Origin of the sequence: Flavobacterium sp., assembly GCF_004211145.1 — a bacterium.
Lineage (GTDB): Bacteria > Bacteroidota > Bacteroidia > Flavobacteriales > Flavobacteriaceae > Flavobacterium.
The window spans coordinates 57,672-115,342 of the sequence record NZ_SEBS01000006.1 but is presented as its reverse complement, the minus strand read 5'-3'; the positions used below and the strand labels follow the sequence as shown (position 1 = coordinate 115,342).

The following is a 57,671-nucleotide window of genomic DNA, read 5'->3' as shown; positions in this document are numbered from 1 at the left end:
ACGCGTTACCAATTCGATCTGCGGCACTTCGCCAAAAATGATCTTGTCGATTTTCGAATACAATAATTTCTTATCGATCGGTTTGGTGAGGTAATCGTCGACGCCGAGTTCGAATACGCGGTCTTTACTTTCAAGTGTAGTGTCGGCCGTGACGACGACAATCGGAATTTTTGAATTTTCAGTTCCCGTTTCTCCTGCGCGGATCGCCTCGGTCGCTTCATAACCGTCCATGACCGGCATTTGCAGATCCATGAGCACGAGGTCGAACGTTTGTTGTTTCATGAGTTCGAGACATTCGGCTCCGTCGGCGGCGACTTGAAATTGCACGCCCAGACTTTTGAGCATCATTTTGATGACCATCTGGTTCATTACGTTGTCTTCGACGATGAGAAAATTCTTTTCGGAATAATTTTTCACGACGGGTTCCAATTTTTCCTCAACGACAGGTTTCTCGCCGAAGAAAACCGCATCCATCTTGGCATACAGCGTTTTCTTGTCAATCGGTTTGGTCGTATAATCGTTTACGCCGAGTTGGAACACGCGATCTTTGCTCTCGAGCGTAGTGTCGGCTGTGATGACGATGATTGGAACGTTCGTGTTCGAATCGCCTGTTTTCCCGGCGCGAATCGCTTCAGTCGCCTCGTAACCGTCCATGACCGGCATTTGCAGGTCCATGAGCACGAGGTCGAAACGTTCCTGGCTCATTTTCTCGAGACATTCCGAACCGTCGTTCGCGACCGCGAACGTAAGTCCGGGCAAACCTTTGAGCATCATTTTGATGACCATTTGGTTCATGGCGTTGTCCTCGACGATAAGTACGTTTTTGCCTGCATAGCTTTTTTCAGCTGGTGCTACTTCAACTGGTTTTGCAGCGATCGCGGCGATTTCATATTCGAGGTTTACCGTACAGACCGTGCCTTTATCGAGTTCACTTTCCAGGGAAATCGTGCCTTGGTGTAAATCAACGAGCGATTTTACGATGCTCAACCCGATTCCGAAACCTCCGAATTTACGCTTGTTGTCCAATCGGCTTTGGGAGAAAAGGCCGAAAACCGATTCGAGTTTTTCCTTGGCGATTCCAACTCCGGTGTCTGAAATCGAGATGCGCAATCCCAATTTCTTTTCGGTGACTTTAGCGTCGATCCTGAATCCGACTTCACCTTCGGCGGTGAACTTGCACGCGTTGCCCAACAAGTTGTAAAGCATTTGTTCGAGTCGCGTCGCATCGCCAAAAACCGAAATTCCGGGATCGACATCGCTCGTGAAATTGAATGTCAGGCCTTTGTCGTCGATTTGCTTGCGAACGGTTCCGCGCAGCTTCTCGAATATTTCCTGGATCTTGAATTCGGAATGATCGAGGCGCAATTCGCCTTTTTCGATGCGAGAGAAATCCAAAATATCATTTACCGAAGAGATCAATCCGTGGGATGCGTAGCGGATCGTGTCGCAATTGGCTTTTATTTTTTCAGCGTCAGTTTCGGTTTCCATCGAACTCACAAGCCCGAGGATCGCATTCAAAGGCGTGCGCAATTCGTGGCTCATATTCGAAAGGAAATACGATTTGATGTCATTCATCTCTTCAGATTTCTGAAGCGCGACGGCTTGAAGTTCTTCTTTTTTGGTCTTCAATAATTTGATTCGGTTGGCCATCGACAGGGAAAGCGCGATAATCTCAAGTGCGATTCCGGGTTTCGTGATGTTGTCGGTAGCAAAATCGTCAGGGAAAACGCCGAAATTCATCGAAACCGCAAGCGCGATGCAAAGAAACAAAATCACGATGCCGCCCACGTAATACATGTCGATTTCCTGCTTACGGACAAACTTGGTGACGACAGTCGCGAAAATCAGCAGAATGCCGATTATCGTGAGAATGTTGATTATCGGATAAGCGTATTCCAAAAACGGCGGGATGAAAAGCACGGCCGCGAGCAACACCGTCAACGCGATGAAAAGCGCTTGGTACGATCGGTGCAGAATGTTGTTTTGGTTTTTGATGTCGAGCACCGTGACGCTGTATCGGCCGAAGAAATAACAACTCAGGATCGCCGATATGATCACGGTATGTCGCGAAATCCACGAATCGCCCGTGCCGAAATATTGATGGAAAAAACCGTCAAGCGCGAATTGGCAAAGCGCCATGAACATTACGTACAAGGAATAATGCAAAAACGAGGTTTCCTTGAGCGCGAAATAGAAAAACAGATACGTGATCGCGATGACTGCAAGAATACCGAAGAAAATCCCCATGATCAACTGGTCGTGGTACGTGCGCTCCAGCAGTTTTGACGGTTTGATCAACTTTAACGGCAGGTTGTTTTTTTCACCGTCGTTCTTGACTTCCATGAACGCCTGGACGGTTTCGCCTTTGTCGAGCGAAATGTCGAACACCGATTTGCGGTCGGCTACGGCTCGATTTGAGAATGCGAGATTGTCGCCGCTGCGTTGCAGATACGTTCGGCCTGTTGAAGAAACGAGATAAAGGTCGACATTGTCGGTAACGGGTTCAGCTGTTTCAAGATAGTATTTTACGGGTTCCGCGAGTTTGTTTTCAAGGCTGAATTTTACCCAGTAGGTATCTTTCGTGAAACCGAGGTTTCCCAATCGGCCTTTAACCGACTTGAAATCAGGTTTGACTTTGCCCGACTTTATGTCGTCGAACGAAAATTTGGCGTGGCCGACATTGGCGATGGACGACGTTTCGAGGATTGAAACTTCATCGGGTAAATTTTTGCTGGAAAACACGAATTGGGCGTTCGCGACAGAGCAGCATAAAAAAAGTACCGCCGATAGGAGTAAATTTTTCACGATAGTAGGTGTTTTTGGGTGCGGAAACTTAAAAAACTTTTGTTACACGACCTACTCTTTTGCAGGAAAAATTCTGACAAAACACACTTTTTGTGCACTTTGCGATTATTGTAATATTCAGGCATTTCAATTTGTCATTGTGGAATTGAGGCGACTTACGAAACAATCGCACTATTGGATTTCCAAAAGTTGCTTTTTTTTGAAGCAATGACCAAATTTGCGGTGAACGTTATCATTTTAGCGGTGAATCGTTGTAAGATTTTAAGAATTGTTGAACCTTCGAATTTTTTGTTATACCTTGTTTAAGCATTTTACCACAAACATGAACAACATCAAAACAGTCTTCAGCATAAAAGACCTTGAAAACCTTTCGGGAATCAAGGCGCATACGATTCGGATCTGGGAAAAACGTTACGCTATTTTGAGCCCGATGCGAACAGATACCAACATTCGTTATTACGATTCCAACAACCTGCAGAAACTTCTGAATGTCGTTCTGTTGCACAAACATGGTTACAAGATTTCCAAGATCGGTTCGATGCCTGAAGAACGCATTCCTGAGATGGTGCGCCAGATCGTATCCAAGAAAAGCGTCAAACACCATGCAATAAACGCGTTCAAGATTGCGATGATGAATTTCGACCAGGCGGCATTCGTGAATACGTACAACTCGTTGTTGGCGCAGAAGTCGTTCCGTGAGGTTTTTTATGAAGTGTTTCTGCCGCTGTTGGACGAGATTGGTATGTTGTGGCAATCGGAGACGATCACGCCGGCCCATGAACATTTTATCAGTTACCTGATCCGACAAAAAATTTATACGAATACTGAGAAAGTCCAACTTCGTCCTACCGAGAAGACCGATCGCGTGTTCGTGCTTTTCCTCCCGCTTCACGAATTGCACGAGATGGGATTGCTGTACCTGAACTACGAAATCATCGAAAACGGCTACAAAAGCGTTTATTTGGGCGAAAGCGTACCGTTGGACAGCCTGCGCGAGATAAAAAAAATATTCAACCATGTTACGTACATCACGTATTTTACCGTGGAACCGCAACCCGAAGAAGTCAGTACGTATGTCGATGAGTTCTACCGCGAAATCATGGCAAGCGACAGCGAACTGTGGCTGCTCGGTCGCCGATCGAAGATCGCCGCGGGTTCGAAGCCGCGACTCAGCGTGTTCGAATCGCTCGAAGCCGTATCTGATCGTCTCAAATGAAAAAAGCGCCCTTTTGGAGCGCTTTTTCGTTTATAACTAACCTTTTACTTTTTGTTGTTTGAAATGATTTGCTGCAACGGTTTGAGCTGGTCGAGATCCAAGTTTGAACTCTGAAGCAGCGAAACCATTTGCAGGATTCCGTCGGGCGTCATGTCGTCGCCAAGGACGCGGACGACTGCAAAACCATTTTCTTTTCGGTTGGCGAACAGCACGAATTCATCTATGTGCGATTCCGACCCGACGAAACTGATCGATCCACCGTCTTTACCCGACCCGAAATGCATGAGTTCCTGATATTTCTCGTCTTTGAGAATTTCTTTCACTTTCGCCGACTCGGCATCGTAACTCGTCGCGTTCGAATCGTTCTTTTGGAACGCGAGCACATTCATTTTCTTGAACGTCTTGAGCGCATTCTGTTGCTCTGAAGTAAGCAATTCGGGCTTTACGTTTAGGATTGATGGTGAAATGTCAGCCGAGACGAAATTTGGTTTCTCAGACTTCTCCACGAAATATTTCTGTAGCGAAGGCTCGGAACTGCAAGCTGTCAAAAACAACAGTGCGAGCGCGAAAGGAAGGAACTTTTTCATGACTGATTATTTACCGCCTTTTGGGCCTTTGCTGCCTTTTGTGGCCTTTTTTAGATCGTCGCCTCCGGGAAGGTTCATTTTATCGGTAAGCAATGAGATGTCGTTCAAATCGAAATCTCCTGTAAGTGACATCAGCACGGTTTCGTTCTTGCCGCTGCCTTCGATGAACATGAGCAACTCTTTAACCTGGGTTTCAGAAGCGCCTGATTTCACGAGGATTTTGATGTTCTGTCCTTTCTCGGTGACACGCATCAATTCTTCAAGACCGGCTGACTTGATGTATTTTTCGGCCGTAACTTTCATCTCCGAAGTAACTCTCGTACTCTGTGTCGTAAACACTTTCAAGTTGTCGAGTTTCTTGATCAGGTTCAAATATTGCTGGGATTCCTTGTTTTTGACTTCGCCCATCATCTTGAACATTTTTTTGTTGACTACTACCGCAGTCACATCGTCCTGTCCGTCGAATTTATCGAATGCGGTTTGGGCGTAAAACAGTGTCGGCATCAAAGCGACTATTGCAATAAGGATTAACTTTTTCATGGTATTAGGAAATTAATTTTTGAAAACTAAATTTTTTTGTGCTTCGTACTCGTTGATGTATTCTACGCTTTCCACTCCCGTGTTCACGTGGCCTGCAAGCAGATCAAGTGCTTTTTGGGTTTCGCGGAAGGCGATTTCAGGATCGTCGTAGGTGCCCAAATCTTCTTTTGGTGCCGTTTGCATGCTGTTGTAGGCAAACGTTCCTACGCCTAACAGGACAACAACCGATGCGGCTACCGAAAGCCATTTCACGACGTTTCGTTTTCTGGGTTGTAATGGCAAGGTCTGCTCGAATTGTTGTTCCCTGGCTTTGACGAAGTAACCGAACATCGGCCTGTACTGCTCGAGATGCTGCGCAACATCTTGGGAGGAAAAATAGTCTTTCAACTCGTTTTCCTGGGCGATGGTCGTTTCCCCTTCAAAGTATTTTTCTAGTAATGATTCTATTTTATGCAATTCCATAGCTGTGTGTTTTTGTCATAAATTCTGTGATCGTTTTCCTCGCCCTTGACAACGCAACCCGTATGGCGGTTTCGTTCATTTCGAGCATTTCGGCGATTTCTTCATACTCGTATTGTTCGACGTCCCGTAATTGGACGATCAATTTTTGCTGTTCGGGCAATGTATTCATCGCCTTCTCTACCCAACTCCAATTGTCGCGGTCTTCCACTTGCTTTTGGAGCGGCGCTTCACGATCGGTAAAATTGTTGTGTACAATTTTAAGATTCCCGGCGCGTTTGCTCTTGAGCTGGTCGAGGCAGTAATTCTTGGTCATCGTCATGGCCAACGCTTCGACGCTGTTGTATTGTTCCAGACTATCGTTCTTGTTCCAGAGTTTGACGAGGACTTCTTGTGTGGCATCTTCGGCTTCCTCCGTGCTAACGAGCAGCCTTTTGGCGACCCGGAAGACTTTGTCCTTGAACGGATTTACTAATTTCATGAACTCATGCTGGTTCATAGTGTGATTGTTTTTTGATCGATTATAAAGGCCAGACGATGCTTGTTTTTTTTTGTTACAAACCCGTTGGATTTTTTTTCGTTTGATTTAAATTTACACATTCGCATTGAAACCCGAAAGCTTTAAAATCCGTACTTTACAGAGCGATCACGCGTAAAATCTTTGCCATGAAAAAATCCTTTTCCATAATTTTGCTTTTCGTTATTTGCCTCGGCGGATTCCAAGGTTGCCAAACCGACGATTCCAATCACGTGCCCAAAAACATCCGCATCCAAGATTTCGTGTGGAAAGGCATGAACCTTTATTATTTGTGGCAGGAAGATTCGCCCGATTTGGCCGACGACCGTTTCGCCAACCAATCCGACCTCAACGATTGGCTCACAACTAAAAATGATCCGATCCAACTGTTCCAGGATTTACGTATCGACAATTCGATCGACCGATTCAGCGTCATCTATTCCGATTACCGAGTCCTCGAAGGCATTCTTTCAGGCACGACGAAAAACAACGGCGTCGATTTCGGGCTGCGCTACAAATCGGGAAGCACGACCGAGATTTTCGGTTGGGTTCGTTACATTTTACCGAATTCCGACGCTTCAGACAAGAACATTGCAAGAGGCGACATCTTCTACGCCGTAAACGGAACGCCGCTAACCGTGGACAATTACCAGGAATTGCTTGCGAACGAAACCTACACGCTTAACCTCGCCGATTACGACAACGGAAACATCACGCCGAATGGAGAATCGGTTTCGTTGACGAAGGAAGTTTTGTCGGAAAATCCTGTATATGAAAACACGGTTATCGAAGTCGGGACACACAGGATCGGCTACCTAATGTACAACGGTTTTTATCCGAATTACGATTTGGCACTTAATCACGCGTTTGGCAACTTAAAATCGCAAAACATCACCGATTTCGTATTGGACCTGCGCTACAATTCAGGCGGCTCGATCCGCACGGCAAGCTATCTCGCGAGTATGATCACGGGCCAATTCACGGGTCAGGTTTTCGCGCGCGAGCAATGGAATCCGAAACTCCAGGACTATTACAACGACCACAATCCCGAGAACCTGATCAACCGTTTCGTGAACGACATCGACGGGAATTCGATCAACAAATTAAACATGACGACCGTTTACATCCTGACTTCCAGAAGTACGGCGTCGGCGAGCGAATTGTTGATCAACGGCCTGGAACCGTACGTGAATGTCGTTGTGATCGGCGATGTGACGACGGGCAAAAACGTCGGTTCTATCACGTTATACGATTCGGCTTCGTTCGACAAGGAAGGCGCCGACAAAACGCATTTCTACGCGATGCAGCCAATCGTGCTAAAAACGGTAAACGGAGCAGGCTTCGGTGATTATTTCAATGGTTTGACGCCCGACAACGCGCTTTTGGAAAACCTTTCGAACATGGGCGAACTCGGCGATGCGAACGAACCTTTGCTTTCCACGGCTATCGGTCTGATCACGGGCGACGGACGACGCTTGCCTCAAAACCCCGAAAAAACATTCACGCATTTCAAGGACTCGAAATCGCTCGATGGTTTGCGCGACCAGATGTTTACCGACAAACGTGCGAATTTACCGGTACGATTTTAAGTTTTAAACACTTAGGATTAAGCGCCGCGTCTCGTTGCACTTTTATTTCCAACGTGATGAAAACCAATTCGGTCCAGTTCAAAAGATTGTTGAAAACTGCATTTTAACAAACTTCCAGGCCTTTCATTTTATACGGTACTTGCAATTAATGCAAGAATTGACGCGTTAACATCTAACCAAACAACCGCATCATGAAAAAGTCACTCGCCTTCATCGCCGCGGGAATCATCGCCATTAGCTTTGGCTTTGCCCGACATGAAAAGTTCGAAGACCCGAAAAAAATCCAGATCGTAATCGACGCCGGCCACGGTGGAAACGACGCCGGAGCTCAATTCGAGGGCTATTCCGAGAAGGAAATCGTAGCCCAGATCACCAAGAAAATCAAGGATATGAACCGCAGCGAAAACGTTAACATCACGCTCACGCGTCCGGCCGACATTCCGGTAACGCTGCAGCAACGCACCGACATCATCAATACGACGAAACCCGATATCGTGATTTCCTTGCATGTCGGAAGCAGTTTGAATCCTGAAAAATCGGGCGTCACGCTCTACGTCGCAAAAGAAAATACGTCGAAGGAACGCGCTTCTTTGCTCGCCAGGAAACTCGGCGACCGCATCCGAAAAAACCATGATTTCAAAGTCGATGAGATTCAGGAAGCGCCGTTTTTCGTGCTTTCAAAGTCGGAAGCGCCGGGAATCGTATTGCAGCTCGGTTACTTGTCGAACGATTTCGACCGACATTATCTGACCGACGACAAACAGCAAAGCCGCATCGCGCGCACCATTCTGGAATGTGTGAACGATCTGAAATAAGTCCAACTTAAAACCTATCTCATGAAAAACAAATTCAAAGTATTGATCGCGACTGCCGCCTTGGCATCTTTCGCGTTCGTGGTTCCCGCAAAAAACAGCGGCGATAAATTGGTGATCGTTATCGATGCAGGTCATGGCGGAAAAGATTTCGGAGCAACGCACGATGCAATTTCCGAAAAAATGATAACCGAACAAATCTCGAAGAAAATCAAAGCGCTAAACAAAAACGCGAACGTGGAAATCCATCTGACGAGAGATTCGGACACGTTCACCGAACTCAAAGACCGCACTCAAATGATCAATGCCTTGCATCCTGATGTCGTGTTGTCGTTGCACGTCGAAGCGAATCCGTCAGAATTCAAGTCGGGCGTCGGAATGTACGTCGGGAAAGACAATGTCGAAAAGCAAAAGTCATTTTCGCTGGCCGGGAAACTCGGTGAAAAATTGTCGGAGAAACACAGTTTTGAAATCGGCCGAATCCAGGAAGCGCCGTTTTACATCCTCAAAAATTCAAACGCGCCGACTGTGTTGCTCGAATTGGGTTATATCACGAATTACAACGACCGCAAGTATTTGACGTCGGATCAGGAACAACAAAAAATCGCGACGACGATCCTCGAATGGATAAATGAAGTGAAATAACGTTATTTCTCAATTGAAAAAACCCGGATCATCACTTGCGATCAGTGATAATCCGGGCTTTTTCTAAAAATTTTATTCTTAGTTGAAGTAGAAACCGTTCGGTCCCAAACCAACGGCCAGGTCAGCCAATTGGGCCGTTCCCGTCGAATACACCAAAATACGTCCGTCCGAAGAAAAATCGTCGGCCGCTTCCGAGATGTAAATTTTCCCGTCGTTCACCGCGAAACCATATCCGATATAGTTCGAAGTCGACCCGGTACTAATGAACGGCGTGTCGATCACTGACGTCGTTGTCGTGTTGAATTCGTAGATTTTCGGCCCGACCGTGAAATACAATTTTCCCGATTCGATGTCAAGATTCTGAGCATTACCCATCGAAATCGCGAACGGGACTTCACTCGTAACCGTATCGGTCGACAAACTTACCTTTACGATCTTGCTTGGACCTGTGTAACCTGAACAAAGCACATACAACACGCCGTTGTCGACCTCAAGCGAGTTTGGAGATTCGCCAACTGTAATCGTCGAAACGACCGATTTCGTGGCTGCGTCGATTACTGTCAAATCAGTTCCCGAACCGTAAAAACCTCCTGAAACGTATAATTTTCCGTTGTTGACGACAAGACGTTCCGCCTGGTTGTTCACCGCGATCGGATCTTCAAGGGCAAGACTTCCCAAATCGATCACAGCGATGAAATCATCGGTAAAACCTGTGGGATTCGTGTCGCTTCCGAATGTGTTCGAATTCGTCACGTACGCCTTTCCGTCGAACACGACTCCATAACGCGGAACGGTCAAACCTGTCGTGATCGCACCGATGTATTCGAACGTGTAACGGTTTACGACGGTGATCTTGTTCGATCCATTCGAGATGATGAACGCGCGGTCGCCGTCGAAAAACATCGATTGTGCGTACGCGCCCAAATCGTTCGCATCGCCGTTCACGACAGCAAAAATATCTTGTTGCGTCGTCGTCAAATCGTTGTTGACGTATGTGACAGTCCCGATGCCGCCTTCGTTGAGCACCAGAACGCCGTTGTCGTAATTTCCGAGTGGCAATACGACCGAATTGTCGTCGTCGCTTTTACAAGACACGAACAAAAGCGAGCCCGCGATTGCCGATAAAAATAGTTTGTTGAGTTTCATTTTATAAAATTAGGATTAGTGATAGGTTATAGTTTCTTCCCGGATACGGCCGGCGTTCCATCGTATAATATTCGGCATCGAGGAAATTGCGCACCTGGAAACCGAGCCGATAGGTATTTTTTGTTCCGAAATCGTACGCAATTCCCGCATTCGCAACCGAATACGCGTCGAGATTATATCGTTCGTTATTGTCGCTCCTCGTAAAAACTTCCCCATTGAAAAGGCTTTGTACGTTGGCTGAAAACTTTCGGTAACCGTAAGCGATCGACGCCGTGGCTTTATGGAACGGCACGTAAATCAATTGGTTTTGCGTTTTTTCGTTCTCTGAAATCGTGTACGAATATGTACCGTTGAACTTGATTTCATGCTTTCCGATACGACGTTGCGCGTCCGCCACAATTTCTGCGCCATACGCCTCGACGCGATTCACGTTCTGCGGAAACCACGAAGCCGTCGTTCCCGGAAGCCATTGGATCATATCCTTGATTTTCATGTAATAACCGTTGACCGAAATCGTGACGTTCTTGAATTTGAAATCGTTTCCGATTTCACCTTGGTACGACGATTCGGGCTTGAGATCGGGATTCCCGCCGTCGGCCCAATACAGATCGTTGAAGGTCGGGATTCGGAAATTGCGCGAGCCTGACAATCGGATGTCATAAAAATCGGCAACCTTGTAATTTGCGCCGACCGAATACAAAACCGGGCTGTCGTAATTGCCTGTAATCTCTTTTCGCACGCCGATTTCGTACGTCAATCTTTTCAAAACCTTATGCTTGAACAACAATGCGCCCGATCCGATGTCGCGCCTGTGATCGTCGACATCGCTGCCTCGTCCGCTCGTTTGGGTATAATCGGTGATCGCGTTCAGCGAAGCTTTTGCGCCAAATTCGTACGTCAAATCATAACGCGCGATAAACGTTTCCGCCGCTCCGTAACTGTGCGAATCGTTCGTGACATTTCCGAAATACGTATAATTCTCATTCAAGTAGGCCAACTTGAATTTGGACGTGAAATTCGTCTGCAGATTCACCCATTCGAGCAGATTGCGCGTGTTGAAGTCGCGATATTTCGTCTTGGTATCGGTGGGCGTCAACAACGGGAAATGTCGCTCGCCGTCGAAAACCTGACTGTAGAAGCGCACGTAATTCTTTGCGTTGAGTTTATAACCCGAAGCCAAATTCAAGCCTGTATTCTCAAATTGGCCGTTTATGTTGTCGCGCGTTGCGTTGGGGAATTCGTAATCGTTATCCGATGCATTTCGCGAAACCGTCGCCTGAAGCGCGAATTTTTCAGTCCCGATGTCGGCGCGATAAAAAACATTCCTCGTGTCGAAACTTCCGTATGACGCGACCACCGTATTCTCGAAATGATTTCCGAAACGTATATCGTTGTTCAAGTGAATGCTTCCGCCGATCGCGCTGCTGCCGTAAATCACGCTGCCGCCGCCTGATCGCACGTCGACCGAATTGAAGCCCGAAGTTGCAATCGTATTAAAATCCGTCTGACCGTTAAATTGCGAATTGATGTTGATGCCGTTCCAAACGACAGCGGTCTGCTGGGCCGTCGTACCGCGAAAAGACGGAGACGCGACGCCGCTGCCCAAGCCGTTTTCCTTGATATACAAACCCGAATTGAACTGGAGTAAAGTCGCCAGGGAAACGCTGTTGCCGCGCAAAGTCGAATCATTGAGCGAAATGACATGCTGTGCCGTGGAAAAACGCTTCAACTGCGCATCTGAAACCGTCACGTCGTGCAACGCAATGGTGTCGGTCTGCGCCAAAATCGTCTGGCACATTAAAAGTCCGATAAAGAAAAACAGCTTTTTCGCAGTCATAATCTCTGAATCCTTGTTCCCGAAGATTCGATATTCGTTATAACTAAGGCAGGTCTCCTGGCTTGCGTCCTGGTCGTCGGCCTTCCCGTAAATACAGTGGCAGCGGGTAACGACAGGCTTTTTAGCTTACAGTTGCGGGTACAGCCCGGGATTTAAACCCGGTTCCCTTTTAATGCTTCCCAGATGATTCGGAAAGGCAACCTCAATTCGCGGCAAAGATAACGCGATTCCTTTCGATTTTGCAAAATAATCGCACGCAAACCCAAAAAACGAAACGAACTTCTACCTTTGCAACCAAGAAAAACTTTACATGAAAAACCAATTCCTGAACGTTGTCGCGATTATTTCTGCCGTCTTACTCGTTGGATGCAAGCAATCGGAAACCGATAGAAAAAGCGCTGAGAAAATCGAAAATTCGGTCAAATACGCCGCAGGTCTCGCGATTTACGATTATGGGGATTATTCGGTCGTAAAGGTGAACAACCCGTGGCCGAACGCGTCCATGAACTACAACTACGTGCTTGTCGAAAAAGGCGCGAAAATTCCGGACAGCCTTTCCGGTTATGAACACGTGAACGTTCCCGTGAAGACGATTATCGCGACATCGACGACGCATGTTCCGTCATTGGAAATGCTCGGCGTCGAGAATTCTTTGGTCGGATTTCCGAATCTCGATTACATTTCGTCCGAGAAAATCCGGGCGCGAATAGACGCCAAAAAAATCAAGGAACTCGGAAACAACCAAAGCCTGAATACTGAAGTCATCATCGATTTGAATCCTGGCGTAATCATCGGCTATGGCATCGACAACAACAACCAAACGCTTGAAAACCTAAAGAAAAGCGGTTTGAAAATCGTGCTCAACGGCGACTGGAACGAACAAACATCGCTCGGAAAAGCCGAATGGATCAAACTTTTCGGCGCGCTTTACGGTCTCGAAGACGAGGCCAACAAGATTTTTACCGACATAGAAACCGAATACAACGCCACGCTCGCACTCGTAAAAGACGCAAAATCAAAACCGACCGTGATGGCGGGCGCGATGTACGAAAACAAATGGTATTTGCCCGACGGGAAAAGTTGGGGCGCCGACCTCATCGCGCAAGGCGGAGGCGATTATTTATGGAGCGAAAGCAAAGGAACGGGAAGTTTATCACTGCCGTTTGAAGCCGTGCTCAACGAAGCATCGAACGCCGAATTCTGGATCGGGCCCGGACAATTCACAAGCTTGAAAGAAATGACCGCGGCCAACAGCCATTACGCCCAATTCAAGGCCTACAAAGACAAAAAAGTCTATTCGTTTTCGTCGAAAAAAGGAAAAACGGGCGGCGTGATCTATTACGAGCTCGCCCCTAACCGACCTGATCTCGTAATCAAGGACATCGTAAAAATACTGCATCCCGAATTGTTGCCCGACTACGAACTCTACTTCTTCGAAAAACTCGACTGATGCCGAACGCCCCGCAATATTGGCGCCTGTTTTTACTGCTGTTTGCCGCGGCGGCGACGTTGTTCTTTTTGGACATTTCGCTCGGTCCCGTACACATTCCGGCTCGCGACGTTTTCGAACGGTTGACGGGCGGAAGCGCATCGAAGGCAACTTGGGATTACATCATTTTAAATTACCGGTTACCAAAAGCCATTACTGCGATTTTGGCTGGAATGGGATTGTCGATCAGCGGGTTGCTCATGCAGACGTTGTTCCGGAATCCGCTCGCTGGCCCGTATGTTTTGGGTTTGAGTTCCGGTTCGAGTTTAGGCGTGGCGTTCATCGTTCTCGGCGCCGGATTCCTGCCCTCTTTTTTGGGCGGATTGGCGCTTTCGTCTTACGGAATCATTTTCGCTTCTTGCATCGGGAGTTTCGTGGTTTTGCTGGCGGTTTTAGCCGTTTCCCAACGATTGCGCGATACGATGGCGATTCTGATCGTCGGATTGATGTTCGGGAGCTTCGCAAGCGCGATCGTGGGCGTTCTGACCTATTTTTCAACGGCCGAACAATTGCAGAAATTCACGTTCTGGGCGATGGGAAATCTCGGGAACCTGTCGTGGCTTTCGATCCTGATCCTAGGCAGCGCGGTTTTTGTCGGATTGCTGCTTTCGATTCTGTGCATCAAACCTTTGGACGCATTGTTGCTCGGTGAAAATTACGCGAAAAGCCTCGGATTGAATTACCGACGCACACAATTCCTGATCATCATCGCCACGAGTTTGCTCGCGGGAAGCATCACGGCTTTTGCGGGTCCGATCGCATTCGTCGGGCTTTCCGTTCCGCACATGGCGAAGTTGCTTTTCAGGACGAGCAACCACAGGATCTTGTTCTTGGCGACCTTGCTTTTCGGGGCGATCATCATGTTGCTTTGCGATATTTTGTGCCAATTCCCGGGAACCGAAATCATATTGCCTATCAACGCCATAACATCGATAATCGGCGCGCCCGTCGTGATTTGGCTGCTCATGCGAAAACGAAATTTCTCGTGATGGAAAAACGCATCTTACATACAAACAACTTAAGTATCGGTTATCGTTCGAAGAAAAGCGAAACGGTCATCGCGAATGAAATTTCGATTTCGCTTGAAGCCGGAAAACTAATTTCATTGATCGGGGCGAACGGCATCGGGAAATCGACGCTGTTGCGGACTTTGACGGGCATCCAGCGACCGCTTCAAGGCGAAGTGTTGCTCGATGGACAATCTGTCGGAAATTATTCGTCGGCCGAACTTTCGCAAAAACTGAGTCTTGTCCTGACCGAAAAACTACCGCCGAGCAACCTGACCGTTTTCGAACTCATCGCACTCGGACGCCAACCGTATACGAATTGGATCGGTAAATTGTCGCCTGAAGATATTACGCAAGTCAACGAAGCGATGCGACTCACGGGAACTTCCCATCTCGCCTCAAGCAAACATTTCCAGATCAGCGACGGACAACTTCAAAACGTACTCGTGGCGCGCGCCTTGGCTCAAAACACGCCATTGATCGTACTCGATGAGCCCACGACGCATTTGGATTTGCAGCACAAGGCCGCCATGTTCAAACTGCTCAAAAAGTTGAGTTCCGAAACCGGAAAATGCGTTTTGTTTTCGACGCACGACATCGATATGGCGATCCAGCTCAGCGACGAAATCATCGTAATGACGCCCAACAAGATCACGCAGGCAAATCCGCAACGATTGACATCGGACGGAATTTTCGACACGCTTTTCGCCGACGACGGCATCGTTTTCGACCGTGAAAAACAACGTTTCGTTTTCAGCGGAATTTGAGTTATATTTGAGTAAACACAACTTCCCGATGAAAAAATTGCTGCTATTATTCTTGTTTACGTCTGCACCTCTACTCGCCCAAGTCACTATGGAATTCACGCCTGACGGTTTCCAGTCGTTTGAAATCCCAAAACCAAACGTTCCCGTCGACAAGCTCGAAAGTCGCATCCGTGGCTGGGTCATGGCGTACAACGAAAGGAACGAGTTCGGCTACGATGTCTATGATGTGAGCGAAAACGGCTTGAAGATCGACGCCTACAAAATGAATGCGTTTTACTATAGAAATCGTGGCGAAACGTTCCAGCATCGTATAAAATACACGCTCAAGATCGATTATCTCGAACGCACGTTGCGTGTGAAATTCTCGGTGGCCGAGGTTTATATGGGGAAAAACCGCGTCGATCTGGATCCGCTCAAGTTCTTCAATTCTGAAGGAAAACTCAAAGCCGATTACCTCGACGCGAAACCGTCTCTAGAAAAAACGGCCCAGAAAATCGTCGATTCTTTCGTCGCGTTCATGTCGCAAACCACTTTGGATTAAGGCACGAGATTTTCGACTTCGCGCACGTCGCCGGGTTGTAGATCGCCGAGCCAAACGTTTCCTATTCGGACGCGAACCAATCGCAACGTGGGAAAACCAACGGCAGCGGTCATTTTGCGCACCTGTCGAAATTTCCCTTCCGATACCGTGATCGAAACCCAACTCGTCGGGCCGTGGCGATCATCGCGGATTTTATAAGATCTCATTGGTAAATCAGGAACGTCGATCAATTTCGCGTCGCACTTTCGCGTGATGTATTTCTTGCCATCGAATCCGATTTCGACACCGGCCTTGATCAAATCGACGGCTTCGGTCGTCATGACGCCATCGACCTGTACGTAATATTCCTTTTGAAGATGTTTACCGCGCACGATTTCGCTCATCATTCCGTCGGTCGTCAAGAATAGCAAACCCTCGGAATCTTCGTCGAGGCGGCCGATTGCCATGGTTCCATCGGGGAAATCGTGCAATTCCCCCAGCAGTTTCTTGTTGCGCTTTAGGTTGTAGACGAACTGGCTCAGATAGCCGTATGGTTTGAAAATTAAAAAATGCCTGTGTTGCATCGCTGCGGATTTATTGCTTTTGGAAAATTGCTCGTTTGAAATCAGATTAAATTACTGTTTACCAACGATTTAAAAAACACCCTGTCAGGGTCATTTTAGCTAACTCCGTCGATTTCATACGATTTCAACGATATTCCCCCGCAAAGATAAAGCAATGTTAAACCATTGGCAATCGCGAGCGGAAATCCGTACTATTATACTACAAAAAAACTACACCATGGATACTACACACAACAAGGATCTGGGTTCGAAAACCTGGAACAACGACCAACAGAAAGGCGACTTGAACGAAGGTTTCAGCGGAGAAAATATTCCCGACGACTACAATCCCGCGAAACACGTGAAAGAACGCGAAACCGACGCCCAAGGAAATTCAAGATTTGTGGACCGAGCGCGTGATGCGCACATGACAAGCGACGGCGAGCGCGGTTGGAGTGAAAGCGAAAGTTTGTCTCGTGCGAATGAAATCTACGACGAGAAAGCCGACGGCAAAGAAGATCATAACTATGACGACGCGCAACGATACAGTTCGCCATCGCACCGGGATAATCACGAGAACCGCGGAAACATGGAACTTGATGAATAATCAAACATGTTTAAAAAATTGCCGCGAATTCGCGAATTCATTTCTCAAAACTTGAATTCTTGAATCCGCGGCAACTTTTTTATAGGCGGTAAAAATAAAAAATTTACTATTCTTTCCGAACAAACTGCACGTTCGCAGCCAACTTCACCTCTTCACCCAAAACCAATCCGCCGCCTTCAGTGATTCCGTCATAAACCAACCCGAAGTCCTTGCGTTTGAACGTGCCGTTTATTTCAAAACCCGCGCGGAAAATTCCGAAACCGTCTTTAGCTTCCCCTCCGAACAAAACCTCTAGCTTTACTTCTTTCGTGATTCCCTTGAGTGTCAAATTCCCGATGAGATCGTAGTGATCGCCCGTCCTGTGCTTGAACGACGTCGATTTGAAATTGATTTCAGGGAATTTGTCGGCGTCGAAGAATTCGGGAGATTTTAGATGTTCGTCCCTATCGGTTTCATTCGTATCGATTCCGTAAACATCTATGGTAGCTTCGATACGCGCGTCCTCGAAATTCTCGGGATCGTCGTTTTCGAGCGTGCCTTTAAAAATCCGGAAAGCACCGGTTACGGTCGAGATGACCAAATGTCGGATCTTGAAATGTATTTCAGAGTGAGCGGGATCGATTTCCCAAAAAGTGGTTTTCATGGTGTTTTATTTTGCTTAAAGTTACGGGCAATCCCGCGGTTTTTCAAAATACAATCGGGTGAAATTTACGTTAAAGTACGATCGCAGGAATCGTTTCGGCACATCGGTTAAAAAAAATAACCCTATTTTTGTTTCTCTAGAATTCCCGACTATGATTGTTTCAGCCGTGCTCACTTTTTAATCGAGGACACTTCCACCAGGCTTTTAAAAGGCAGCGCACGTCGCGATTCGCCTCATTCGAATTATAACAATCACAACATGTCACAAACTTTCACAGGCAGAATATCGGCCCTATTCTCAATTATAAAACGTTCCATCAAAGGCGAGGAAGCCGACTTCACGACGGTAAGCATAAGGCTTTCGGTCATTTTGTTGGCAATTCCGATGATGCTCGAAATGATGATGGAATCGGTATTCGCGCTCGTCGACTTGTATTTCGTCGGGCATTTGGAACACAGCAGTTTCGCGATCCAGGCCGTCGGGTTGACCGAATCGGTGCTCACGATCATCTATTCGTTGGCTATCGGAATCAGCATGGCGGCAACGGCCGTAGTCGCGAGACGCGTCGGAGAGAAAAATCCTGAAGCCGCGGCCAAAGCGGGCATGCAGGCCATTTTGATCGCGTTCGGAATCAACGTCGTGATCAGCATCACGGGCGTCATTTTCGCTACCGACATCCTAATGCTCATGGGCGCTTCAAAAGCTGCGGCACTTTACGGTACGCCGTTCATCAGGATCATGATGGGCGGAAGCATCGTCATCATGTTGCTGTTCCTGATCAACGGCGTATTTCGCGGCGCGGGAAATGCAGCGATCGCGATGAAAAGTTTGTGGATCGCGAACATCTGCAACATTATTTTGTGTCCGATTTTCATAAACGGGTTCGGACCGATTCCCGCGTTCGGATTGACGGGAGCCGCGATCGCGACGACTCTGGGCCGAAGCATCGGTGTGATCTATCAAGTCTGGCATTTGTTCAACGGCAAAGGCCTGCTCAAGATCACGATTTCACATTTCATTCCCGATTGGGAACAGATAAAGGCGCTCGTAAAGATCGCGACGCCCGCCGTCGGACAGTTCGTAATCGCGTCGTGCAGCTGGATTTTCCTAGCGCAATTGGTCGCCACGACCGGTGGAGACGTCGGATCGGCGGGATACCAAACGTCGTTGCGCCTCATGATGTTTTTTATGTTGCCCGCTTGGGGATTGAGTAATGCGGCGGCGACGCTCGTAGGGCAAAATCTTGGGGCGAACCAGGTGGAACGAGCCGAAAAATCGGTTTTGGTGACCGCGAGGTTCAACGCCATCTACATGGGAATCGTGATGTGCATTTCACTTTTGTGCGCCGAATGGCTCGCTGGAATCTTCAGTAATGACCCGGCCGTACGCGAAATCGGCGTAAAAGCCGTTAGGATTATGGCATGCGGTTATATTTTCTACGGCATCGGGATGGTGATGATCAACGCGTTCAACGGAGCCGGCGACACGAAAACACCGACGTGGGTAAATTTGTTCGGATTTTGGTTTTTTCAGATTCCTTTGGGATATGTTCTCGCAAAATATTTTGACCTTGGACCTGTAGGCGTTTTCGTCGCGATCCCGGTGTCAGAAACCGCGATTGCGATTGCTGGCCTGATATTATTTAAGCGCGGCCGATGGAAGACCGTGAAAGTATAATAAATACCACAAATCCCCAAATGAATGAGTTTATCTGAACGACAAATAATGACGATTTTCCGGTTCGGGCTCGGGAAAGCTATAATAGGACCCGATACCATCGAAACCTGGGCGCGCAAAATCATCGATACCGACGCGACGCGCACGGATTACGTCTTGGGTTTGACCGACGCCGGCACTTTGGGAAACAACGAGACGCTTTCGATCCTTTTTAAAAACTCGGATAAGATAGATTCGGAACTCTGGCCAATTGTCTTCGGGCTGACTTCAATCCGATTGAAATCAGACCAGATAAATTTGAAACAGGCCTGCTACACCGTCGAGCAAGCCAGCATCGAAGTGTTCCGCGAAACCGGGGAATTCATCGGCGGAATGGGCTTGGACGATTCGTATTATCTCGCCGATTCCAAAATTTACGGCACGTTGAAACTCGTGCGCGAGGAGTTTGATTATTTGACGGGCGAATATGAGGACTTAGGTCGTGACTTTTTATCGGCTATCAAATAAATTCGATGGTATTGAAAAATCTGATCGTACTGCTTTTTGTTTTTGTGAATGCGGTAATTGCCCGCGGCCAGGACGTGCGCTTGACGTCGATAGAAACCAGATATGACACCTTACCTCCTGGGAAAATCATCCGAAGTTTAGCCGTGAATTTGAAGAACTCCGAGCCAAACATCAAAATTGTGATGACGCGAATCCTTGAAACAGAAATTTTCTACAAAGACAGCTCGATCTCCAAGCGCGACACAACCGAACGCCGCTGGTTTGACCTGAGCGTTTATATTACAGCAACTGAAAATATCGCGAACATTTCGTCGATCAAAGGAAAAGTCGAGGTCTTATATTCAAGAACAATTCCTCCCGAAAAGAAAAAACCTCGCGAAAAACAAAATGACAAAGCCACAAAAATCATCTACTTCGATCTTCCGATTTCGAACTGATCAACTCAACAAATAACGTCACGCACAAATCTTCCCAACAAAGGCATTCCCAAATCCCGACCTTCGACTTTCGACTTTCGACCATTACAGTATCCGCCAAAGGCATTCCCCAAACCAGTCCTTCATCATTCGTCATTCGTCATTCGTCATCCTCACTCCCCGCCAACGGCATTCCCCAAACCAGTCCTTCATCATTCGTCTTTCGTCATTCGTCATCCTCACTCCCCGCCAACGGCATTCCCCAAACCAGTCCTTCGTCTTTCGTCTTTCGTCATTCGTCATCCTCATTCCCCGCCAAAGGCATTCCCCAAACCAGTCCTTCATCACTCGTCTTTCGTCATTCGTCACTCTCACGCCCCGCCAAAGGCATTCCCAAATCCCGACCTTCGACTTTCGACTTTCGACCATTACAGTGTCCGCCAAAGGCATTCCCCAAACCAGTCCTTCATCATTCGTCTTTCGTCATTCGTCATTCTCTCTCCCCGCCAAAGGCATTCCCCAAACAAGTCCTTAATCATTCGTCATTCGTCATTCGTCTTTCTCTCTTCCCGCCAAAGGCTGTCCCAAAATCCCCAGCCCCGCCGGAAGCGGCAGCCTTTCACCACAAAAAAACATGTTTTGCCGACGCGCGACAGCGACCAACGGAAGCTCGACGCGCAAGTGCAAAACACTTTTTTTGGGTGAAAGCTATAGCGGACAGCGGGAAAAAGCTGCCAAATCAACTGAAAAACAAGCAATTGGAAATGTTAAAGCCAATCATATAATAATATCTTAAAATTATGTAAAAGCCCGAGGCGGTCCGGAAACTAATTTAGCAAAACAGAAAGGGACAAAACTTTTCAACTAAACTAAGTCGAAACCTAAAAATAAATAATCATGAAATCACTATCTCTCTTTATCTCGGTCGTTGCGCTTATCGTGTCAGGATACTTTTTTGTCGTCGATTTCAGGATTTCGTTTGAGGCGAATTACCTCATCTACATGGGCATGTTGCTAACGCTGATTTTCATTTGCATCTTGGGAATCTTGCTGAGCTCGCCACTTGTAAACCGCAGCAAAAAAAGAGCAAGAACGCTTATCTACAACAGTTATATGCGTGAACGCACCAGAAATAAGAGCTTCGACTCTCAGTTGGGGATGCTTTAAGATTTGAAATCTACTATAGATTTTAACCTCGGAATGGTTCGCTTTGGCGGGCCATTCTTTTTTTTGCTGAGTACAGAGTGCAAGGTGCAAAGTACAGCGTTGCTTACTAAACTTTGCACCTTGCGCTTTGCACTTTGCACTTTACACTTGCACTTTGCACCTTGCACCCTTTTCCATAACTTTACACTTTAAGCCAATCCAAACACATGAATCTGATCATAATCATCGTCGCGTTCTGCGTGGCGCTCGTCGTTGGTATCATAATAGGGAAAATGCTCGGAAGCGCTGCGGCGAAGACCGAGAGTTCGGCGTTGCAGGAGAAATTGCTTGGGGCGAATTCGCAGTCGGAGTTGATACGCGCGCAACAGGCTTCGGACAAATTGAACTACGAAAAACAACTCGAACGACAACACGCCGATATCGAAATTTTACGCAACGAAAGGAACGTCTTTGAAGTCCAGCTCGTGAAAAAAGAAGCCGATTTCGACAACTTGCTGCAACGTCATTCCGAACAAAAGGCCGAAATCGAAAAATTACAGGAAAAGTTCACGAAGGAATTCGAAAACCTCGCAAATAAAATCCTCGACGAGAAATCATTGAAATTCACCGAACAGAACAAAGTCAATATTTCATCTCTACTTTCACCTTTACAGGAAAAAATCCAATTGTTCGAGAAAAAGGTCGAGGACACGCACAAGGAATCGATCGATTACCATGCGGCGTTGCGTCAGCAGATCTTGGGTTTGCGAGAAATGAACGAGCAGATGAGCCGCGAAACGATCAACTTGACCAAGGCGCTGAAAGGCGATTCGAAGATGCAAGGCAACTGGGGCGAATTGGTCCTGGAGCGCGTGCTTGAAAAATCGGGTCTTGAGAAAGGACGCGAATACGAAGTGCAGCAAAGTTTCACGAACGAATTCGGGCAACGTGTGTTCCCCGATGTTGTCGTGAACCTGCCCGACGGAAAGAAAATGGTCATCGACTCGAAAGTTTCCCTCGTCGCTTATGAGAAATATTGCAACGAGGAAGACGATTTGTTGCGTGCGGTGCAATTGAAGGAACACGTTTCGTCGATCAGGCGTCATGTGGAACAGCTCGGCGACAAGAATTATCACGATCTCTACCAAATAGAGAGTCCGGATTTCGTGTTGCTTTTCATTCCGATCGAACCCGCGTTCGCAACCGCTTTGAACGAAGATTCCACGTTGTACAACCGCGCCTTCGAGAAAAACATCGTGATCGTGACACCCGCGACGCTGCTTGCGACATTGCGTACGATCGATTCGATGTGGCAAAACCAGAAACAACAGGAAAACGCGTACGAGATTGCAAGACAAGCGGGCGCGTTATACGATAAATTCCACGGTTTTATGGATGACTTAGTCAAAATTGGAAATAAGATAAAGGATTCAAAAAGTGAATACGATAACGCGATGAACAAATTATTTGATGGCAAAGGAAACCTGATCACGAGTGTCGAACGCCTCAAGAAAATGGGCGCGAAAGCCAAAAAAGCCTTACCTGAAAACATCCTGAGACGAGCCGATGCCGAGATGGACCAACTACTGGAAGAATAATGGAATACAAAACTATAAAATCGTCAAAGGTCACGATATCCGAACTCATGTTGCCGTCGCACTCGAACTTTTCAGGCAAAATCCACGGTGGTTACATTCTGATGCTTATGGACCAGATCGCCTTCGCATGCGCGAGCAAATTCTCGGGACATTATTGCGTGACGGCTTCGGTTGATACGGTCGATTTCCTGAACCCGATAGAAATCGGCGAATTGGTCACGATGAAGGCGTCAGTGAATTACGTCGGGAAAAGTTCGATGGTCGTGGGAATCCGCGTCGATTCGGAAAACATCCAAACCGGGAAAGTCAAGCATTGCAATTCGTCCTATTTCACGATGGTCGCCAAAGATGAAACAGGCGGAAACGTCGTTGTTCCGGGCTTGCAACTCACTGATTACAATGAAGTACGCCGTTTTTTCAAGGCGGTGAAAAGAATCGCCACGAAAAAAGAACGATTGGCGCACGAGGAGACTTTTGATCACAAATCGCCTGAAGCCCTGTCAATGCTCAAGAATTATAACGTCCGAGTTGAAATTTATTAAGAGGTTTCCTGACAATTCAAAAACGATTTCGATTATTTATTAGGGTATTTCAAAGGAATGCTGTTAGATGTAAAATATTTGCTATTTTTGATGCTTTCACAAAATTTCCATGAACAAAAATTACCTACTGCCTTCTTTACTGCTGCTATTACTTGCGACGTTCGCATTCTACTCGTGTAATCGCGATGAGGACGAAGACGAATATCTACCCGTATCGCCCGTCGTACTCGATGTGACGCAGGTTCCTTACCCGAAATTGTCCGACTACAGATTTTTCACGGGCGACATCAAAAACCTCGAACCCGCCTATAAAGTCTTGCCTTACAAACCCGCGAGCGAACTTTTCACCGACTACGCGCACAAGAAACGCTTCGTGTGGATGCCGCCCGGAACGAAAGCGACATTCAACGGAAACGACAACGCTCTCGAATTTCCCGTGGGCGCCGTGCTTATAAAAAACTTCTATTATGACGAGTTGTTGCCGAGCCACGAGAAGCGCATCATCGAAACGCGACTGTTGATCAAGACGTCCGAGGAGACGTTCGACGCCGAAGGAAATCCTACAAGTTCGGGTTGGCACGCCTACGATTATATCTGGAACGACGAACAGACCGATGCATTTCTGGATGCCGAAGGAAACGGTGTTTTCCTGCCTTTGAGTTTCGTCGAGAACGGACAGACGAAGGAAGCGTACTATAAAATACCGTCGGCGAGCGAATGTCGTACCTGCCATAAGATCAACGTGAACCAGACGTTGAACGGTGAAATCATGATTCCGATCGGCGTGAAACCGCAAAACCTCAACAATGTTTTCGATTACGGAACGTCCCAGCGCAACCAATTGCAAAAATGGGTCGCCGAAGGTTATCTCGACAGCAATATTCCGTCAGAAATCCTATCGACCGTCAATTATAACGACGCCAGCCAACCGCTTGAACTGCGCGTGCGTTCTTACCTCGACGTCAATTGTGCGCATTGCCACCGCGTCGGAGGACATTGCGATTATACGGACATGCGTTTCAATTTCAGCAACACCGACATCAACCAACTCGGGGTTTGCATGACGCCTCAATTCAATGTGGAAGGTTTGCCGTTCGTCCTGAATGCGGGCGACGCCGACAATTCGGAACTTATCTATCGTATCAATTCGACCGACGGATCGGTAATGATGCCGTTCATCGGGCGATCGACGGTCCACGAGGAAGGCGTCGCGCTGATTTCAGAATGGGTGAATTCGCTTGAACAAAATTGTGATTAAAACATAACAACTAAACTACTATATCAATGAAAAAATTCTACTTAATCGCACTGTTTTCGCTTCCGGTCCTGGCCGTGGCGCAAGCGGTGAGCTTTACCGCTACTCCACTGGGCGGTACGACATCCTACAATCCTTGTACGGTCGACATGAACGGCGACTATCTCGACGACATCGTTTCGGTCGCTACCAATCAATTGAAGGTGTTCAAGCAACAACCGGGCGGCGGTTTCGTGTTGAGCACGTACGCCGTTTCAGGACTCGGAGTCAATTCGGGAACACCTGATTGGAGCATCGCGGCCGGTGACTTCGACGCCAACGGATTTTGTGATCTGGGCATCGGGAACGGAAGCCGCGTATCGTTCGTGAAAGCGAATGCGACGGGAACGGGATATACGTTCACGGTCGATCCAGAAAATATCTTTTCACAACGCACGAACTTCATCGACATCGACAACGACGGAAATCTCGATTTCTTCGCGTGCGACGACGTCGACTTGAGCCACAGCTACCGCAACGACGGAAACGGAAATCTCCTCCTCGACTGGACACTTATGCCGTCATTCCCATTGGCAGGAAACTATGCGACGGTTTGGATCGACTACGACAACGACGGTGACCAAGACATGTTCATGGCGAAATGCAGAGGCGGAGCCCCGATCACCGATCCGCAACGCATAAACGTGTTGTACCGCAACAACGGCAACGGAACATTTACTGAGGTCGGAGCCGCGGCAGGCGTCAACGATGCAAAACAATCATGGTCATCGGCTTGGGCTGATTTCGATAACGACGGAGATTTCGATTTCGTACTTTCAAACGTTTCTTCGCCCGAAGGAAATGACCACAGCCGTTTTTACAAAAACAATGGAAACGGCACGTTCACTGACATTTTCGCCTCGACGGGAATCGCCGATGAAGTTGGTTCATGGGAAATCATGCACGGGGATTTCAACAACGACGGATGGGAAGATTTCATCTGGCAGAACGAAACCCCGACCGGAAAAATGTACATCAACAATGGAAACATGACGTTCACGGGCCAAGCGACTCCGGCGTCTGACGTAGCCGTAGCCGATCTGAACAACGACGGTTTCCTTGATATGTTCCGCAGCAGCACGATCTGGTACAACAACGCAAACGCAAACAAATGGATAAAACTTCACCTTCAAGGTGTCGAAAGCAATCGTCAGGGAATCGGCGCACGCGTTGAAATCTATGGCGCTTGGGGCAAACAGATCCGCGAAGTCCGAAGCGGAGAAGGTTTCAGCAACATGAGCTCGTTGAACGTGCATTTCGGAATCGGAAGCGCGACATCGATCACGAAAGTAATCATAAGATGGCCATCGGGAATCGTCGATGAAATCCTCGATCCGTCAACGAACGCGGCATTGTTCGTATTGGAAGGTTCGAGCCCGCTTGCCGTTGTGAACCCATCGGTAAAAGCGTTCAGCGTTTCTCCGAATCCGGTCAAGGATGTGATGAACTTCACGTTCACGAACCAAACCGATATCACTTCGGCCAACGTGTTCGACCTAAGCGGCCGAATCGTGTTGTCGTCAACCGCGCAAAACCAACAGATCGATATGCAAAAATTGACAACCGGAACATATATTCTTCAGTTGATGGACGCCCAGGGTAAATTCTACTCGCAAAAATTCATCAAGGAATAATTCCTGAAAACAACAATATAAAAAGCCCTGTTTCACGACAGGGCTTTTTTTATGAACACATTTGACTAAAAGTCAACAACATAGCTTTATAAATAGTATATTTATTTACTAGGATAAACAACTACAAAAAGACTTTTATGAAGAAAATTTTACTCATTGCTTTGTTTTTAGTGTGCTTGCATTCTCAGGCCCAGGATAATTGCGCATCGGCTTTGTCGATAACTGCAGGATCGCATGTGGTGGCGAGCGTGAACGGACCTCAGATACCGTCGCCGCTTTGTTCGGGAAACGCTACCAATGTGACGTCCAGCGAATGGTATTCGTACACGCCTTCGCAAAATTACAACGTGACCATCACCACTGATTTGGCCATAAATGGTTCGGTCGATACCCGATTCCATATTTACACAGGTACATGCGGCAATCTAACTTGCGCGGGCGGCGACGATGACAGTGGCACGTTATACACGCTCGCGTCGATCGACACTTTTTACGCACAATCCGGTATCACGTATCTCATCGCATTCGACAACCGATGGACGTCCGCGGGATTCACGTTCCAACTCTCGGAAACGCCTTATGTAGCGCCAGCGTTCGCGTTTTCACCTCAGGCTATCAGCCCGGCGGGCACGACGAAATCTTGCGTGGTTGATATGGACGGCGACCATTTGGACGACATCGTTTCGGTGAGCCCGACATCGCTGAACATCCTATACCAGCAAACGGGCGGATTCTTATCCTCGACATTGACGACTCCGACTGCCGATTTCCCTCCATCATGGAGCATTGCCGCGGGCGATCTCGACAATAACGGGAAAACTGACCTCGTCTACGGCGGAAGCAGTGGCGTAACATTCATGAAGCAAAACGCGACCGGCACCGCATTTACCGAATGGTCGCCACCAAATTACGTCTTCTCACAGCGCTCGAACATGGTCGACATGAACAACGACGGTCATCTCGACGCTTTCGTCTGTCATGATACTGATCCGAATGTTTATTTCCTGAACGACGGCAACGGTAACCTGACTTTCAATCAAGGCGGACTCGGCGATTGGGCCCAAGGCGGAAATTACGGCTCGATTTGGGTAGATTACGACAACGACGGCGACAGTGACCTTTTCATTGCCAAATGCGGAGGCGGCGGAGGCGGCGGCCAGATCGACGAATTGCACCGCAACAACGGCAATGGCACATTTACGAACATAAGCATTGCGGCCAACCTCGCCGAACCTTCGCAATCCTGGTCATCGGCCTGGGGAGATTTCGACAACGATGGCGACATGGATGCGTTTATCGGCGCGAGTTCGATGGGAAGTGGCGGCCATAAATTAAGGCGCAACAACAACGACGGGACGTTTACCGAGGTTTCGGCGGGTTCGGGTTGGGATACGTTCACGACAACGAATATCGAACATGTCGCGCATGATTTCGATAACGATGGCTGGATTGACATTTTCACGGGAGGAAATACGATCATGAAGAACAATGGAAACATGACGTTTACACCCGTATCGGTTGGCCCGGTAAGCAACGGTCCTATCGGCGATCTGAATAATGACGGCTTCCTCGACATACAGAACACATCCATGCTTTACCTCAACAACGGCAACGCGAACCATTGGATAAAAATCCTGCTGCAAGGTGTCGAAAGCAACCGCAACGGCATCGGGGCACGCGTCGAAATTTATGGCGCCTGGGGAAAACAGATCCGAGATGTGCGCAGCGGGGACGGATTTCGTTACATGAGTTCGCTCAACACGCATTTTGGCATCGGATCGGCAACGGAAATCGAACAAGTCATCATCCGATGGCCGTCAGGAATCGTCGACATAATTGAAAACCCGGCTACCGACGAATCGCTGTTCGTGCTCGAAGGCTCAAGTCTCGCCGTTTCCGGGAACGAAAAACATCCATTTGTAATTTATCCGAATCCGGCGAGCGATTACCTGAATATTTCACACGATACTGACATTGCCTTGAAATCGGCCGAGATATTTGACATCCACGGAAGAAAGGTATTTTCAGGCAGCGTCCAAAAACAAATCGCCGTTGGAAATCTGTCTGGCGGAATATATACGGTTTTGATTACCGACGAACAGAACCGATCCTATGTGCAAAAATTCATAAAACGATAAAACGCAAAAAAAAGCCGCTTCGATTTAGCGGCTTTTTAATTTTATGGCATCGGAACTTCCCGAAGTGAATCGAGCTTATCCAAATGTAAAATCGTGGTCGTGTTGGTTTCATTTTCCGAATACATCAACTCGAACTTCGAGCCGTACACGATTTCCCCGAACGTATATGAAGTCCGCGCCGAAACCGTCGTGCTGAACATGTCGTCGAACGCCTTCACGTAAACGATGACTTCGCCTTCGAGTTTTTCGAAATCATCTTTCGAGAACCCGAAGAACGGGCTTTCCTCGGTGATCGGATGCACCAACGTCCAACTCAAGGTAAGCGCATTGATGCGTTGCATCTCGAGATCGAGCACATAGAATTTATTCGTGACCGAACCGTTTTCCTCGACGCTCATTCCCAAGGTCATCTTGGCTTCGGCGTCAAGCAGATTGGTATTTTTGAAAGGCGCGAGACGAACCATAAAACCCGTTTTGTCACGATAAGGCGCGACGACCGCTTTATCCGAAAATTTCAGGAAAGCGCGCGGCTTGCTGAATCGGCCGTAGAACAAACCCGTCGCGATCGCGAAACTCAACAAACCCGTGAGCGCTTCGGTGGCCGCGAGTGCGCTCGTGAAAAATCCGTTCGGGCTGATGTGGCCGTATCCGACTGTCGTAAACGTCTGGGCACTGAAAAAATACGCCTTCCCGAATTTTACCCATTCCGCTCCGCCTTTCTCGATGCCGTCGAGAGATTCCACGCCGATTCCGTAGTAAAGGCAGGCGAAAAAGAAATTGATTCCCGTGTAAAACAAGAAAAGCACGCATAGGAATTTCCACGTCGGCATGTCGATAAGCGTGTGATACCAACTGATCCGGTTCAAGAAAGGCATGCCGCGCTTGACGACGTTTGACGAACCGTCCTTGTTTATGAAGCGTCCGCCGTAGTTCGACGGATTCGTTCCGTAACCGGAATTCTCGGTCGCTTTCGCGTTTTCGTTCACCTTTTTGAATATCGCCATTACTGTTTCACGACCTTTTGTATGCTTGAACCATTTATTGATTTGATGTCGAGCAGGTAAATTCCGCTTGTGAAACCGTTAAGGTCGATTTGAATTTCCGACGAATTCGCAGCCAGCGTTTTCACGAGTCGGCCACTGATGTCGAAAATATTGATCGCCGAAATTTCAGACGAGGCCGAGACGTTCACAAACCCGTTAGTCGGATTCGGAAACAACTGGACTGTCGAAACCGAAAACTGCGGCGCTTCCAAACTCGACGATGTCGCGATCCAACTCGAAGCCAAAGCGTTGTCGAGGCTTGTACTCGTCAATTGCAGGTACGAACCGTTTCCGTCAGCGTTCGGCCAAGGCGCGTCGTCGTCGTATTCCACAATATCAATCACATTTCCCCAAGCGTCGGCAAGCACGAGTTTTTGGGTGTTGTTCGACAAATTGCGCGTGAATTGCCCGAATGCGGCAAAACCGTAACGGCTCTGAAACGTCGCGGTGTTGCTCGCTATGAACGCGCTTTGCCCCGCGCCCAGTGTTGAATTGTTCGGGAAATTGTATGAAATCCCAAGGTAACTGAAGTAAATTCCCGTCAACGTAACCGTGGTCGAACCGGCATTCTTGATCTCGATGAATTCCTGATCGTTGCTCACGGGAAACGAACCAAAAGTTCCCGGATTGTAATTGATGCGATTGATCACGAGCTGCGGAACCGTCGGGCTGCAATTCGTGTACGGGCCGATGTTGTTGGTCATCCACGTGATGCGGTTGAGCAACCACGTTTTTACATAATTGATCTGGTTGGGCCAGTTCGTGACGGAATTCCAACGTTGGTCGTCGCGTGCCTCGGCCTCTGAAATCAATACGACAGTTTGGTCGATGAACGTCACGATGTTGTTGTGTCGCAACGGCTGTCCGGGCTGCGTCAGGTCGTGGAAGCGCTTGGACAGGTAACATTTGAACGTCGGGTTGTCAAAAAGGTCTTTCCAGAATTTGGCGCCCGTGTTATCGCCGTTGTCGAACTGCCATACGTCGAATTCGCTGCGACCCGGCATTCCGCCAAGATCATTGCCGTAAGTCAGGTTGTAATCCCAGATAGGCCCGGCACGTAATTTCCCCGCGCGATCCTTGTGAAAATACGTACTGAATTGGTACGAATCCACGTTCGACGCATATTCGCTGCTGATCATGAAATCCACGAACGACGGAATGTCGATCAGCGACGGAAATCCTGAACTGATGCTGATATTGTCCAGCCCGGCCGCGGTTTGCAACGAATTGAATTGACCGTGGATGTACGTATTTTGCAAAGGCGTCACATCTTCAGGTTTGGGTAGTTCGTGTATGAAAGCCGTATCGCCATCGTAGGAATCCATATACCAGGCAACCGGATCGCCTCCCGTGGTTTTGTCGGCTTTCGTGATGTAGCCGCCGGTGACGTTCGGAACAGCCGTGTCGGCCGTTGTAATTTTGACCACGTTCACGCGATTCGTGTCGGCCTTTATCTTTTCCTGCAACATGTACAAACCTTTGTAATCGCCGTTTATGACGACCTCGCAATATTGGGTGCGAGGCGCATAATTGCCCATGAGTCGCGCCAAATTGTACGACAGATAATCGCGAAGCATCGATTGGTCGAACGCCAAACTGTTCAAGACCCAATCGTTCTCACTCGGCATTCCGAGCAGGCTCACGTTGTTGTTCGACACATTGTCGGCCAGACGCGTCGTGAGACCGTATGGCTTTTTGTCGAGACTTTGGGAGGTCGAACCGCGGATCTCGATGTCTATGCGACCGTCGTAATTCAAGAACGCCGAATTGCTTTGGTCGGTCATGTAATTGCGCGTTCCGTCAGGACGTTTGATGATTTTCATGTTTGCGAGCACGCGCGGATCGTCGACGATCTCAGACGGTTGATTCGTGTCGGGATCGATGTCGGTGTTTATGATTACGATCGGTAAATTACTGTCGGTAAACGTTTGGGCCGAAACTTTATGCGACGCCAGCATCAGCAAAAAAAGGACGAATATCGACCATTTCAATTTTGGGAAAAGTTGGCTCATTTTGAGATTTTTAGGTGAACAAATGTAACTAATATTACTAAATTGTTAACTGCTATTTTTAACGACAGCCGCACATTAAAAGATGACCGACAACGATACGAAAAGAGTTTCAAGACTTACCGCGATTTTGATTCAGTTGCAATCCAAAAGCCTGTTGACCGCGCAATTTCTCGCCGATGAATTCAACGTTTCCACGAGGACGATCTATCGCGACATCAGGGCGCTTGAAAAAGCGGGCGTTCCGATTGTGACCGAAGAAGGACGCGGTTACACGTTAATGGACGGTTATCGGATTCCGCCTATCATGTTCTCTGAAAACGAAGCGAACGCGATAATGACCGCGCAATTGTTGGTGATGGCGAGCAAGGATCAGTCGCTGATCGACGGGTTTAGGTCGGCGACACAAAAAATTAAGGCCGTGCTTCCGAATCGGCTCAAGAAGCGAATCGAAAACCTCGAACACAAAGTCGCGATCACGAAATTCTACACCGAGAACGGCGCCAAGAGTCAAAATTTACTGCACATCCAAAAAGCGCTTATCGAACATATCGTAATCAAAATTCAATACACAAACGCCGCGAACGAATCGTCCACGCGAGAACTCGAACCGTTTGCGTTGTACAGCAATTCGAACGACGAATGGGTATTGATCGCCTTCTGCAGGTCACGAGACGATTTTCGGTCGTTCTCCCTCAAGAGAATCGAGTCACTTTCGTACACCGACCAAAATTTCGTTCCACAGAACGTGACGTTTGAACACTACCTGAAAAAAATATACGGCAATGAATGACCCTTGCCACACTGTTGTCACATCGGCCGTTTAACTTTGCCGTATCAACGATAAAAAAAGAAATCATGACAACACAACAAGTCGCCGACCGTTATTACGAACTGGCACAAACCGGCCAAAATGAGCAAATCATCAACGAACTGTATTCACCCGACATCGTAAGCATAGAGCCCGAGAACGATTCGAACGTCCCCTTGCGCGTCGAAGGCACGAAAGCCTACAAGGAAAAAGAAAAAATTTTCTTCGAACTCGTCGATGAATTCCACTCGGGATTTTGCAAAGCCCCGATCGTTTCGACATTCCATTTCGCGTGCGCGATGGGAATGGACGTTACCATAAAAGGGTCGCGGAAATTGAAAGAGGAAATTGGTGTTTTTGAAGTTCGCGATGGCAAGATCGTAGCCGAGCAATTCTTCTACGACGACTTCCATTGATTAGAAATTCTTTGACACGGACGAACAGAAATGGCCGGGTCAAAGAGTTATTTTTGGTTTTTGGCTGATTCGTGAACGGATTTTTCGAATGACATTGAAAGTGATGTAGTCGACGGTTTCTTATTTTTGCATCCAAACGGTCATCGGACAAAAAGATACAACCATGGAAAAATCACAGCAAGCAATCGTTTTAACGCGCACCTATGACGCGCCGATTTCAAAAGTCTGGAAAGCACTCACCGAAATCGAACAAATGCGCCAATGGTATTTCCCGATGCTCGCGGATTTCAAGCCCGAAATCGGATTCACGACCGAATTCGAAGCCGGTCCCGAAGGCAAACCCTATCTACATCGCTGGATCGTGACCGAAGTCATCGAAAACAAAAAAATCGCCTACAAATGGCTGTATCCCGCAATTGAAGGCGATTCGACATTAAGCTTCGAAATCGAAAGCGTCGAGCGAGGCACGAAACTCACGCTCACACATTCCGGACTCGAAAGTTTCCAAGCCAACGGTGACCCGAATTTCGAACCGGGCAGCTTCAACGGCGGTTGGACGCATTTCATCCAGGCGTTCGCCGACTACATCGAATAAATAATAAAATACCAATAGACAATAATAATGTCGTTCGTATAAAAATTCCGTCTTTCGTATATTTTTTTATCTCTAATAATTGTAAAGCACTATCTTTAAACTGCTTAACAAACACAATCATGAAAAAATTTACGTTTTTACGGCTGGCCGTCGTGGCTTTGCTGGTTGCTTCCGTGGCTTCGGCCCAAACCGACGTCGATAAGAAACTCAAGGGTTTCGACGCGTACATGGACAAAATCCTGAAAGATTGGAACACGCCGGGCGTCGGTGTCGGCATCGTGGTCGACGGGAAACTCGTCTTCGCGAAAGGCTACGGCTACCGCGATTACGCGAAAAAACTTCCCGTGACTTCAAAAACTTTGTTTCCGATCGCGTCAAACACCAAATTGTTTACGACGGTCGCCGCGGGAATGTTGGTCGATCAGGGAAAACTCGAGTGGGACAAACCGATCCGCGAATCGGTCCCGACGATAAAATTCTACAATTCCGAACTCGACAATTCCGTGACCTTGCGCGACATGCTCGCCCACAGAACCGGAATCTCACGTCACGATTTGCTTTGGTTCAAATCGAAGTTCAATCGGCAGGAACTTTTCGATCGTTTGAAATTCCTCGAACCGAGCCAACCGCTTCGCCAAGGATTCCTGTACAACAATTTGATGTACGCGGCCGTCGGGCAAATCATCGAGATGAAATCGGGCCTGACTTGGGAAGACTTCACGCGCAAGAACATTTTCGCGCCTCTTGACATGAACAGCACGGTCTTTTCAGCGTCCGACATGATGAAGCAGTCCGATTATGGCGTGCCTTTCAATGAAAACCGCGATTCGAATGCGCTCGAGCAAATTCCGTTTTACTCGGACACCGATGGCGTCGGGCCTTGCGGAAGCATCATTTCGAACATCGACGATCTGTCGCATTGGCTCGCGGCGCTCATGAACGAAGGAAAATACAACGGAAACCAGGTTTTGCCCGCGAAAGTGCTCGCACAAACCTTGCAGCCCTCAATCCCCGAATCGAATGCGTCGAATCTCGCCAAAGGTTATACCGAAATCCAGAATCCGATGTACGGAATGGGTCGCGACATTTTGGTATACCGCGGCCAGCAAGTCACTTGGCATGGAGGCGCGCTCCCGGGATTTTATTCGCAAATCGCCTATTTGCCCGAGAAGAAAATCGGCGTGATCATGTTTGCGATCGGTTCGCAAAGTGTTCCGTTGACGCGCGTGATTCCGTTCAATGTGCTCGAACGCATGCTTGGAATGACGCAAACCGACTGGAGCGGACGTTATTTGAAGGACAGACTCGCGGGCAAAAAAGCCGGGACCGAAGGCCGTTCCAAAGCGGGACAAGCTAAAATCCCGGATACGAAGCCGTCCCACAAATTCGAGGATTACCTCGGAAATTACGAAAACGAAGCCTACGGGACGATTTCGATTACCCAAGTCGGAACGGGTTATCAATTGACGCGCGACAACATTTCGCTTCCTTTGAACCATTATCATTACGACCGTTTCGATTCGACCGACGATCCTGAAGACGGGCTTTGGTCGTGTAATTTCCGAACCGATCCGCAGGGCGAGATTTCAGGTTTTGACATGGTGATCGACGAAAACACCCAAACGTTCACCAAAAAAGCCGACGCTTCGTTGAAAGACCCGAAAATCCTCGCGCTCTACACGGGAAAATACACGTTGCCGAACGGAGTAATTCTAGAAGTCGCGACAAAGGGCGATGGACTCTCGGTTTTGTTCCCGGGCGCGCCCGCCATGCAACTCATCCCAAAAAAGGAACGCGTGTTTTCGCTAAAGGAATATCCGGATACGACGGTCGAATTCAACGTGGAAAACAATGTGGTCACGGGAATGACGCAGAAAGATCCGTCGGGCGAATACAAAGTCAAAAAGGTTTTGTGACTTTGCGCAATCGCACCATGAAATTGTCACTTTCACACAGCCGCGATCGCGAACCACAGCCGTATCTTTGTACTGCAATCAATTACTTTAATCATGGAAACCAAATTTGAAAAAATTACAGTCAAAGCGACGGTAAATGCGCCGATCGAAAAAGTTTGGAGCTATTGGAACGATGCGAATCACGTGATGAATTGGAACAGCCCGTCCGATGATTGGCACGCGCCCAAAGCCAGCAATGATGTTCGCGAAGGCGGAAGTTTCTCCTATACGATGGCGGCAAAAGACGGCAGCATGAGTTTCGATTTTGCGGGCGATTACACCGAAGTCGAAGAAAATCATTTGATTTCGTACGCGATGGCCGACGGTCGTAAAGTCAAAAACGTATTCGATGCGAAAGGCGATTCGGTCGACGTTACGGTAACTTTCGACGCCGAAAACCAGAACCCGATCGAGATGCAGCGCGGCGGTTGGCAGGCGATCCTGGACAATTTTAAGAAATACGTGGAGAAAGGTTGAAAGTTTAAGGGTTTAGAGTTTACGCTACCGATTCCAACCCGAAACTCTAAACCCGAAACGAAAAAAACAAAAAAACGTCTTGCAAACCGCAGGACGTTTTCGTTTCCGATACATCGAAAAAATCCACACCACCGGAATAATAACCCAAATCTCCCAAATAATAATCGCACCCGTGTAAACCCAAAGCTTCGTTTATCTTTGTTTCTAGATAACCTAACGAACGCGCTTTGAGAACAAACTTCAAACACCTGACACTTTCGCTGGCCATTGCCCTACCCGTTTTTTGCGGCGCCCAGCAAGTCCAGGCCGACAGCTTGAAACGCGTGATTCGTGCCGCGAAAACCGATACGGTCAAGGTGAACGCGTTCAACAAATTGTCGTTATTGTATCGCGACAGCCAATTGGATTCGTCGGTTTATTATGCGAAACAGGCCGAAACGTTGGCGGCAAAAAACCAATACGGTTTCGGACAGGCTTCGGCTTGGATCAACCAGGGAAACGCGAAACTCCTCACGGGCCGATATCCTGAAGCGTTGCAATTGTTCCAACAAGCACAGAATCGATTCTCAGGATTACTTCAGGACGACGAGGAAAATTCATATTTGAAGAACAACCTGGCAAGGGCTCACGCAAGCATCGCCGTCGTGTATTCGGAGCAAAGCAATTATTCAAGAGCGCTTTCGAACTATCAGGAAGCGTTGCGATTGTTCACCGAGACTGGCAACAAAGCCATGCAATCGAAGGCGTACAACAACATCGCGATCGTCTACAAATCACAAACGAATCTCGACAAGGCGCTTGAATACCTGAACAAGGCGTTCGCGCTTCAGCAGGAAACGGGCGAACAGGCAGCGGCGACTACGTTGATGAACATCGGCGTGATCCATTACGAGAAAGGAAATATCGCCGAAGCCAAAAAATACTACGACAGATCGAAAATTTTGTTCGACGAGACCGACAACAAACGCGGCTCGGGATTGCTGTACAATTATTACGGCGATTATTACAGCAAGACCGGCAATAACGTCGCGGCGCTTGAAAACTATAACAAGTCGGTTGGGATTTACGAGGAATTGTCGAACAAATTCGGCGCGTCGCTGGCTTTGTACAATATCGGGAAACTGCACGCCGACGGGAAATTGTTTGCCATTGCGCTTCCATTCGCCCAAAAATCGCTCGATTACGCTAAAGAGATCGCCAATCTCGACCAGCAATATCATTCGGAAAAATTGCTCAGTGAAATTTATGACGGACTCGACCAACCTGACAAAGCGCTCACGCATTACAAACATTACATTTCGGCGCGAGACAGCATCGTAAACGCTGAAAACACCAAGAAATTCGCGCTCGCCGAGATGGATTTCGAGTACCAGAAAAAGGAAGCGTTGCTGCACGAGAAGAACAAACGGCAGACACAGTTCATGATCCTGTCAGGTTTGGCGGCTTTGCTGCTCATCGGATTGATCATAGCCATTTATAACCGACGCCAGGTAAAACGCCGATTGACGCTACAAAAAGAAGTCGCCGAATACGAGCAAAAAGCGCTTCACCTGCAAATGAACCCGCATTTCGTATTCAACTGCCTGGGTTCGATCTCGAGTTTCATCGTGCAGAACGGCACCGATTCGGCGTTGAAATACTTGTCGAAATTCTCGAAACTCATGCGATTGACGCTCGAATATTCAAAGGGTTCGCTGATTCCGATCGACAAGGAAATCGAAAGTCTCCAAAATTACCTCGAGCTCGAGCAATTGCGGTTCCACAACAAGTTCACGTTTGAGATCAGGTCGAGCGAAAAAGTGGAATTCAACATGGGATTGCCGCCGTTGTTGGTCCAACCTTTTGTCGAGAATGCGATTTTGCACGGCATGGTCCCGAAAGAAGGAAACGGGAATATCTCGGTCGATTTCGATGTCGAGAACGGCCAGTTGGTTTGCACGATACAGGACGACGGTATCGGGTTGTCGCAATCTATAAAACTGAAGGAAAACTCGGTTACGGCCCATAAATCGATGGCGCTTGAAATCACTAGAAAGCGTTTGGAAATCATGGAATCGACGACGGCGAAGAGCGCGCAGATCGATATTTCGGAGACGAGTGAGAATGGGGAAACGGGTACGAGGGTTCGGTTGAGATTGCCGATTCAGTATATGCCGTGAGTTGGTTGGGGTTTAGGATTAGGGTTTAGGGTTTAGGGTTTAGGGTTTAAAACTCGCGAATTGACAATGCAGGGATCAATATTTTGATACAACGCAAGAAAATTTTTTTTTACAATTAAGATAGTTAAGAGAATTAAGGGTTTTGGGTTGGGATGACGATTGAGTTCAGGATGACAACTGATGAAAACGGGTTAGAGATTTTAACCATTAAGAACATTAAGAACATTAAGGCTACGTGCTGCAACGACGTTTCAAGTTCGCGATTTCCGACAAGTTCAGGATGACAAGCAACCAACGGAAGACAACAATTCAAATCAACAAATCAACAAATCAACAATTTACCAATTCAACAAAGAACCAAATCATCCCCGGCAGACAACAATTCAAATCAACAAATCAACAAATCAACAAATCAACAGATCAACAAAAATGATAAAAGCCCTCCTAATCGACGACGACAAACACCTTCGCGAAGGCCTGAAAGCCTTACTCGAGCGCTACACCGATGACATCGCGATAATCGGTGAAGCTGAAAGCGTGAAGACAGGAATCGACGCCATCCAAAAACTCCAACCGCAGGTGATTTTTCTCGACATCCATTTGAGCGACGGGACGGGCTTCGATATTTTGGAACGATTGGCCGAAACGTCGGGGAAGATAAAAGCGCACATCGTTTTCATCACGGCCCACGAGCAATACGCGCTCAAGGCGTTCAAGTTTTCGGCCCTTGATTTTATCCTGAAGCCAGTCGATTTCGAGGAATTGCAGGTTACGATCGCGAAGATCAAGGACGCCGTCGGAAAGACGAATTCGTTCGAACACATCGATTTGTTGCTCGAGAATATCCGAAAGAAAGTCGACAATTTCAAACGCATCGCACTTTCCACAAGCGACGGCATTCATTTGTTCGAGGTCGCCGACATCATCCGCTGCGAGGCGAAAGTGAATTACACGATGTTCTATATCAAGAACCACAAGCCCGTGTTGATTTCACGCACGCTCAAGGAATACGAGGAATTGCTTACCGAACACGGTTTCGAACGCATCCATCAGTCGCACCTGATCAATTTGTCGTATCTCAAATCGTACATAAAAACCGACGGCGGTTACGTGATAATGGCCGACAACACGAACATCCCGATCGCACAAAGCAAAAAAGAAAAGTTACAGGAACTCATCAAAGCACTCTAATCCGACTGAAACCAAGCGACATGAAAAGAATTTTACTTGCACTATTGATTTTGCCCGCTTTGGCGAGTGCCCAGAATTTGAACTTCGATTACGATCCCGAACTCAAAGCCTGGCTCCTAAGCGCGTCCGCGTCGAACAACATCGCTTTGAACGCGTCGGACGTTTCCGTGGCGATCGACACGGATCTCGACGGCGAAATCTCGGTTGTCGAAGCCGCTTTGATCCACAGCCTCGACATTCAGGCCGGAAGTTCAACCGACATCGGCGTTCCGACCGGTTTCGTGAATCTCGTTTCACTGAGCATCTCGAACTTCGCGGATCTGTACGGCGTCAACATTACGAACACCGCCGCCGGTTTGCAGTCGCTTCATCTCTCAGGTTTGCCGTCGCTTTCGTCGTTTTCGTGCGTGAATACTTCGTTGGCTAGCGTTACGATCGAAAATTGCAACAACTTGAACTTTATCAACATAAACGATTCGCAAATCACCGACGCGAATTTCCCCGACTTGCCGATGCTGGCCAGTTTTTCAGCGAAAGGAACGCCGCTCACGGATTTCGATTTTTCAGGTTGCGACCAGCTTTCGTTCGTCGATCTAAGGGAAACGCCGTTGACGTCGATCGATTTGAGTGGTTTCCAGTCGCTCACGTCGCTTGAACTCACGCTCGAAAGCCCACTTTTGTCGTTGGATGTTTCAGATTGCCCGCTGCTCGACAACCTGATGATCCCGTACAACGTCGCTTTTGCCGATGTATCCGATTGTACTTCGATGACGAGCCTGAACGTGGCGAGCGTCGCGATCACGACACTGAACCTTCAGGGATGTAACAGTTTGCCGTCGATTTACATTGGGAATTCGGGCGCACCGCTTGCAACTTGTCCGATCACGTCGATCGATTTCTCGAACCTGCCGTCGTTGAACAACGTCATTATCGGAAACACGAACATTTCTTCGATGAATTTGGCGAATTGCCCGAACCTGACAAGCCTCAACGTATACGATTCGCCTATAAACAACATCGATTTCAGCCAGGTTCCGAACTTGACGTATCTCACGATCACGGGCTGTCCGTATGAAACGCTCGACATCTCGGGCCTCGAAAACCTGACGACGCTCGAGGCGAATTACACGCCGACGCTAAAGTACATTCTCGCCAAAAACGGCAGTTCCGAAACCTTTTACCTCATGGGAAGCGACAACCTTGAATTCATCTGTCAGGACCAGGAAAGCATCGCCTCGACACTCGCCGATATTACGACCTCAGGATTGACGGCCGTCGAAGTGAACGATTACTGTTCGACGGTTCCGGGCGGCGATTTCAACACGATCACGGGAACAGTTCGATTTGACGACAACGACAACGGTTGCGATGCGTCGGACCTTGTGAAATCGAATGTGAGGATCGATCTGATGACGAACGACGAAGCATCGTTTACCGGAAATCTCGGACACTATTTCCATTACGTCGGAGCGGGAACGTTCAATTTCGCACCGAACCTTGAGAATCCTGCGCTTTACACGATTACTCCGGCATCGGCATCGGCAAGTTTCGCCACGGTCGACAACAGCGTGATCACCCAGGATTTTTGCATCGCCCGAAACGGCAACCAAGCAGACGTTGAAATCGTCCTTACGCCTTTGAGCGGCGCGCGCCCAGGATTCACTTGTCGTTACGCGGTCGTGATCCGAAACAAAGGAAATATCACGGTATCGGGCAATTTCAACTTTTCGTTTCCCGAAGCGACCATGGATTTCATTTCCTCGAATCCCGTGACCTCGAGCCAAAGTACAGGCAACCTGCAATGGACGTTCAGCGATCTTTTGCCGTTCGAGAGCCGAAGCGCGGTCGTGAATCTCTATCTGAACAGCCCGACGCAGACGCCAGCGGTGAACATAGGCGACCTGCTTCAATTTTTGGCCACGATAACACCTGTAGCGGGCGATATTCTGCCGCTTGACAACGAGTTCGGCCTCAAACAGACCACAGTTGGTTCTTATGATCCGAACGATATTGTTTGTCTGGAAGGTGCGACGGTTTCTCCGTCCGAAATCGGTAATTACCTGCATTACAATGTGAATTTCGAAAACACGGGAACGGCGGCCGCCCAGAATGTCGTGGTGAAAGTTGAAGTCGATACCGACAAATTCGACATGCATTCGCTCCAACTGATGAATTCATCTCATGCGAGTTTCTCGAGGATTCGCGGAAACATCGTGGAGTTTATCTTCGAGGATATCGAACTCGAAAGCCCTCAAGGCGATCCACCGACAGGCGGACACGGGAACGTGCTGTTCAAGATCAAATCGAAAGCGTCGCTGGTTGAAGGTGACGAAGTGGCGCAAAAAGCGGATATCTTCTTCGATTACAACTTCCCTATCGAAACCAACGAGGCCGAAACGGTGTATCAGGCGCTCAAAGTTCCGGGATTCGAGCAGGACGACAGCGTGTCGATTTACCCGAATCCTTCGGCTGGAAAAGTGACGGTGAAATCAGATTCGGAAGTGCGGTCGATCGAGGTGTTTGACGTGCAAGGACGCTTGCTTCAGGTACGAACCGACGCATCGGAAATCGACGTTTCGATTCACCTGACAGGGCTTTACTTTATCAGGATCAAAACCGACAATGGATCCAAAGTGGAACGATTGATCAAGAAATAATGCAGCGATTCGTCCTGATTTGCATGGAATTGTCGCAAATAAAATCAATCAAAAAACGAATACTTAACAAAAAGAAATCATGAAAAAATTTTTACTAATGGCATTTTTGACGCTGGCCGCCACAATGAGCGCTCAGGTCGTCACGGTCCCGAATTCCGTTTTCAGGACGATGTTACTGCTTGCCGATGTCGACAATACGATTGCAAAAGACGCATCGTCGAACCCTATAAAAATAGACATCAATGATGACGGACAAATCCAGGTGAGCGAGGCATTGCTGGTTCACCACCTTGATATCAATGGTTTTTTGATCACCGACATTACCGGAATTGCAGCCTTTACGAATCTTCGCGTCTTGGACTGCCAAAACAACCAACTCACCAATTTGGACGTGAATACCCTGACGAATCTCACGCGCCTCATGTGCAGCGGCAACAATCTAACCAGCCTCGACGTGAGTGCGTTAGTGGAACTCGATTTCCTTTTTTGCGATTTTAATGAAATTTCGAACCTGAACGTCGGGTCTATTCCGGAACTGAAATTCTTAAGCGCCGACGGAAACAATCTCATCAGCCTCACGCTAAGCGGATTGCCCCAGCTGGCGGCCGTAATTCTGAGCAACAACCAATTGACCAATTTGTCTCTTTCAAATTTGCCTTTACTTCAAACGCTTGAAGTTAGCCACAATCAACTCACTTCGCTAAACGTAAACCAGATTCCGAGCCTGACGCAAGTACTTTGTTTTTACAACCAACTTACTTCGCTCGACGTTTCGGCTTTGACCGGACTGACGAACCTGAACTGCGGTGAAAACAACATCCCGACTCTCAACCTCAACGGATTGACGAATTTGACGAATTTACAATGCTCCTACTTACCCAACAACGCGGTGATCAACGGAAATAATTTGAATGCCCTGACCAATTTTCAATACGTGGGGCAAAATTCGGACATCACTTTAAACGGATTCCCGAACGTACAGAACATGACCATGAATTTGGCACAACCCACGGTTACGATCAATCTGTCGGGCTTCAACGCCAACACTAACTTTTATATGTTTGGCAGCCAAGTCGCGAATTTTACCGTGAACGGAGTCGGAGCTTTGCAACTCAGGGCGATAAACTGTTCCAACAACCAACTTACTTCACTGACGCTGAACTCGATAAGCGCCCTTAAATCTTTGGATTGCAACAACAACAAACTAACGTCGGTTAATTTGAGCAACTTGCCAAATCTGGATTATCTTGACGTCAGCCGCAACCGAATCACGAGCCTGAACCTGAGTAATCTTCCCAACCTAAAACATTTGGATTGCAATAACAACAAGCTTTCAAGCCTTGATTTGACAGGATTGCCCGCGCTCGAATACTTGAATTGTTCGAATTATTCTGATCATGATATCGTCGGGAATCAAATCACTTCGCTGGCGGTCTCGGGCCTGACGAACCTCAAATATCTTGACTGTTCGAATTATGGGTTCAACGGCATTTTGGGCGCGCTCGGCAACCAAATCACTTCTTTGGACGTTAACGGATTGACGAATCTCGAAGAACTCCGATGCAACAAGAACAACATTCCTACTTTGACCATAAACAACTTGACGAACCTCACGCACCTTGACGTTTCTTACAATTTGTTGACAAGTCTCGATCTGGTCGGACTAACGAATTTGGTTTACCTAAACTTCAACAACAACGAGCTTTCCAATGTGAATATGACAGGTTTGGTAAACATCACGGAGCTCCAATGCGGATTCAACCAGATCGAGACGCTTAACCTGGTGAACATGCCAAACCTCACGAAACTTTATGTGAGCAGCAATCTGCTTACGACATTAGACCTTACCGGATTAACCCACATTACGAACCTCAATTGTGAAGTAAACCAACTCACGACACTCAATTTGTCCACGATGCCAAATCTTGTTTATCTGAACTGCAATTCCAATCAATTGGCCTCCATTGATTTGAGCAACGTTGGAAATCTTACTGAATTGCAATGTAACAGTAATGGCATGACGAACCTTAACCTGAATGCACAGACGCAACTTCTATATCTTAGTTGTGGCGGAAACCAGCTGACCAACCTCGACTTGCAGGCCACGAGCAACCTGTTGCATGTATATTGTGGAATGAACCAGCTCACGAGTTTGGACATCAGCAATCTTACGCAACTCCTTTCGCTTGATTTTTCGTGGAATCAAATCACGAGCATCGATGTGAGTCCCTCGCCTGCATTCTACGGTTTGATTTGCGACCACAACCAACTCACGAGTCTCGATTTGAGCAACTCGCCAATGCTTTACAGTTTGGTGTGCCACGACAACCAGATTACTTCCATCGATGTCAGCAACGCCAGTACTTTGAATTATTTGAGAGTACAAAATAACGCACTTACCGAATTATTCATGAAAAACGGAAGCTTCGAAAACGAATTCGACGTGTCCAACAATCCAAACCTCGCTTACATTTGCGCCGACGATTCAGAGCTCGCAAGCGTTCAAACCCAATTGAATACATTAGGCATGACGACGACAGTTTCCAACTCCTATTGTACGTTTTCACCCGGCGGGCCACACAACACGGTTATTGGAACCACGATTTTCGACGGCAACAACAACGGCTGTAACGTAAACGATCCGCTGCATCCCAATATCCGCGTGGATTTTACCGATGACTTCTCAACCGGATCGGCATTTACCAACACCGATGGAATCTGTACATTCTACTCAGGTGCCGGAAATTATACCCTATTCCCGAACATCGAAAATGCAAGCGCGTTCAACATTTCTCCTGCAAGCGCCACGATCAATTTCCCGAACGCCAATTACAATGTCAGCAATCAAAGTTTCTGTTTGTCGGCCAACGGCGTACATCCTGACGTTGAAGTCGTAATCAGTCCTATAAGCCCTGCGCGACCGGGTTTCGATGCCACTTACCAAATCGTATACAAAAACAAGGGCAATCAGATTTTAGCAGGAAATATAACGCTTGCGTTCGACGATTCAAAAATGGATCTGCTCACGTCGATTCCGGCAACCGATGCCCAAACTACCAATACGCTCGAGTGGTCATACGGCGCGTTACTTCCGTTTGAAAGCCGAGCCATCAATCTTGAATTCAACATAAATTCCCCGACCGAAACGCCTGCGGTGAACAACGGCGACATCCTGGCCTTCACAACATCGGTAACGCCGGTAACGGGCGACGAAACACCATCGGACAACACATTCATTTTCAATCAGGTCGTGGTGAATTCTTTCGACCCGAACGACATTACGTGTTTGGAAGGCGCAAGTGTCTCACCAACGGAAATCGGCGATTACCTGCATTATATCGTGAATTTCGAAAACACGGGATCGGCGAACGCGGTCAACGTCGTCGTAAGAATGGAAGTTCACGAAAACGAGTACGACATTCCGTCGCTTCAGGTCATGAACACCTCGCACTCGGCTCGCACGACGATCACGGGCAACATCGTGGAATTTGTGTTCGAGAACATACAATTGGAGGCTACATCGGGCGATCCTGCTGTTGGCGGACACGGTAACGTACTGTTCAAGATCAGGTCAAACACGGGATTGGAAAATGGCGACATGGTGTCGAAACGCGCCAATATTTTCTTTGATTACAATTTCCCGATTGAAACCAACGATGCCGAAACGACATTTTCAACATTGCAGGTTCCGGGCGTAAACGTCGACGACAACATTGCAATCTATCCGAATCCGGCACAGCACGAAGTCAACGTGACAAGCAAACACGAGATCAAATCGCTTCACCTTTACGACATTCAGGGCCGATTGCTGCAGATCGTGAACGTGAACGAAACGCAGGCAAAAATCGACATCGCCTCGCGCACAAACGGCATTTACTTCCTAAAAGTCACGACATCGGAAGGCATCAAAGTCGAAAAGATCATCAAGCAATAAGTCATTTACGTTAATGCAAACAGAAAGCCCCGGAACAACCGGGGTTTATTTTTTTAAATGTATTATTTTTGGGAAAAGCATCCAAAATGGCAAGATTCTCATTCCTACTTGTTTTGTTCGTGGGTTTCGCGGCTTCGGCCCAGGAATTCGAGGTTCCGACCAACTTCAACCATAAAATCGATTCCGATTATGCCAAGCACGAAAACGACTTGATCGCGGCCGTAAACTGGTTGCAGAACACGCCCTACTCCGATCAAAAAGAAAAACGCAGTCGAGTAAACGCATTCGTCACGAAATGGGTCGAAGGCAGCCCCGACGTCAAGATCACGTTATACGAAGACATCGTCACATTCATGGATTGCCGCGACTGCCTCACACTCTACATGGGCGGCTGGGCGAAATACCAACTCGAAACAAACGACAAATCGCAAATTAAGGGCAATGTCGCCGGACTCGAGACCGCGATCGTGTTCTACGAGAAAAACAAAACCGGATTGGGTCGGATCCGAGGCCTCGAAAAATATGCGAAGCTCAAGGAAAAAGGGAAATTGGAATCTGAATTGGAGTGGATTTTGAGGTGATAGAATGAGGTAGAAAGTTGAAAGTCGAAAGATCTTAAAAGGGACGATTCGGCAACAAAAAAGCCCCGAAATATTTTCAGGGCTTTTTTTTAATAATCGGATCGCAGTCCTTCGTCTTTCGTCATTTGTCATTTGTCATTCGTCTTTCAACTTTCCACTTTCCACTTTCCACTTTCGCCTATTTCGAAAGATACATCTTCCTTCTCGAATACAACTCGTAAAACTGGTCGTCCTTCAAATCGTCGATGAATAAAATGCTTTCTCCGGTCGATTTCATTTCAGGTCCGAGTGCTTTATTTACATTATGGAATTTGCTGAACGAGAACACCGGTTGCTTGATCGCATAACCTTTTAGCTGAGGATTGAACTTGAAGTCGGTTACTTTGTTCACACCGAGCATCACTTTCGTCGCATAGTTCACATACGGCTCGCCATAGGCTTTCGCGATAAAAGGAACCGTTCGCGATGCGCGTGGATTCGCCTCGATGATATAAACCGTGTCGTCCTTGATCGCGAATTGGATGTTGATGAGTCCGACGGTTTTCAACGCAAGCGCGATCTTGTGCGTGTGATCTTTTATTTGTTGCATCACGAATTCGCCAAGGTTGAACGGCGGCAATGTCGCATTCGAATCGCCCGAGTGGATGCCGCAAGGTTCGATGTGTTCCATGATTCCGATGATATAGACGTTTTCTCCGTCGCAGATCGCATCGGCTTCGGCTTCGATCGCACCGTCGAGGTAATTATCGAGTAACAATTTATTTCCGGGAATGCTTTTCAAAAGGTCGATTACGTGTTCTTCAAGTTCCTGTTTGTTGATCACGATCTTCATGCCTTGTCCGCCCAAAACGTACGATGGACGCACCAAAAGCGGGAAGTCGAGCACGTCGGCCAACTTGCTTGCTTCTTCAGCCGATTCGGCAACTCCGAATTTCGGGAACGGAATGTGAAGCGATTCCAAAAGTTCCGAGAAACGTCCGCGATCTTCGGCCAAATCCAAGGCGTCGAAACTTGTTCCGAGGATTTTGATGCCGTAGCGGTCGAGCTTTTCCGCCAGTTTCAAAGCGGTTTGTCCGCCCAATTGCACGATAACGCCCTCGGGTTTTTCATGTCGGATAATATCGTAGATATGTTCCCAGAAAACCGGTTCGAAATACAACTTGTCGGCCGTATCGAAGTCGGTCGAAACCGTTTCGGGATTACAGTTGATCATAATCGTTTCGTAACCGCATTCCTTGGCTGCGAGAACGCCGTGGACGCACGAATAATCGAATTCGATACCTTGTCCGATGCGGTTCGGGCCCGAGCCTAAAACGACGACTTTTTTCTTGTCGGACACGATCGATTCGTTGTGTACGTACGTCGTTCCGTCGGCCAATTGGATTTCGGCTTCGAACGTCGAATAATAGTAAGGCGTTTTCGCGGTAAACTCGGCCGCACACGTGTCGACGAGTTTGTACACGCGCTTGATGTTCATTTCCTCGCGAAGCTTGTAAATCTGCGATTCCAGACATCCGACCATGTGCGCGACTTGTCTATCGGCGAAACCTTTTTGTTTGGCTTCCAAAAGCAATTCTTTCGGGAGATTGTCGACTTTGTAATTTGATATCTCGCGTTCCAAAGCGTACAATTCCTCGTATTGTTTCAAGAACCACATGTCGATCTTCGTTATCTCGTGGATTCTCGACAACGGGATTCCCATCGCGATCGCGTCGTAGATCACGAACACGCGATCCCAACTTGCGAACGTTAGTTTTTCAATGATCTGGTCGTAATTCTTGTAGCCTTTTCCGTCGGCGCCAAGACCGTTTCTCTTGATTTCTAGCGATTGCGTGGCTTTGTGGAGCGCTTCCTGGAACGAGCGTCCGATGCCCATCACCTCGCCTACCGACTTCATCTGCAATCCCAAAGTCCTGTCGGCGCCTTCGAATTTGTCGAAGTTCCAACGCGGGATTTTTACGATGACGTAATCGAGCGTCGGTTCAAAAAGTGCCGATGTCGATTTGGTGATCTGGTTTTGGAGTTCGTCCAAGTTATAGCCAAGAGCAAGTTTCGAAGCGATTTTCGCGATCGGATAGCCTGTCGCTTTCGATGCCAAAGCCGATGAACGCGATACGCGCGGATTGATCTCAATGGCGACGATGTCTTCTTTTTCATCGGGCGAAACGGCGAACTGAACGTTACAACCGCCCGCGAAATTCCCGATCGAGCGCATCATCTTGATCGCCATGTCGCGCATTTTCTGAAACGTGTGATCCGATAAAGTCATCGCCGGGGCGACCGTGATCGAATCTCCGGTGTGGATGCCCATCGGATCCATATTTTCGATCGAACAGATGATCACGACGTTATCGTTCTTGTCGCGCAACAATTCCAATTCGTATTCTTTCCATCCAAGCAATGCCTTGTCGATCAGGACTTCATGAATCGGTGACGCTTCAAGACCGCGTGTAAGCAAGTCGTCGAAATCTTCTTTTTTGTGGACGAAAGCCGCGCCCGTTCCGCCAAGCGTGAACGACGGACGAATTACCAAAGGAAACCCGAATTCCTGTGCGATTTCCTTTCCTTTCAAGAACGATGTCGCCGTTTTTGCGGGAGCCGCGGGAATTCCGATTCTTTCAAGCAGCTGTTTGAACTGCTCGCGGTCTTCAGTGATGTTGATCGCATTCACGTCGACACCTATGAGTTTCACGTTGAAATCTTGCCAGATTCCTTTTTCCTCGGCTTCGAGACAAAGGTTAAGCGCCGTTTGTCCGCCCATTGTGGGCAGCACGGCGTCGATTTGCGGATGCTCCTTGAGAATCTGCACGATCGATTTGGTCGTAAGCGGTAAAAGGTAAACGTGGTCGGCCATACTCGGATCGGTCATGATCGTCGCCGGATTGGAATTGATCAGGATGACTTCGATGCCTTCTTCACGAATGGAACGCGCCGATTGCGAGCCCGCATAATCGAATTCACAAGCCTGCCCGATTACGATTGGGCCTGAACCGATGATGAGGACGGATTTGATTGAGGGATCTTTTGGCATGTAGTTGCTTTCTGTAGTTAGTTGTTTTTTTGACGAATGATGAATGACGAAAGACGAAGGACTAATCGCGAGGTAAAACCCGGACGTATTAGCCCGGATGCAAGCGGAAAGCCTTTTGCAGAAAACTGCATTATTTTTCGCTTTTGCGGAAGCGACCAACGGAAGCTCTTCGCAAATGCAGAAAATTTGCAGGTTTCAAGAAAGCTCGCAGCGGCAGCCGGAATAAGCTCCTGAAATCGTCACTAAATAATTTGAACGTATTTCCTGTCCTTCGTCTTTAGTCTTTTGTCATTAGTCTAAGCCTCGCGACAAGGTATAAAAAAAGGCGATACCGATAAAAGTAACGCCTTCATATATGCTGTTTCCAACATTATTTTTTGTGTCTTGGCTCAGAAGAAACCGTCAACTTGTGACGTCCTTTTGCACGACGACGCGCAAGGACTTTTCTACCATTGGCAGATGCCATTCTGTCCATGAAACCGTGCTTGTTTCTTCTCTTTCTCTTTGATGGTTGAAATGTTCTTTTGCTCATCGCTACTATATTTTATTGGATAACTGTCGTTTTAAAGGTTCGAAACCGTTGTTTCAAAACCGAGTGCAAATATACGAAGTGTTTCTTTTTTCACAAGTGGTTTTGAAAAAAATATTTGAGATTTTTTCTATTTGCTTTTTGACTGCTGCCACATCGGTTTTCTAGATGCGATTTTATCGTTGATTTTACAGTTGGAATCGTGCGCTCCGGGCAGGAATCCGATGCTCATGAGGAATTCGCCCACGATCTCTCCGCCCGTGAAGCGAAACGTCTTTTTGAATAGTTTTACCCATTCTTCTTTCGACTTGGGATGATTCGCTTCGAGCCATTTCTCGAACGACCCGAATTCTTTTTGAAGTTCGAGAATCGTCTTAGCGTTTTCGATCGCCGCGTTCACTTTCAATTTGTTGCGGATTATGCCTGCGTCCTGAAGCAGACGTTCGCGGTCAGATTCCGAATATTTCGCGACTTTCTCGATATTGAAATTGTCGTAGGCGGCTCGGAAGCTTTCCTCCTTTTTCAAGATCGTTTCCCAACTCAATCCGGCTTGATTGATTTCCATGATCAATCGCCCGAAAAGCTCGTCGTCGTCGTGGATCGGAAAACCGTAATGGTTGTCGTGGTAATTGGCGTGTAGCGAGCGGCGTGGCTCGGGCATGTTTTGGATGGCGGTACAGTAGGACATTTTTGTTTATTCGTTGAATTGTTTATTTGTTTATTTGGATGCTTGTCTGCCGATAAGCAGTGGTTTCAAATTTACAACTTTACCAACGGTTTCCACAATCGGTTCACATACTTCCATTCGTCCATTTATAATCAAATATTCCGGCTACCGATACGAATTGTCAATTGTCAATTGTCAATTGTCAATTAACGCTCAACATAATTAAGATCTTTCCCAAAACTCTCCTTAAGTCGCCACACTGAAAATATCGCGATCACGGTCAATACGACCATGACGATATGAGCGGCCGTTATTATGTTGTATCTGCCAACGAAAAATTCGAACAACAAGGTCGTCGGGATCAATGCGCCTCTGACGAAATTCGGCGCCGTTGTCGTAACCGTCGCGCGCAGGTTGGTCCCGAATTGTTCCGACGCCATCGTAACGAAAGACGCCCAATATCCTACCGAAAGCCCCATGAAGAACGCGAGATACGAGAAACGGACCGGCGTAATCCCGTCGCTGCTCAAGTAGACGAACACGACGACTATGGAAATTGCATGGAACACGAATATCGATAATCGGCGGGATTTGGTAAGCTGTGCGATGAAACCTGCGATCACCTCGCCGACCGACAATCCGATGTAGGCTAGCATGATTCCCTTTCCGGCGCTCAACGGCTCGGTTGCGCCCAACGCGACACCGAATTCAGGCGCCTGAGTGATCAAAATCCCCATGACGAACCACAATGGCAAGCCGATGCAAAGGCAGTAAATATACCGCAGCAGACGTTCTTTGGTCTGAAAAATCATCGTGAATCTTCCTTTGACGACTTCTTTTCCCGACGCTTCCTGGAACATACCCGATTCAAATATTCCGACGCGCATCAGCAACAGCAGCAATCCCATTCCACCACCTACGAAATAAGCGTTGCGCCAATCGAAATGTTCGGCCACATAAAAGGCGGCTGCGGCTCCCAAGACTCCGACGCCGGCCACGATCATGGTTCCGTATCCGCGTTTGTCTTTGTGCATGGTTTCGCTGACCAATGTGATTCCGGCACCGAGTTCACCAGCAAGACCGATTCCGGCGATGAACCTGATTATGGCATACGCGTTAATGTCGGTCACGAAGCCATTGGCGATGTTACCCAACGAATACAGCAAGATCGACCCGAAAAGCACTTTTAGCCTGCCATATTTATCGCCGATTATGCCCCAAATGAAACCGCCGATAAGCAGTCCCGCCATCTGCATATTGATGACGTATTCGCCGTTGAGACGCATGGTTTCCTCGGCCACGCCGATGTCCTGAAAACTTTTGATACGCACGATCGAGAAAATCACGAGGTCATATATATCTACGAAATAGCCTAACGAGGCGACCAAGACAATGAGCACGACGTTCTTTTTCGAATTTTGGGTTGCTTGCATAAAAGGTATTTTATATTGGAGAAATTTGAGGTTATTGCGAATATCCGCAATCGAAGTTTCCAAATTTAATAATTAGCACTTTGTACGAGCCCAAAAAATGCGCTAAAATGATATACATGGATTTGAAACGAATTTGCCATCGGATTGAAGAATACCGAGAAATTTAATCGACCAATCCCGATTTAAATATTGCCAAATATAGATTGACGCTTATCTTTGCATCGCTAAAAAATATAACATGTTCAATAAAAATATCAAAATCGCCCTCGCAGCATTGATTTTCATTACGGCGATATGGCAATTTGTCGAAGGTGAAACCGGTACCGGAATTTTCCTTATCCTGCTTACTCTAATCCCGATTTTCCTTTATTTCAGGAACGAATTCATTTTATTGGCGTTCCTTAGATTGCGCAAACAGGATTTTCCGGGCGCACAAAAATGGCTGTCGCACATCAAGAATCCTGAGACGGCCCTGATCCAAAAACAAAAAGGTTACTTCAATTATCTCAATGGGATCATGCTTGCTCAAACCAACATGAACCAGGCCGAGAAATATTTCCGCAAAGCTGTCGAGTATGGATTGACGATGGATATGGACATGGCGGTCGTAAAACTCCAACTCGCGGGAATCGCAGCGAGCCGACGCCGCAAGGTCGAAGCCACGAACCTGCTCAACGAAGCGAAAAAACTCGACAAGCAAAACATGCTAAAAGACCAGATCACGATGCTGAAAGACCAATTGAAACGCATCTAAAAAAAATCGATTATTTCAAAAACCCGTTTCATTGAAACGGGTTTTTTATTTCGCTCAATTTCAAATCATTACGTCAGATTACAATCATAACGTTTCTTTATATAAAATTTAATCGCATTTCCAATTTTTGTTGATAACTTTATATACATTTGTTAGAGTATTAATCTGTAATGTTGGGCAATATGAGATTAATTTTACCTTTTCTTTCCGTCTTATTGATGTCGCAATTGGCTATTAGCCAAGACAAAACCGTCATGTTCTCAGACGCGGTGAAGTCGAACATCAAGAAATACAACAAGCAATCCGATAAGGTGTACGAAAACGGCGACATCGCCAAAGGCCAGCAACTTTTCGATTCATTGGTCAAGAACCATCTTGTCGGTTCAAAATTCGATGATTATTCGTTCAAGTGCGTGAACAGCAAGAAAGTCAAGCTCAGCAAGATCAAGAAACCCGTTTTCATCATCACGTATTCGTCCTGGTGTTTGATCAACAAGGGCGAGATTTCGGCGCTGAACAAGCTTTCGCGCAACTATAAGGATCAGGTCCAGATGATCGTCGTGTTTTGGGACGTGAAGTCGGATATGAAAAAAATCGCACGCCAGTTCAGCTCGAAGATAAAAGTATGTTATGCGAACGAATCGTACCGGAATGACGCGTCGGTGGTCGCGAACTTGAAGCATACGTTAGGTTTCCCGACGTCGTACTTTTTGAATTCCGATTTGGAAGTCGTCGACATCAAACGCGGAGGCATCGCGATTCCGCCTCGGACGCCATCAAAAACCGCAATGGAAATGAATTATACGGTCTTCAACGAAAGGCTCTCGAGTTTCTTCGAGAAAAACCAACAAGCCACGCAACTTGCCGCCACGACCGATTAATGAAAAGCGCTCGAAAGGCGCTTATTTTTTTAAACGAACTTTCCAAACAGGATGCGCACCGCGACCAAAGCAAGACAGACGGCCAATGACCGTATGATCGCTTTTCCCTTTATTTTATGCGACAATTTCGCGCCCAGTTGCGCACCGGGAATAACGCCGATGATCAACCAAAGCACCAAATGCTGCACTTGGGGCGACGCGTAACTTCCGTCGAGGAAATGCGTGAAAACCGTAACCGAAGCCATGATCGCCAAAATGAAATGAGAAGTCGCCGTCGCGATATGGACCGGAAATCGCAGCCATTCGACCATCGCGGGCACGTGGATGATGCCGCCGCCTATTCCCAGGATCGGGGAAAGATAACCTACAATTACGCTCAGGAAAGTTCCTTTGCGCCAATCGTAACTGTATTCGTGGGTTTCGCCCGAGCGGTCGGTTATTTTACTGTGCGTCCAGCCTTTGTGATTGAGAATTGTCTTGTCTTGCGGCTTTGCCTTTCCGCCTTTGATAAATAAAAATGTGGCAAGTCCGATCAAGATTACACCGAACGCGATGTCGAACGTGCCCTTTTCCATATTCTTCGATGTCAACACGCCCAAGATCGAACCCGGAATCGTGCAGACCGCGAAAATAAGTCCCGCCTTATAATCGACGCGTTTGTTGTACATGTATGCCGATGTTCCCGATATGGAATTCGCCGCCACGATCGCCATCGAGATCGCCGTGACCGTTCCCGGATCGAATTCGGGATGAAACATCAGCAACAACGGCACGAGCAAGAAACCGCCGCCTGCGCCGATCAGCGTGCCGATGGTTCCGATCAGGAAACCGATCAATATGAGAACCCAAAAATTTTCCATGTAATCAATAACCGCTAGTCGGGATTTCCAGGGTGTATTTTTTTCGTGCGGCGTTCGGCAATTTTCGGTCGCGCAACCACGGATTGTGGATTTTTAAAATCTTGTAGTTTATGCCTTGGCTTTGTGCGAATGTCGCCAAATCAACGATGCTTGAATCAACGTCGATCTTGCGAGTCGGGAGCAATGGATACATTTCCTCGGGCGCGATCGTAAATCCGTACAACGCTGGATTTTTCATGATTTCTTTGAGCGCAAGGATTCGGAACACGTAACGCGCCGTTTCGTCGGTTAACAGCAAATCGTAGTAATTCGAAACTTTTTGGAACGTGATCTGTTTGTTCACGCCGCCCATTCCGCCGTTGTACGAGGCCGCGGCCAATGTCCAGTTCCCGAATTTGGCCTTCGCGTCGAGTAAATACCTGCAGGCCGCTTCGGTCGATTTTTCGAGGTGATAACGTTCGTCGACGGTTTCATTGACTTCCATTCCCTTTTCCTTCGCCGTTTCAGGCATGAATTGCCAAACGCCTCTCGCGCCGGCTGGAGAAACCGCATTTACGAGACCGCTTTCGATTACGGCCAAATATTTAAAATCGTCGGGAACGCCGTTTTTGGCAAGGATCGGTTCGATTATGGGAAACGCTCGGTTCGCTCTTTTCAAGATGAGTAATGTCGTCGCATCGAGATTCGCGTTGACGAGCAATTCGCGATCGAATCGTTCGCGCACGTCGGATATGTTCAAAGGAGTCGGTTCGCCAGCAAAATCGACCTGGGTCGGGAAATACATGGCCGTTCCTTCTTTTAGGATTTCTTTTTTGGTGTCGGTGGAAACGCCGTAAATTAGGAAACTGCTCGCTAATGCGATGACGGCGATCAGGCTGATTTTTTGGAAAGTTTTCATGGCAGGGAATTTTCGTTTGTGGTAAAGCTACAAAAAACGGGTTTAAAGTTTTCCGTCGCGGATTATTTTGGGAAGGTTTTCGTTGATCCATTTGAATTTGTTGAGGATCATTATGTGCGTGCCGCCTTTGACGGGAATGAAGCCGCTCAGGATGTGCTTTGGCGGGAAAACGTCGTCGATCTCGCCGTGTATGTGTATGACATTCGGATCGGGGGTTTTCCTATCCCAGATTATGATCTGCTCAAGCGCCCAATCGAGGTAAATCTTGTCGCGCATCGCGAGGAACTTCTCGTATAATTTGAAGCGTTGTCGCAGTTTTCCACCGAATGGCAGCTTTTGGAAACGCTCCAAATCCTGCACCATTCCGGTCGGGAAAATCTTGTAGAGTTTGGTGTATTTGGCCATTTTCATCCGAAGTGGAAATTCGGAATTGCACTTTACGCTTGATATGATGATGGTTCGGAAAGGCTTCACGAACTGCGCCATTTCCTGCACGAGCACGCCTCCGAACGAAACGCCGATGATCACGGGATTTTCCTCGGTTATCATTTTCGACATGCGTTCGGCGTAATCGGTGAGCTTTTCTCCGGGCAATGGCAACGTCCATTCGAGCAAATGGATTTCGAACTCGTCCTCGGGCAGTTCGATATTTTCAAAAATCTCAGGACTGGCGGCGAGTCCGGGCATAAAATAAACGGGAATTTTCCTCATAATTGTTTTAACGAATTCCTAACAGCTGAACGGAATTAAATGTCGAAATTTGTATAAAAGTACTTTTTTTGGCGCATTGCCCTAAAGCGCCCGATTATTTTATCACTAAATTATGATTACAGAATTATTTCCGGCCGACAAACGCGGTAAAGCCGATCATGGCTGGCTACAAGCCAACTTTTCGTTTTCGTTCGCAAATTACTTCAACCCGAAGAATATACAGTTCGGGATGTTGCGCGTGTTGAACGACGATACGATCGCTGCCGGAGCTGGTTTCGGGACGCATCCGCACGACAATATGGAAATCATCACGATTCCGCTCGAAGGTGGTTTGAAGCACCGCGACAGCATGGGCAACGAGGGCGTGATCGGGTTCGGGGAAGTCCAGGTGATGAGCGCGGGCACGGGGATTCTACATTCCGAGATGAACGCGAGCGCAACCCAGCGTGCCAAGACGCTACAACTTTGGGTATTCCCGGAAAAGCAAAATGTGGAACCGCGTTACGATCAAAAGTCATTCGATTTGGAGAACAGCCGAAATTCGTTTGTGAACGTAGTTTCTCCGTCGGACAAAAACGACGGGAATGCGCTTTGGGTCTATCAACAGACGTGGTTCAATCTGGGGATTTTCGATTCGGGCAAAACAATTTCGTATGAAAGCCACGCGAAAAACCAAGGCGCGTACGTTTTCGTACTTGAAGGCAGCATCGAGATCGCCGACGAATCGCTCGGAATGCGCGATGCGATCGGGATAACCGCATTCGGCGAATTCAATATTAAGGTGAAAGACGCCGCAAAATTACTCATCGTAGAAGTGCCAATGACAAATTGACGATTATGGAGATCAAGGACAATACTTTTCAAAGACAATTCGAAGCGACTGCCGACGGCAAGCTCATCACCGTGGAATATTCGTATCAGGAACGCAAGATTTTCCTCACGCGTATCGTGACGCCCGAAGGTTTCGCCAACGAGGATTTCATCAACGAACTGCTCGACGAGATTCTCGCGACGGCGTATGAGAAGAAATTCAAGGTCGTACCGACGTTTCCCAAAATTGCGGCTTTCTTTAGGAAGAATCCGAAGTACAAGGATTTGTTGCCGCCGGGGATAAAAATTTAAGGCTACACCTGGTGACATGCCACGTAATAAAATCAATGAATTGACCGTTTTCAACTGAAAGCGGTTTTTTATTTATGGAAAAAAATCTTACGTTTAGAAAATGATATCAAACGAACTCCGTGAAAAGGTTGTCGAATTTTTCGAAGGCATTCAAAAATACTACGGCGATCTGACTGAAATCACTGAAGGGCTTTATTCGCACGGCGATACATTCGACGCGAACCTCACGACCTGGAACTTATCTGAATTTACGTTG

At 47.6% G+C, this 57,671-nt stretch carries 51 protein-coding genes and 1 riboswitch (2 of these 52 cut by a window edge); of the genes, 33 read left to right on the top strand and 18 right to left on the bottom strand.

The features are described 5' to 3' along the window. Positions 1-2,805: the 5' portion of a hybrid sensor histidine kinase/response regulator gene (locus EOO50_RS04450; protein ID WP_290838256.1), read on the bottom strand. It extends 18 nt beyond the left edge of the window; the window shows 2,805 of its 2,823 coding nt (coding positions 1-2,805); it begins with the start codon at positions 2,803-2,805; the stop codon falls past the left edge of the window. A 322-nt stretch (positions 2,806-3,127) separates the two neighbouring features. Between EOO50_RS04450 and EOO50_RS04445 the strand changes: the two genes are divergently transcribed. Continuing rightward, the gene (locus EOO50_RS04445) at positions 3,128-4,021 is read left to right on the top strand and encodes a MerR family transcriptional regulator (RefSeq protein WP_290838255.1); all 894 of its coding nucleotides are present in this window, start codon (positions 3,128-3,130) and stop codon (positions 4,019-4,021) included. A gap of 44 nt (positions 4,022-4,065) precedes the next feature. On the opposite strand, the gene EOO50_RS04440 is transcribed toward EOO50_RS04445, so the two are convergent. Genes EOO50_RS04440 through EOO50_RS04425 form a run of 4 tightly spaced genes read right to left on the bottom strand, consistent with a single transcriptional unit; the run spans position 4,066 to position 6,106 of the window. Next, complete coding sequence (locus EOO50_RS04440) at positions 4,066-4,608, bottom strand: DUF4252 domain-containing protein (protein ID WP_290838254.1); 543 nt, start codon at positions 4,606-4,608, stop codon at positions 4,066-4,068. 6 nt (positions 4,609-4,614) lie between these two features. Then, the gene (locus tag EOO50_RS04435) at positions 4,615-5,148 is read right to left on the bottom strand and encodes a DUF4252 domain-containing protein (protein ID WP_290838252.1); all 534 of its coding nucleotides are present in this window, start codon (positions 5,146-5,148) and stop codon (positions 4,615-4,617) included. Between the two features lie 12 nt (positions 5,149-5,160). Further along, entirely contained in the window at positions 5,161-5,610 is a 450-nt protein-coding gene (locus EOO50_RS04430) for a hypothetical protein (RefSeq protein WP_290838251.1), read from the bottom strand. Continuing rightward, a complete protein-coding gene (locus EOO50_RS04425) occupies positions 5,597-6,106 on the bottom strand; it encodes an RNA polymerase sigma factor (RefSeq protein ID WP_290838250.1) in 510 nt (169 codons plus the stop codon). The genes EOO50_RS04430 and EOO50_RS04425 overlap by 14 nt, the downstream gene beginning before the upstream one ends. A gap of 167 nt (positions 6,107-6,273) precedes the next feature. On the opposite strand from EOO50_RS04425, the gene EOO50_RS04420 reads away from it, so the two are divergent. From EOO50_RS04420 to EOO50_RS04410, 3 genes are all read left to right on the top strand, one after another. Further along, positions 6,274-7,713, top strand: coding sequence for a S41 family peptidase (locus EOO50_RS04420; RefSeq protein WP_290838249.1), 1,440 nt, complete (start codon positions 6,274-6,276; stop codon positions 7,711-7,713). Positions 7,714-7,904: 191 nt separating this feature from the next. Beyond that, positions 7,905-8,528, top strand: a complete 624-nt coding sequence (locus tag EOO50_RS04415; RefSeq protein WP_290838247.1) for an N-acetylmuramoyl-L-alanine amidase — start codon at positions 7,905-7,907, stop codon at positions 8,526-8,528. A gap of 21 nt (positions 8,529-8,549) precedes the next feature. Further along, on the top strand, positions 8,550-9,170 hold the full coding sequence (locus tag EOO50_RS04410) for an N-acetylmuramoyl-L-alanine amidase (protein ID WP_290838246.1): 621 nt from the start codon (positions 8,550-8,552) through the stop codon (positions 9,168-9,170). Positions 9,171-9,248: 78 nt separating this feature from the next. Here the strand turns inward: EOO50_RS04410 and EOO50_RS04405 are convergent, their stop codons facing one another. Both EOO50_RS04405 and EOO50_RS04400 read right to left on the bottom strand, forming a co-directional pair. Next, positions 9,249-10,316 carry a DUF5074 domain-containing protein gene (locus EOO50_RS04405; protein ID WP_290838245.1) on the bottom strand — a complete coding sequence of 356 codons (1,068 nt, stop codon included), beginning with the start codon at positions 10,314-10,316 and terminating at the stop codon, positions 9,249-9,251. 1 nt (position 10,317) lies between these two features. Continuing rightward, complete coding sequence (locus EOO50_RS04400; RefSeq protein WP_290838243.1) at positions 10,318-12,153, bottom strand: TonB-dependent receptor; 1,836 nt, start codon at positions 12,151-12,153, stop codon at positions 10,318-10,320. 29 nt (positions 12,154-12,182) lie between these two features. Next, positions 12,183-12,373, bottom strand: a riboswitch (cobalamin riboswitch). Positions 12,374-12,463: 90 nt separating this feature from the next. Here EOO50_RS04400 and EOO50_RS04395 point away from each other — a divergent pair. From EOO50_RS04395 to EOO50_RS04380, 4 genes are read left to right on the top strand one after another with little or no spacing between them, the layout of a single operon-like run. Continuing rightward, on the top strand, positions 12,464-13,603 hold the full coding sequence (locus EOO50_RS04395; protein WP_290838242.1) for an ABC transporter substrate-binding protein: 1,140 nt from the start codon (positions 12,464-12,466) through the stop codon (positions 13,601-13,603). Next, on the top strand, positions 13,603-14,631 hold the full coding sequence (locus EOO50_RS04390) for an iron ABC transporter permease (protein ID WP_290838240.1): 1,029 nt from the start codon (positions 13,603-13,605) through the stop codon (positions 14,629-14,631). Before EOO50_RS04395 ends, EOO50_RS04390 begins: the two co-directional genes overlap by 1 nt. Beyond that, positions 14,631-15,416: an ABC transporter ATP-binding protein gene (locus EOO50_RS04385; RefSeq protein WP_290838239.1), complete on the top strand. Its 786-nt coding sequence runs from the start codon at positions 14,631-14,633 to the stop codon at positions 15,414-15,416. Before EOO50_RS04390 ends, EOO50_RS04385 begins: the two co-directional genes overlap by 1 nt. Positions 15,417-15,444: 28 nt before the next feature. Next, on the top strand, positions 15,445-15,957 hold the full coding sequence (locus EOO50_RS04380) for a hypothetical protein (protein WP_290838238.1): 513 nt from the start codon (positions 15,445-15,447) through the stop codon (positions 15,955-15,957). On the opposite strand, the gene EOO50_RS04375 is transcribed toward EOO50_RS04380, so the two are convergent. Beyond that, positions 15,954-16,520 (bottom strand): pseudouridine synthase, encoded by a 567-nt coding sequence (locus tag EOO50_RS04375; RefSeq protein WP_290838237.1) that lies wholly within the window; start codon positions 16,518-16,520, stop codon positions 15,954-15,956. The genes EOO50_RS04380 and EOO50_RS04375 overlap by 4 nt on opposite strands. Before the next feature lie 217 nt (positions 16,521-16,737). Here EOO50_RS04375 and EOO50_RS04370 point away from each other — a divergent pair, with 217 nt between their 5' ends. Further along, complete coding sequence (locus EOO50_RS04370) at positions 16,738-17,106, top strand: hypothetical protein (RefSeq protein ID WP_290838235.1); 369 nt, start codon at positions 16,738-16,740, stop codon at positions 17,104-17,106. A gap of 106 nt (positions 17,107-17,212) precedes the next feature. Here the strand turns inward: EOO50_RS04370 and EOO50_RS04365 are convergent, their stop codons facing one another. Next, positions 17,213-17,749, bottom strand: a complete 537-nt coding sequence (locus EOO50_RS04365) for a YceI family protein (RefSeq protein ID WP_290838234.1) — start codon at positions 17,747-17,749, stop codon at positions 17,213-17,215. A gap of 258 nt (positions 17,750-18,007) precedes the next feature. Between EOO50_RS04365 and EOO50_RS04360 the strand changes: the two genes are divergently transcribed. The 9 genes from EOO50_RS04360 (at position 18,008) to EOO50_RS04320 (ending at position 28,701) form a co-directional block, all read left to right on the top strand. Beyond that, the gene (locus EOO50_RS04360; protein WP_290838233.1) at positions 18,008-19,426 is read left to right on the top strand and encodes an MATE family efflux transporter; all 1,419 of its coding nucleotides are present in this window, start codon (positions 18,008-18,010) and stop codon (positions 19,424-19,426) included. A gap of 48 nt (positions 19,427-19,474) precedes the next feature. Continuing rightward, entirely contained in the window at positions 19,475-19,933 is a 459-nt protein-coding gene (locus EOO50_RS04355; RefSeq protein ID WP_290838232.1) for a hypothetical protein, read from the top strand. A gap of 11 nt (positions 19,934-19,944) precedes the next feature. Beyond that, a complete protein-coding gene (locus tag EOO50_RS04350) occupies positions 19,945-20,370 on the top strand; it encodes a hypothetical protein (protein ID WP_290838230.1) in 426 nt (141 codons plus the stop codon). Positions 20,371-21,246: 876 nt separating this feature from the next. Then, positions 21,247-21,516 (top strand): hypothetical protein, encoded by a 270-nt coding sequence (locus EOO50_RS04345; RefSeq protein ID WP_290838229.1) that lies wholly within the window; start codon positions 21,247-21,249, stop codon positions 21,514-21,516. Between the two features lie 206 nt (positions 21,517-21,722). Continuing rightward, the gene (gene rmuC / locus EOO50_RS04340) at positions 21,723-23,093 is read left to right on the top strand and encodes a DNA recombination protein RmuC (RefSeq protein WP_290838228.1); all 1,371 of its coding nucleotides are present in this window, start codon (positions 21,723-21,725) and stop codon (positions 23,091-23,093) included. Further along, positions 23,093-23,635, top strand: coding sequence for an acyl-CoA thioesterase (locus tag EOO50_RS04335; RefSeq protein ID WP_290838227.1), 543 nt, complete (start codon positions 23,093-23,095; stop codon positions 23,633-23,635). Before rmuC ends, EOO50_RS04335 begins: the two co-directional genes overlap by 1 nt. 109 nt (positions 23,636-23,744) lie before the next feature. After that, positions 23,745-24,893, top strand: coding sequence for a hypothetical protein (locus tag EOO50_RS04330; protein ID WP_290838225.1), 1,149 nt, complete (start codon positions 23,745-23,747; stop codon positions 24,891-24,893). A 26-nt stretch (positions 24,894-24,919) separates the two neighbouring features. Next, the gene (locus tag EOO50_RS04325) at positions 24,920-26,563 is read left to right on the top strand and encodes an FG-GAP-like repeat-containing protein (protein ID WP_290838224.1); all 1,644 of its coding nucleotides are present in this window, start codon (positions 24,920-24,922) and stop codon (positions 26,561-26,563) included. 137 nt (positions 26,564-26,700) lie between these two features. Continuing rightward, complete coding sequence (locus tag EOO50_RS04320) at positions 26,701-28,701, top strand: FG-GAP-like repeat-containing protein (protein ID WP_290838222.1); 2,001 nt, start codon at positions 26,701-26,703, stop codon at positions 28,699-28,701. 41 nt (positions 28,702-28,742) lie between these two features. Here EOO50_RS04320 and EOO50_RS04315 read toward each other — a convergent pair whose 3' ends face one another. After that, positions 28,743-29,705 carry an ion channel gene (locus EOO50_RS04315; RefSeq protein WP_290838221.1) on the bottom strand — a complete coding sequence of 321 codons (963 nt, stop codon included), beginning with the start codon at positions 29,703-29,705 and terminating at the stop codon, positions 28,743-28,745. Further along, positions 29,705-31,756 (bottom strand): CotH kinase family protein, encoded by a 2,052-nt coding sequence (locus tag EOO50_RS04310; RefSeq protein WP_290838220.1) that lies wholly within the window; start codon positions 31,754-31,756, stop codon positions 29,705-29,707. The genes EOO50_RS04315 and EOO50_RS04310 overlap by 1 nt, the downstream gene beginning before the upstream one ends. Positions 31,757-31,838: 82 nt before the next feature. On the opposite strand from EOO50_RS04310, the gene EOO50_RS04305 reads away from it, so the two are divergent. The 10 genes from EOO50_RS04305 (at position 31,839) to EOO50_RS04260 (ending at position 46,529) form a co-directional block, all read left to right on the top strand. Further along, positions 31,839-32,546: a YafY family protein gene (locus EOO50_RS04305; protein ID WP_290838219.1), complete on the top strand. Its 708-nt coding sequence runs from the start codon at positions 31,839-31,841 to the stop codon at positions 32,544-32,546. A gap of 65 nt (positions 32,547-32,611) precedes the next feature. After that, positions 32,612-32,980: a SnoaL-like domain-containing protein gene (locus EOO50_RS04300; RefSeq protein ID WP_290838217.1), complete on the top strand. Its 369-nt coding sequence runs from the start codon at positions 32,612-32,614 to the stop codon at positions 32,978-32,980. 163 nt (positions 32,981-33,143) lie between these two features. Beyond that, positions 33,144-33,575, top strand: a complete 432-nt coding sequence (locus tag EOO50_RS04295; RefSeq protein WP_290838216.1) for an SRPBCC domain-containing protein — start codon at positions 33,144-33,146, stop codon at positions 33,573-33,575. A gap of 119 nt (positions 33,576-33,694) precedes the next feature. Then, positions 33,695-35,491 (top strand): serine hydrolase, encoded by a 1,797-nt coding sequence (locus tag EOO50_RS04290; protein WP_290838215.1) that lies wholly within the window; start codon positions 33,695-33,697, stop codon positions 35,489-35,491. 93 nt (positions 35,492-35,584) lie between these two features. Beyond that, positions 35,585-36,007, top strand: a complete 423-nt coding sequence (locus tag EOO50_RS04285; protein WP_290838214.1) for an SRPBCC family protein — start codon at positions 35,585-35,587, stop codon at positions 36,005-36,007. A 227-nt stretch (positions 36,008-36,234) separates the two neighbouring features. Further along, on the top strand, positions 36,235-38,166 hold the full coding sequence (locus EOO50_RS04280) for a tetratricopeptide repeat protein (protein ID WP_290838212.1): 1,932 nt from the start codon (positions 36,235-36,237) through the stop codon (positions 38,164-38,166). A gap of 429 nt (positions 38,167-38,595) precedes the next feature. Then, complete coding sequence (locus tag EOO50_RS04275) at positions 38,596-39,357, top strand: LytTR family DNA-binding domain-containing protein (RefSeq protein ID WP_290838211.1); 762 nt, start codon at positions 38,596-38,598, stop codon at positions 39,355-39,357. 20 nt (positions 39,358-39,377) lie between these two features. After that, positions 39,378-42,014 carry a T9SS type A sorting domain-containing protein gene (locus EOO50_RS04270; RefSeq protein ID WP_290838210.1) on the top strand — a complete coding sequence of 879 codons (2,637 nt, stop codon included), beginning with the start codon at positions 39,378-39,380 and terminating at the stop codon, positions 42,012-42,014. A 79-nt stretch (positions 42,015-42,093) separates the two neighbouring features. Next, positions 42,094-45,948, top strand: a complete 3,855-nt coding sequence (locus EOO50_RS04265; protein WP_290838208.1) for a leucine-rich repeat domain-containing protein — start codon at positions 42,094-42,096, stop codon at positions 45,946-45,948. Positions 45,949-46,034: 86 nt separating this feature from the next. Beyond that, positions 46,035-46,529, top strand: coding sequence for a hypothetical protein (locus tag EOO50_RS04260; RefSeq protein ID WP_290838207.1), 495 nt, complete (start codon positions 46,035-46,037; stop codon positions 46,527-46,529). Between the two features lie 178 nt (positions 46,530-46,707). Here the strand turns inward: EOO50_RS04260 and carB are convergent, their stop codons facing one another. The 4 genes from carB to EOO50_RS04240 form a co-directional block, all read right to left on the bottom strand. Next, complete coding sequence (gene carB / locus EOO50_RS04255) at positions 46,708-49,560, bottom strand: carbamoyl-phosphate synthase large subunit (RefSeq protein WP_290838205.1); 2,853 nt, start codon at positions 49,558-49,560, stop codon at positions 46,708-46,710. A 370-nt stretch (positions 49,561-49,930) separates the two neighbouring features. Continuing rightward, on the bottom strand, positions 49,931-50,092 hold the full coding sequence (rpmH, locus tag EOO50_RS04250) for a 50S ribosomal protein L34 (RefSeq protein WP_008464848.1): 162 nt from the start codon (positions 50,090-50,092) through the stop codon (positions 49,931-49,933). A gap of 127 nt (positions 50,093-50,219) precedes the next feature. Next, positions 50,220-50,777 (bottom strand): DNA-3-methyladenine glycosylase I, encoded by a 558-nt coding sequence (locus EOO50_RS04245; protein WP_290838204.1) that lies wholly within the window; start codon positions 50,775-50,777, stop codon positions 50,220-50,222. A gap of 185 nt (positions 50,778-50,962) precedes the next feature. Then, the gene (locus EOO50_RS04240) at positions 50,963-52,189 is read right to left on the bottom strand and encodes an MFS transporter (RefSeq protein WP_290838203.1); all 1,227 of its coding nucleotides are present in this window, start codon (positions 52,187-52,189) and stop codon (positions 50,963-50,965) included. A gap of 238 nt (positions 52,190-52,427) precedes the next feature. Here EOO50_RS04240 and EOO50_RS04235 point away from each other — a divergent pair, with 238 nt between their 5' ends. Next, on the top strand, positions 52,428-52,943 hold the full coding sequence (locus tag EOO50_RS04235; RefSeq protein ID WP_290838202.1) for a DUF2892 domain-containing protein: 516 nt from the start codon (positions 52,428-52,430) through the stop codon (positions 52,941-52,943). A gap of 254 nt (positions 52,944-53,197) precedes the next feature. After that, on the top strand, positions 53,198-53,824 hold the full coding sequence (locus tag EOO50_RS04230) for a redoxin domain-containing protein (protein ID WP_290838200.1): 627 nt from the start codon (positions 53,198-53,200) through the stop codon (positions 53,822-53,824). Positions 53,825-53,853: 29 nt separating this feature from the next. On the opposite strand, the gene EOO50_RS04225 is transcribed toward EOO50_RS04230, so the two are convergent. The 3 genes from EOO50_RS04225 to EOO50_RS04215 are packed head-to-tail and all read right to left on the bottom strand — an operon-like array spanning position 53,854 to position 56,293. Next, positions 53,854-54,684, bottom strand: a complete 831-nt coding sequence (locus tag EOO50_RS04225) for a sulfite exporter TauE/SafE family protein (protein ID WP_290838199.1) — start codon at positions 54,682-54,684, stop codon at positions 53,854-53,856. Positions 54,685-54,688: 4 nt separating this feature from the next. Beyond that, positions 54,689-55,582, bottom strand: coding sequence for a lytic transglycosylase domain-containing protein (locus tag EOO50_RS04220; protein WP_290838198.1), 894 nt, complete (start codon positions 55,580-55,582; stop codon positions 54,689-54,691). Positions 55,583-55,624: 42 nt separating this feature from the next. Then, a complete protein-coding gene (locus EOO50_RS04215) occupies positions 55,625-56,293 on the bottom strand; it encodes an alpha/beta hydrolase (RefSeq protein WP_290838197.1) in 669 nt (222 codons plus the stop codon). A 112-nt stretch (positions 56,294-56,405) separates the two neighbouring features. Here EOO50_RS04215 and EOO50_RS04210 point away from each other — a divergent pair, with 112 nt between their 5' ends. The 3 genes from EOO50_RS04210 to EOO50_RS04200 all read left to right on the top strand — a co-directional run. Then, a complete protein-coding gene (locus EOO50_RS04210) occupies positions 56,406-57,125 on the top strand; it encodes a pirin family protein (protein WP_290838196.1) in 720 nt (239 codons plus the stop codon). Between the two features lie 5 nt (positions 57,126-57,130). Continuing rightward, on the top strand, positions 57,131-57,415 hold the full coding sequence (locus EOO50_RS04205; RefSeq protein WP_290838194.1) for an N-acetyltransferase: 285 nt from the start codon (positions 57,131-57,133) through the stop codon (positions 57,413-57,415). 100 nt (positions 57,416-57,515) lie between these two features. Further along, on the top strand, positions 57,516-57,671 hold the 5' portion of the coding sequence (locus EOO50_RS04200; protein WP_290838193.1) for a hypothetical protein. 186 nt of this gene lie beyond the right edge of the window; only the first 156 of its 342 coding nucleotides appear in the window; it begins with the start codon at positions 57,516-57,518; the stop codon falls past the right edge of the window.

Coding starts and splice junctions, on each gene's coding strand:
- EOO50_RS04445 (WP_290838255.1), top strand. CDS start 3,128: ATGAACAACATCAAAACAGTCTTCAGCATAAAAGACCTTGAAAACCTT.
- EOO50_RS04440 (WP_290838254.1), bottom strand. CDS start 4,608: ATGAAAAAGTTCCTTCCTTTCGCGCTCGCACTGTTGTTTTTGACAGCT.
- EOO50_RS04435 (WP_290838252.1), bottom strand. CDS start 5,148: ATGAAAAAGTTAATCCTTATTGCAATAGTCGCTTTGATGCCGACACTG.
- EOO50_RS04430 (WP_290838251.1), bottom strand. CDS start 5,610: ATGGAATTGCATAAAATAGAATCATTACTAGAAAAATACTTTGAAGGG.
- EOO50_RS04425 (WP_290838250.1), bottom strand. CDS start 6,106: ATGAACCAGCATGAGTTCATGAAATTAGTAAATCCGTTCAAGGACAAA.
- EOO50_RS04420 (WP_290838249.1), top strand. CDS start 6,274: ATGAAAAAATCCTTTTCCATAATTTTGCTTTTCGTTATTTGCCTCGGC.
- EOO50_RS04415 (WP_290838247.1), top strand. CDS start 7,905: ATGAAAAAGTCACTCGCCTTCATCGCCGCGGGAATCATCGCCATTAGC.
- EOO50_RS04410 (WP_290838246.1), top strand. CDS start 8,550: ATGAAAAACAAATTCAAAGTATTGATCGCGACTGCCGCCTTGGCATCT.
- EOO50_RS04405 (WP_290838245.1), bottom strand. CDS start 10,316: ATGAAACTCAACAAACTATTTTTATCGGCAATCGCGGGCTCGCTTTTG.
- EOO50_RS04400 (WP_290838243.1), bottom strand. CDS start 12,153: ATGACTGCGAAAAAGCTGTTTTTCTTTATCGGACTTTTAATGTGCCAG.
- EOO50_RS04395 (WP_290838242.1), top strand. CDS start 12,464: ATGAAAAACCAATTCCTGAACGTTGTCGCGATTATTTCTGCCGTCTTA.
- EOO50_RS04390 (WP_290838240.1), top strand. CDS start 13,603: ATGCCGAACGCCCCGCAATATTGGCGCCTGTTTTTACTGCTGTTTGCC.
- EOO50_RS04385 (WP_290838239.1), top strand. CDS start 14,631: ATGGAAAAACGCATCTTACATACAAACAACTTAAGTATCGGTTATCGT.
- EOO50_RS04380 (WP_290838238.1), top strand. CDS start 15,445: ATGAAAAAATTGCTGCTATTATTCTTGTTTACGTCTGCACCTCTACTC.
- EOO50_RS04375 (WP_290838237.1), bottom strand. CDS start 16,520: ATGCAACACAGGCATTTTTTAATTTTCAAACCATACGGCTATCTGAGC.
- EOO50_RS04370 (WP_290838235.1), top strand. CDS start 16,738: ATGGATACTACACACAACAAGGATCTGGGTTCGAAAACCTGGAACAAC.
- EOO50_RS04365 (WP_290838234.1), bottom strand. CDS start 17,749: ATGAAAACCACTTTTTGGGAAATCGATCCCGCTCACTCTGAAATACAT.
- EOO50_RS04360 (WP_290838233.1), top strand. CDS start 18,008: ATGTCACAAACTTTCACAGGCAGAATATCGGCCCTATTCTCAATTATA.
- EOO50_RS04355 (WP_290838232.1), top strand. CDS start 19,475: ATGACGATTTTCCGGTTCGGGCTCGGGAAAGCTATAATAGGACCCGAT.
- EOO50_RS04345 (WP_290838229.1), top strand. CDS start 21,247: ATGAAATCACTATCTCTCTTTATCTCGGTCGTTGCGCTTATCGTGTCA.
- rmuC (WP_290838228.1), top strand. CDS start 21,723: ATGAATCTGATCATAATCATCGTCGCGTTCTGCGTGGCGCTCGTCGTT.
- EOO50_RS04335 (WP_290838227.1), top strand. CDS start 23,093: ATGGAATACAAAACTATAAAATCGTCAAAGGTCACGATATCCGAACTC.
- EOO50_RS04330 (WP_290838225.1), top strand. CDS start 23,745: ATGAACAAAAATTACCTACTGCCTTCTTTACTGCTGCTATTACTTGCG.
- EOO50_RS04325 (WP_290838224.1), top strand. CDS start 24,920: ATGAAAAAATTCTACTTAATCGCACTGTTTTCGCTTCCGGTCCTGGCC.
- EOO50_RS04320 (WP_290838222.1), top strand. CDS start 26,701: ATGAAGAAAATTTTACTCATTGCTTTGTTTTTAGTGTGCTTGCATTCT.
- EOO50_RS04315 (WP_290838221.1), bottom strand. CDS start 29,705: ATGGCGATATTCAAAAAGGTGAACGAAAACGCGAAAGCGACCGAGAAT.
- EOO50_RS04310 (WP_290838220.1), bottom strand. CDS start 31,756: ATGAGCCAACTTTTCCCAAAATTGAAATGGTCGATATTCGTCCTTTTT.
- EOO50_RS04305 (WP_290838219.1), top strand. CDS start 31,839: ATGACCGACAACGATACGAAAAGAGTTTCAAGACTTACCGCGATTTTG.
- EOO50_RS04300 (WP_290838217.1), top strand. CDS start 32,612: ATGACAACACAACAAGTCGCCGACCGTTATTACGAACTGGCACAAACC.
- EOO50_RS04295 (WP_290838216.1), top strand. CDS start 33,144: ATGGAAAAATCACAGCAAGCAATCGTTTTAACGCGCACCTATGACGCG.
- EOO50_RS04290 (WP_290838215.1), top strand. CDS start 33,695: ATGAAAAAATTTACGTTTTTACGGCTGGCCGTCGTGGCTTTGCTGGTT.
- EOO50_RS04285 (WP_290838214.1), top strand. CDS start 35,585: ATGGAAACCAAATTTGAAAAAATTACAGTCAAAGCGACGGTAAATGCG.
- EOO50_RS04275 (WP_290838211.1), top strand. CDS start 38,596: ATGATAAAAGCCCTCCTAATCGACGACGACAAACACCTTCGCGAAGGC.
- EOO50_RS04270 (WP_290838210.1), top strand. CDS start 39,378: ATGAAAAGAATTTTACTTGCACTATTGATTTTGCCCGCTTTGGCGAGT.
- EOO50_RS04265 (WP_290838208.1), top strand. CDS start 42,094: ATGAAAAAATTTTTACTAATGGCATTTTTGACGCTGGCCGCCACAATG.
- EOO50_RS04260 (WP_290838207.1), top strand. CDS start 46,035: ATGGCAAGATTCTCATTCCTACTTGTTTTGTTCGTGGGTTTCGCGGCT.
- carB (WP_290838205.1), bottom strand. CDS start 49,560: ATGCCAAAAGATCCCTCAATCAAATCCGTCCTCATCATCGGTTCAGGC.
- rpmH (WP_008464848.1), bottom strand. CDS start 50,092: ATGAGCAAAAGAACATTTCAACCATCAAAGAGAAAGAGAAGAAACAAG.
- EOO50_RS04245 (WP_290838204.1), bottom strand. CDS start 50,777: ATGTCCTACTGTACCGCCATCCAAAACATGCCCGAGCCACGCCGCTCG.
- EOO50_RS04240 (WP_290838203.1), bottom strand. CDS start 52,189: ATGCAAGCAACCCAAAATTCGAAAAAGAACGTCGTGCTCATTGTCTTG.
- EOO50_RS04235 (WP_290838202.1), top strand. CDS start 52,428: ATGTTCAATAAAAATATCAAAATCGCCCTCGCAGCATTGATTTTCATT.
- EOO50_RS04230 (WP_290838200.1), top strand. CDS start 53,198: ATGTTCTCAGACGCGGTGAAGTCGAACATCAAGAAATACAACAAGCAA.
- EOO50_RS04225 (WP_290838199.1), bottom strand. CDS start 54,684: ATGGAAAATTTTTGGGTTCTCATATTGATCGGTTTCCTGATCGGAACC.
- EOO50_RS04220 (WP_290838198.1), bottom strand. CDS start 55,582: ATGAAAACTTTCCAAAAAATCAGCCTGATCGCCGTCATCGCATTAGCG.
- EOO50_RS04215 (WP_290838197.1), bottom strand. CDS start 56,293: ATGAGGAAAATTCCCGTTTATTTTATGCCCGGACTCGCCGCCAGTCCT.
- EOO50_RS04210 (WP_290838196.1), top strand. CDS start 56,406: ATGATTACAGAATTATTTCCGGCCGACAAACGCGGTAAAGCCGATCAT.
- EOO50_RS04205 (WP_290838194.1), top strand. CDS start 57,131: ATGGAGATCAAGGACAATACTTTTCAAAGACAATTCGAAGCGACTGCC.